Source organism: Acinetobacter sp. SFA (assembly GCF_001647535.1).
Classification (GTDB): domain Bacteria; phylum Pseudomonadota; class Gammaproteobacteria; order Pseudomonadales; family Moraxellaceae; genus Acinetobacter; species Acinetobacter pecorum.
The window spans coordinates 115344-173014 of sequence record NZ_LSZI01000021.1 but is presented as its reverse complement, the minus strand read 5'-3'; the positions used below and the strand labels follow the sequence as shown (position 1 = coordinate 173014).

The following is a 57671-nucleotide window of genomic DNA, read 5'->3' as shown; positions in this document are numbered from 1 at the left end:
TACGAAAGCTGGAGTATTCCTACTGCAGTCATGTCTGCGATTCCATTGGGTATTGGTGGTAATATCATTTTCAGTTATCTGGCGGGTTTCCCAAATGATATCTATTTCCAGATTGCATTGCTGACCACCATTGGCCTGTCCTGTAAAAATGCCATTCTGATTGTAGAATTTGCTTCGCTGGCACAGCAACAAGGCAAATCTGTAGTGGAAGCGGCTCTTGAAGGTGCATCTTTGCGTTTGCGTCCAATTCTGATGACGTCTTTGGCATTTGGCGCTGGGATTTTGCCTTTGGTCTTTGCTACTGGTGCTGGCGCGGTGAGCCGTCAGGAAATTGGGGTAAGTGTACTGGGCGGGGTGATTTTTGGAACTGTGCTGGTTCTAATTTTTATTCCCTTTATGTATGTTCTGATTCGTCGACTGATCATTAAAAAATCGCGTGCTTAATATACAGAAAAGATTGCAAAGCTAAAAAATCCCCGTATTGACGGGGATTTTTTATGGCCAATCATTTATCCGATGACTGGTTAATTTTGCAGCATGGTTTAAAAATTGCTATAGAAATCATCTATTGATAACAGAATGCATCGTGAGAATGCATCTGATGGGGATTTCTAGTTTATGTTGTCGCGCTTTTTTATTTATCGTCCCAAATTTGCAGCAGTTATTGCGATTTTCATGATGAGCCTGGGAATATTTGCCCTGCAAAAAATTCCCGTTGAACATATGCCGAATATGGATGCGCCAGCACTAGGAGTTTATGCAGGCTATCGTGGAGCATCGGCAGAAACTGTTGAGCAATCGGTTACCCAGATTCTGGAACAGGCAGTCAAAGGGATTGAAGGCCTGGAAACCTTTCATTCCAGCAGTTCGGTAGGACGTGCTCAACTTGATTTGCAATTTGAACAAGGGGTCGATCTGGATCAAGCCCAGTTACAGGTGCAAAACGCCGTCAATGGTGTACTGGGTCGCTTGCCGGAAGAAACCCAGCAAGGCGGGGTCAATGTCTATAAGTCAGGTTATGATCAGTTTGCGCTGTTAAGTTTATATGATGAAAGTGGTCAAAGTACCATAACCGAACTTTCAGATTATTTGATGGTGCATGTAGAACCTCGTCTGTCACGTATTGAGGGTATGGGGGAGATCGAGCTGTATGGTGCTGGCTATGCCATGCGGATCTGGCTCAATCCCCACAAGTTAAATCAATTCAACCTGATGCCCAGCGATATCCGTAATGCCATAGAAACCCAGAATGCACCATTGGCTTCAGGTGCGATAGGCGGTTTGCCAACCCTCGAGGGTCAATATCTCAATGCCAAGGTAAGTGGTGGTTCACGTTTAAGCAGTGTTCAGGAATTTGAAAAGATCATTGTGAAAACGACTGATTCCGGTTCATTGCTGTATTTAAAAGATGTTGCGCGAGTAGAACTTGGTGCAGAAAGTTATAACCACATTAACTATACCAATGGTCAGTTATCTTCAGCTTTATCCATTACTTTGGCCCCTCGTAGTAATGCCCTTGCTGTCTCGGAGCAGATTCAGGCGGTATTAAAAAATGCGCAAGCCAATTTGCCGCCACACTATCAGTTGCGTATGACCATGGACAAAACGCCATTTATTACCGGTTCCATTGAACAGGTGGCCAAAACACTGGTTGAAGCCATTTTTCTGGTGATTATCGTGATGTTTATTTTCCTGCAGAACTGGCGGGCCACCATTATTCCTGCTGTCACCATTCCGATTGTGGTTCTGGCCACATTTGCCGTGTTGTATGTTTTGGGGATGACCCTGAACAGCTTTACCTTATTCGCCCTGATTCTGGCGATTGGCCTATTGGTGGATGATGCCATTGTTGTAGTTGAAAATATTGAACGGCTGATGCATGAAGAAAATCTGGATGCCAAAGCTGCGGCCTTAAAGTCGATGCAGGAAATGAGCGGGGCACTGGTCGGCATTACATTGGTGTTGACTGCAGTATTCATTCCCATGGCATTCTTTGGCAGTATCACCGGCGTGATTTATCGGCAATTTTCCATCACTTTGGTGGTGGCCATGTTGCTGTCATTATTTGTTGCCTTGATTATTACCCCGACATTTGCAGCACAACTGCTTAAACGCAAAACTCATCAAGCACGCTGGGCGCGAAGTTTTAATCGTGGTATGGATCGGCTCAATGCAGGCTACCAGAAAGTGTCTGCAGGAAGCATGCGATTTAAATTCGGCATGTTGGCATTGTTCGGTATCTGTATCCTGGGGTTTGGATGGGTTTATAAAAATTTACCTGAAGGTTTAATACCTACTGAAGACATGGGCTTTGTGATGGGACAGATCGTAATGCCCGGTAATGTGCCACGCTCCGAGATTGAGAAAGTAGGACGTGAAGTGCAAGACTATTTAATGCAGCATGAATCGGAACGCATCAAGAGTATCGGCGTCTGGTATAGCGGAAATAACGTCGGTGTGGGGCCTTATCGTGGGCAGCTCTTTGTGGTATTGAAGGACTGGGCAGCACGTAAAAATCCCGAAGATTCGGTTTTTGCCATGGTAGATCGCGCCCAGAAACACTTTGCCAATCATGCCAATGCCCAGATTTTCTTTATGGCACCGTCCATGTCGAGTAATGGGCGAGTCGTAGATTTCTGGTTACAAGATTTGGATTATAAAGGGGCCGGGTTTTTACAGGAGGCATTTGGCCAGATTGAGTCACGCGCCCAAGGACAAGCATCCATTGAATTTTTACAGTTGGACCAGCCCAAAGAGAGTGCTGAGCTAAATATTCAACTCGATGTTGAGCGCGTATTGAAGCATGCTATTCCCCAGCAAAATGTCAACACTACCTTGGCTGCAGCGTGGGGTGGTACCTACATCAATGACTTTATTGATCGTGGGCAGATTAAGCGTGTCATTATGCAGGGTGAAGCTGAATACCGTTCCAAACCTGAAGACCTGGCCCATTGGCATGTCAGAAATAACCAAGGTGAAATGTTGTCTTTTAACCAGTTTAGCAGCCTTAACTGGCAGGGTGGTCCAAACAGTATTAACCGCTATATGGGCTATAATGCCGTTCCGGTCTATGCCGGCATTCCAAAAGACAAATTCTCCAGTCAGACCATGCAGGATGTTGAAACATTGGTCGATGAACAGGAAGGTGTGAACCTGGCCTGGAGCGGAGCCGCACTGGAAGAAAAGCGCAGCAGTGGTCAGGCCATTTTCCTTTACATTATTTCTATCGCATTTATTTTCCTGTGCTTAACGGCCTTATATGAAAGTTGGACAATTCCTGCGGCAGTCATCAGTGCCATTCCATTAGGGATAGGTGGCAGTATCTTATTTTGCTGGGCTTTTGGTTTCGCCAATGACATCTTTTTCCACATTGCTTTACTGACGACCATCGGCCTGTCCTGTAAAAATGCCATTTTGATTGTGGAGTTTGCCGCACAGGCAGAGCAGGCAGGCAAAACCACCTTAGCTGCAGCTTTGGAGGGCGCAAGTTTGCGCTTACGTCCTATTTTGATGACCTCTATAGCCTTTGCTGCCGGTGTACTTCCTCTAATTTTTGCGACAGGGGTGAGTGCGATTAGCCGTCAGGAAATTGGTGCCAGTGTTTTTGGAGGGGTTATCTTTGCGACCATTCTGGTACTGTTCTTTATTCCATTTATGTTTGTCTTGATTCGAACTCTGTTTCGTGTCAAAGCAACAAATAAAGTTATACAAATCAATCTAGAAAATCAGGAATACTCACTCTAGGGCGGGTAGCTTTCATACCTGCAACAAATAATGGTATGGGAATGCAGCATCAAGAAAAAATACAGCAGTTACATGAAACTCTGCTTACTGGGAACAATAATATTCACCAACTTCTACAGCAGTTAAACATTGCCGATCAGGCCAGAATTTTGTCGGAACTTGGACCTGCGGAACGCTATCTGCAATTTCAGCAGCTAGAGCGGCAGGCCGAGGTGCTGGAGTTCTTGCCACTGGCCATGCAAATCCAGTTGGCTTACCAGTTTCCTCCAGATCAGCTGGCCAGTCTGATGGATGCCATGCATTCAGATGATTTTATTGATTTATATAAGCAGATGCCTTATGAAATACAGCAGCAATTACTGGGCAAGCTGTCTACTCAGTCGCTGCAGGTGCTGCGAGAGCTGCATGCCTATCCGGAGGAAACGGCTGGTGCCTTAATGAGTTCGGACTTTATCACACTGGCGCCGGAACTTAATATGCATCAGGCGATCGAAGTACTGCGTGATATTGCCGGAAATCATGACACTTTATATCTGATCTATATTGTAGATGCGCAGCAGCATCTACTGGGTGTGATTTCCTTGCGGCAGATTATCCAGGCAGCGCCGGATGCCACGATTGCCGAAGTCATGACTACGGATGTGGTGTATGCCACAGTCGATGAAGACCAGGAACAGGTCGCCCGTACCTTGGCCTATTATGATTTTATTGCCTTACCGGTAGTCGATGCTGCACAGAAGCTGGTCGGCATTATTACCTATGATGATGCCATGGATATTGCGGAGGCTGAAAGTACTGAGGATATTTTGAAATCTGGTGCCGTCACACCTTTGAACGAACTCAGTCTGAAAACTGCACCGATCTTTAGCCTGTATCAGAAACGGGTATTCTGGCTGGTGATACTGGTTTTCGGGAGTCTATTGTCTGGAATTGGGATTGCGCATTTTGAAGAGATTATCGCCTCCCATATTGTGCTGGTATTTTTCCTGCCTCTACTGGTCGGCAGTGGCGGAAATGCAGGTTCCCAGTCCGCTACCTTGATGGTGCGCGCCCTAGCCACAGGCGATGTGCAGTTTAAGGACTGGTTTAGTCTGCTTGGACGTGAATCTCTGGTTGCCTTATGTCTGGGAGGCACCATGGCGATTGCCGTATCCATCTTGGGGTATATAAGAGGTGACTGGATGGTCGCTGTGGTGCTGGCCTTAAGTATGCTTGGTATTGTACTGATGGGCTGTCTGATCGGCATGAGCTTGCCATTTATACTCAATAAATTAAAGCTGGATCCGGCCAGTGCCTCAGCACCACTGGTTACTTCAATCTGTGATGCCACTGGTGTGATCATCTATTTATTTATTGCATCTAAATTACTATTTTAATCTACAACTGGATACACCTTAAATTAAAAAATACTTTATGCTCAATTACATTGGTTTCATTTCTGGAAAAATACATGCCTCATCCTCAACAAAAAACAAAACTAAGCCAGCAAGAAGTGATACGTCTGGAACGTGATCTGGCCAAGTTTGCCAATATGATGGATTCAGTGGTGCGTATTCCGTTTACCAAGCAAGGCGTGGGAGCAGATGCGGCTTTAAGTACGATCCCGGTTGCTGGAGATATTGCCGGTTTTGTGTTGACCTGTTATGCCATTCATAAGGCCAAACAGATCGGGGTGCCGAGCGCCAAACTCAATCCGGTCATGAAACTGGCAGTAATAGATGCAGTGGTTGGATTTATTCCTGTGGCTGGTACCGTCTTTGATATTTTTATCCGGCCGAGTCGCAAGGCGCTGGATGTCGTGCATCTGCATATACGTGAGGAATATCAGATTAGCAGCGACCGGCATGTGGTACATCCATTTCTGCATGAAAGTCTGGAACGTAAACAGCAGCAATCTGCTTTCTGGCGGAATCGTGTCGTGGCCTGGATCTGGATTCATATCCCGGATATTTTGGGCACCATATTCCTGATCCTGTTTGTTTTCGCGATCGGATGGGGCATTATGGCGCTGTATCAATGGATCAGCTGATTAAATTGAGCTAAAGAATACGCGAATGAATCCAATAAAAAAGCCTGCAATTACTGCAGGCTTTTTTGAATTAATATGGGTATTACTTGTGCATGTTTTAGATTAAGCACAATCAAGCTGTTGTAATGCAGCGACACGCTGTTCGATGCTTGGATGCGTCTGGAACAATGCAGCAAGGCTAAAACCTTCCTCTTTACCCGCAGAAATCGCAAATGCTTTCATTTCTTTCGGCATGGCATCTGGCATTTCAGATTCTGCCTGTAAGCGTAGTAATGCTGAAATCATGGCCTGTTTACCAGCCAGACGTGCACCTGCTTCATCGGCACGGTATTCACGGTGGCGCGAGAACCACATCACAATAGACGACGCAAGAATACCGAACACGATATCTAGCACAATAGTAATCACGAAATAGGCAATACCCGGAGCTTCACCATCTTCACGACCAAAGACATTGCGATCAATAAAATCACCTGCGACACGTGCGAAGAACATTACAAAGGCGTTCACCACACCCTGGATCAGGGCAAGAGTCACCATATCGCCATTGGCAACGTGACCGATTTCATGCGCCAATACAGCACGAAGTTCGTCTTTGTTCATACGCTCAAGCAAGCCGGTTGATACCGCAACTAGAGCATCGTTTTTATTCCAGCCAGTGGCAAAGGCATTGGACTGGTAAGAAGGGAAAATACCCACTTCCGGCATTTTAATGCCTGCACGCTGAGAAAGCTGTGCAACTTCATGGAGTAACCAGGCTTCAGCTTGGTTACGAGGAGCATTCGGGTCAATCAGTTCAGTACCCGTGGTTTTTTTCGCCATCCATTTAGACATGAACAGGGAAATGATTGAGCCGACCATACCGAACACAAAACAGATGACCAACAGGTTGCCTAGATTCAAGCCACCTGCGCCATGGTAACTACCGACACCGAAGAGTGACAAGATAATGCCAGCTACAACCAGTACCGCGAGGTTGGTTAGCAAGAACAAACCAATCCGCATCATTGAGAAATCCTCTTATTACAGAAAAATAATCTGATTATTAAATGTAAATCATTGAAATCAATATGAGGCGAAATTGAGAAGAATTCAAGGAAAAAATAGCATTTGGCTACAAAAAATACAGGGTATTTTTTGTTCGAATTAAAACATAGGTGTTTAAAAATAAAGCTGTTTAGAGATTATTCACTCAAATAGATCTTTGCTGATGCCGTTGCATTTGCAGTGGCATAAGAGCCTGCGGGTGCATCCGTGAAACTGCCATCGGCCTGTGCGATGATCTGACGCTGATACTTGGCAGCCTGAATATTGGAAGCGGTGGTGGAGCCCGTGGAGTAATTGTCGGAGCTGGCAATAATACGCCCCTGACTCGACGCAGGGCTAGGTGAAATACTATTGGTGCTCAGGCCTTCGGTATACAGATTCTGATAGCGACTGGTCACACGGCGCACATAGTCCTGGGTTTCACGAAAGGGCGGAATACCACCGTATTTGCTGACATTGCCTTCACCGGCATTATAACCAGCCAGTGCCAGACTGGTATTGCCATTAAAACGTTTCAATAACCAGGCCAGATATTTGGCGCCCGCCATAATATTCTGCTGGGGATCATAGGCATTGCTGACATTAAAACGACGGGCAGTGGCCGGCATGAGTTGCATCAAGCCCTGTGCACCGACTGGTGAACGCGCATGTACATTGAAACCAGATTCAGTATGCATCACGGCTTTAATCAAGCCTTCAGAAACGCCATAAGTTTGGGATGCCTGACGGATAATCGAGTCATAGGCATTTTTATTTCTACTATAGCTCGGCAACACGGAAGCTTCACTAGAGCCCCAGTTGCTATAACTGTGAATATTGCTGTCTGGATAATAAGTCTTCTTTTCTACCTGTAAGTGATTATAGCGACTTTTCTTGTTGGTCAATAAAGTACTGCCATTACTGTCACGTAACTGGTAAATCGTTTGACCGGCATAAACAAAATGACAACAACCTGCCAATAGCAAGCTGCTGATCCCATAACGCCCCAAAACATGTACATTTATTTTCATTGTTTATATTAAGTAAACACAATAGAGAAAAATTTAATCAAGAGTTTAACAAAAAATTACGGAATGAAAAGACTTGTGCGCTGCATTTATAAACGAGTTTGTAAATGCAAGTCATTTTTTACATTTTAGCAGTAGAAAAAAAAATATGATTTAATTTAAAACCTTAGGCTTGACAGGTTTAAGTTGTTGATTTTTATATATAATTAAATTGATCAAAAAATGATCAATTTAAAGAAAAGCCTTATCTTTTGAGCCGGACAAGTTGTCAAGCCTGTTTCAATCCACAAAGTTATCCACAGCTTTTGTGGACAACTGTGGAAAAGTCCAAAAGATAAGCATTTTGCCTAAAAAGTGAACGCAATCGTTCAATATATCAATCTAAATAAAACATGAAAATGAAATTAATAAGACATTTTCATGAAAATAAATTCTTTTGATGCGATACGGGGCCGAATCGGCTAAAATTGCGCGGTATTTTTATTTATGGGTTAATCTCGTCTATGTACTCGCCAGTTGAGTCCGAACAAGGATTTAATTTCAAACCTGAATTGCCAACAAGCTCAGCCTACTACCGTTTGTTGAAGAAGCTTCGCCGCCAGGTCGGACATGCCATTCGTGATTTCAAGATGATTGAAGAAGGCGATAAGGTCATGGTGTGTATTTCTGGTGGTAAAGACAGTTATACCCTGCTAGATATCCTGCTGCAGTTCAAGCGTATTGCACCGATCAACTTCGATGTGGTGGCCGTCAATCTGGACCAGAAACAGCCAGGTTTTCCGGAAGATGTATTGCCGCGTTATTTAGAAGAAAATAACATTCCGTATTACATTCTGGAAAAAGACACGTACAGCATCACCAAGAAGCTGACACCTGAAGGCAAAACCTATTGCGCCGTCTGTTCGCGTTTGCGTCGTGGTTCTTTATACGGTTTTGCACAAGAAATTGGTGCGACCAAAGTTGCTTTAGGCCATCATCGTGATGATATCTTGGCGACTTTTTTCCTGAACCTGTTCCATGGCGGCAGCTTGAAGGCGATGCCACCGAAACTGCTGTCTTCAGACAAAAAGAATATTCTGATTCGTCCACTGGCGTATGTGGAAGAAAAAGACATCATCAAATATGCAGAAATGCGCCAATTTCCAATTATTCCATGTAATTTATGTGGCTCTCAGGACAATCTGCAGCGCGCAATTATCAATGACATGTTACGTGATTGGGATAAAGCACATCCAAAACGTCTACATAGTATTTTTGGTGCCTTGCAAAATGTCTCGCCATCGCAGCTGGTCGATCGTGAATTATTTGATTTTGAAGTGCTGGACAGCCAGCGTGAATTCGACTTCAAAGGCAGTGATTCGACTGAAGAAGCCGTGGAAGGGGAGAATCGCCGGATCAATATGGTCAATCTGGGCTTTGCTGCAGAATAGTTTTAGAATTTGCAGACATTAGCCTGCGGGTTGATGTCTGTGCTGTAAATAGAAATAAAATAGAACTACAAAAATTGAACGGCGCGTACAAAATTCGTTAGCCTTTGCGCTAATGATCATGATATAACAAAGCACAAGCATAATAGCTTCAACATGATGTCGTCTGGATAGCCGACACAAATGAACAAATAATTTGAGGAAAGATCATGCCTGCTTTTTTAACTGATGATTGGTTTTCAACTGTAGAAACTCTAACTGCGCAAGCTGGCGATTTGAATCTGCCACCGGCTTTGGCGAACCTTGCGATTAATTTGGTTGTAGCGGACACTACAGGTAATACTGAACTCTCTTTAGATGGTGGGGCAATCAAAAAAGGTTTGTCTTCAAACGCCAAAACCACGTTGAATATGGATGGCGAAACCTTACGTAAAGTTTTCCTGGAATTTGACATGGCTGCTGCAATGCAGGCGTTCATGACTGGCAAAATCAAAGTACAGGGTGATATGTCACAATTGATGGCACTTCAAACTGCCAAGCCAAGTCAGGAACAGAAAGACCTGTTCAAGAAAGTGCTTGAAAATACTACGGCTTAATTCTTGCTGGGATTTGCTCGAATAAAGACGAAAAAAGCTTACCCTAAGGTAAGCTTTTTTTATGGCATTGTGATCAATGTGCAGGGTTAACCTAGATATTCACCAATTGCGGTGTGGTCTTGATATGTTCCAGATAAGCACGAATACGAGTTACATATTGTACTGCTTGACGGTAACGACCATTATTGGCTTTATTCTGATCCAGATAGGCATATAGGTTGACCCAGTTATCCGGGTTCTTGCCTTGTGACTGGATACGTTTTTGCAACTGATTCACTGCACCTGGGCCCATATTATAAGCTACTAGTGCAAACCAGTTCCGATCTGGAAATGGAATATGATCATAGCGACTAAGCATTTGATCATAATACTTGGCACCACCCTGAATACTTTGAGCCGGATCAGTACGGTTACTCACGCCCATGGCTTTGGCTGTACTGTTGGTCAGCATCATCAAGCCGCGAACACCTGTTGGAGAAACCGAATTTGGTTTCAGATAAGATTCCTGATAACCAATGGCGGCCAGTAAATGCCAATCCAGATCATATTGCTGTGCGGTCTGTTTAAAGCTAGCTTTATACATCGGCAGTCGGTTGCTCAAGTCACGTTGAATGGTTGTCCAGGATTCCTCTTTCACCACATTCTGATTATAAAATGAAGCAAGCTGCTTGATGGCACCGCTTTGTTTGCCTTTACAGATAAACGCACTGGCAGTCTGGCTTAAAGGATCGGTGGCAGATTTAAATACCAGATTTAAATTGGTATTCAGGCCATTATTTACCAGAATTGACTGATCTCCACACGTGGCTGAAAATGAGGTCAATTTCTTATTTTCAATTGCACTTAAATCGGTCGTGGTCATGGCCAGGTTGGCTTTGCCCTGCGCAACCCACTGTAGGGCGGTCTGATTGTCAGGAACAATCTTAAAATTGAGCTTTACATTCAGGCTGTTGGCATAGTTGCGAACCAGATCATAACCAAAGCCATGCAGATGTTGCCCATCCTGAAATACAGTAGTCGGATTCGCAATCGCAACTACGGTTAACTTATTGCTGTTTACCACATGATCAAACTGGAGTGTGGTCTTACTTGCATTGATACTGTGTAGTGGAATAAATGCAGTGCTCAGTACAAGTACTTTCAAAGGGAGAGAGGAAATTACAGATCTTAGGCAAAGCCTCGACCCAGTGGATGAACTACTGTGCATGTTGTCTCCGCTACAAAGTAATTTATGCCCTAAAAATCACAGCTAAAACAGCCAGAGATTTTAACAGTTTGATAAATTCAATAAGGGTTGGGCAGTCATGACGTCATTCAAAATGACAAGAGATTTAAAGATAATTATGTAGAAAAACTACATAGTTTAAAAAGTAAGCATTTCCGGAAATTGTTGGCATATTAATGATCTGAAAAACGATTGTCAAATTTTGTACACAAATTATTTTTAAAAATAATTTTAAATTATTGAAATATAATAGTAATATTTTTTGAAATTTGGCATTGTTTTAAAATGGTAAATAAAATAAGCTGTTTGTGAGTTAAAACAGTGAAAATATGATCAGCAAGATGTATGAAATCTAACTTAATTACTCGTGGCGGACACGATAAATTGGTGGCAGAACTTAAGAATCTCTGGCATGAAGAACGTCCGGAAATTACCAAAAAAGTGAATTGGGCAGCCAGTCTCGGTGACCGTTCTGAAAATGCGGATTACCAGTACAACAAGCAACTTTTACGCAAAATTGACCGCCGGGTTCGCTATTTGGGAAAACGTCTGGAAGAGCTGAGAATTGTCGATTTTTCTCCAGAGCAGGCAGGCAAGGTCTATTTTGGCGCCTGGGTGGGCATTGAAAATGAAGAAGGTGAACAAAAGACTTTGCGCATTGTAGGAGTAGATGAAATTTATGATCATCATCCGCAGCATATTTCGATTGATTCGCCGATGGCACGCGCCTTACTGGGCAAGCAGATTGATGATGAGGCCGAGGTGCTGACACCCTCTGGAAAGAAGCTCTGGTTCATTAATTCAATTCGCTATGAAAAGCCAGAAAATTCAGAAGATTAATTGAATTGATTTTATTTTGTGCAGTTGATTCGGTAAAAGCATAAAAATATTTGCCAAGCATGATTTTTGTTTATATTATGTCGGCCATGGAAGCGTGGCAGAGCGGTTTAATGCACCGGTCTTGAAAACCGACGAGGGTGTGAGTCCTCCGTGAGTTCGAATCTCACCGCTTCCGCCAAATTTGACTATCTAACACGAGTTAGCGCAATTTAAGTTATTGATTAAATTCGTTAATGTTGGAATTTAACTGTACGAAACACGTTGACACTCGGCGTAAATTGGCAGTTATGAAGTAGTAAAAAATGCAGCAAGCTAGTCTTACTGCATTTTTTTTGCCTGGTTATTATGGCAACGCGTAGTCTCAAAATTGACCGCTCTAGAAGTCCAAAAAGCAAAACCTGATCCAGGAAAAATAATAAAACTTTCAGATGGCGGAAATCTCTATTTTCGTGTTGATCCGAACAGGAGTCGGTATTGGATATTTAATTATAGCCGCCCATATACGGATAAGCGCAATGAAGTATCGCTTGGTACGTATCCTGAAGTTTCACTAGAAGATGCACGTAGACGACGTGATGTAAAGCCTCAATCAAGAAAGACATTAATCCTGACTCACAGCGCCTTCAATATAATTTCAGAAAAATTAAGAAGTTTCTTTTTCTATCAGCTCAAAGATCAGTTTAACTGCCACCGTCTCGGATTATCTTAAAATTAGAGTAATTTTTCTTCCAAAAAAGTCGTATATCCATGATGATCTTGAGTGTTTATATTGCAAGCCAAGACATAGTGGATATTGCTGAAGAGGGAAGTAAATGGAATTAAAGCAATTAAAATATTTTGTCTCAATTATTGAGTCAGGAAGTTTGGGGAAGGCTTCTCAAAAACTTGATGTTGGAACTTCTGCCCTCAGTCAGCAAATTGCTAAGCTCGAAGATGAATTATCGACACGCTTATTACAGCGAACTTCCACAGGGGTTACACCTACACCTTCAGGTTTGGCATTTTTTAAACAGGCCCAATTGGTGCTTCGACATGCCCAATATGCAGTTGAAGCAGCGCATTCATCACGTTTAACTGGTCATGTCAGCGTGGGTTTTTCACCGAGTATTGCTTCGGTTTTGGGTATACCGTTTATGCAATTGATGTCAGAGCGCTATCCCGATATTAAAATTCATCTGGTAGAAAGTCTGTCTGGAAATCTCACCAATTTGGTCAATTCAAGGCAGTTAGACATTGCCATTATTTTCACCCAAGATGTTGATGTTAATTGGGCGGTACAACCGCTATTAAAGGAACAAATGTTTCTGATGGCCAATCGTTCTTTACTCAAAAACTATGGTTATGAGCAATGCATTCATGAGGGAAAAATCGATTTAGATCGGGTGAATCAGTTACCTTTAGTGTTGCCAAGCCAAAGACATGGTTTACGGAAGTTTTTAGATCAAAAGGTGGAGTTATTAGATGTCGACTATGAAGTGGATGGCCTACATTTATTGATGAATTGTGTCAGCAATTTAAATATGGCGACCATTCAACCGGTCAGTGCGCACTTTGATTATTTGAAATCAGATATATGTTTACTCAAAGTCGTAGAACCAGAGCTCGATCGTATTAACTATTTAATTAGTCTCTCAGAAGAGGAGCTTTCTCCCGCAAGTCTTGCCACAAAAGTGGCCATTAAAAGCTGTGTTAAGAGCTTAATTCGCAAAGGACTTTGGTCAAGCGCAGAGTTATTAGACTTTTAGCGTATTTAGTATTATTAAAGACCTCTTTAAGATCCACTGCTTACGATGTCTTCGACATTCAGCTTAAATTGCTGGAAATTCGAAAGGGAAGACATCGAATGCATGATGTAATTGTGATTGGCGGTGGGAATGCCGCCTTATGTGCAGCCTTGACTGCAAGAGAGGCAGGTGCTTCAGTTTTAATTTTAGAAGCTGCTCCAAAAGAATGGCGTGGAGGAAATTCCCAGCACACACGTAATTTGCGTTGTATGCATGATGAGCCTCAAGATGTGCTGATTGATGCCTATCCAGAAGAAGAATACTGGCAGGATTTATTGAAAGTGACTGCTGGTAAAACGAATGAGCATTTAGCCCGTCTTGTGATTCGTTCAACGGCAACCTGCCGTGACTGGATGCGTAAACACGGCGTGAATTTCCAACCGCCGCTTTCTGGTGCCCTACATGTAGCTCGAACCAATGCATTCTTTATGGGTGGCGGTAAGGCGCTAGTCAATGCCTATTTCCGTAGCGCACAAAATTTAGGCGTAGATATTTTATATAACACCAAAATTGTCGATCTAGAGATCGAAAATAATGTCTTTAAAGCGGCTATTGCTGAAGATGGTAAACGCTTTGAAGGTGCTTCATGCGTGCTCGCTGCTGGTGGATTTGAGTCCAACCTGGAATGGCTACGTGAGGCCTGGGGTCAAAATGAAGATGGTGAATGGCCTGCGGATAATTTTATTATTCGAGGTACGCGTTTTAATCAAGGTAACTTACTCAAATTAATGATAGATCAAGGTGCCGATATTATTGGTGATCCTTCTCAATCCCACTGTGTCGCTGTTGATGCACGTGCACCGCTCTATGATGGCGGTATTTGTACCCGAATAGATTGTGTTTCCCTCGGAATTGTAGTCAATAAAAATGCGGTGCGTTTTTATGATGAAGGTGAAGATTTTTGGCCTAAACGTTATGCCATTTGGGGGCGTCTGGTCGCCAAGCAACCTGGACAAATTGCCTATTCTATTATTGATTCCAAATCTGTGGGGCGTTTCATGCCGCCCGTATTTGAAGGCACTATCGCGCATTCAATAAAACAATTGGCACAAAAATTAAATCTAGATGAACAACAGCTCATTCAAACCGTTGATAACTATAACAAGGCCTGTGTTAAGGGTGAGTTTAATCATACGGTGTTAGATGATTGTCATACTGAAAATTTAACTCCAGCCAAAACCCATTGGGCAGTTCCTCTGGATCAGCCACCATTTTATGCCTATGCCTTAAAGCCCGGCATTACCTTTACCTATCTCGGCTTAAAAGTTGAAGATGATGCCGCGGTGCGCTTCGATGGGAAAGCAAGTCCAAACTTATTTGTGGCAGGAGAAATGATGGCTGGTAATGTATTGGGTCAAGGGTATACCGCAGGTGTCGGGATGTCGATTGGAACCACATTTGGTCGTATTGCAGGGAAAAATGCTGCCAAAGCCGCACTTGCACAAGGAGAATGGGCGTGAACTCAGAACCGAAGAAATTTATTCCTGTGGTGCAATTAAGTGACAATGAAACAGAAGTAAAACGCGCCCTACAAATTTGTAATGCCTGCCGCTATTGCGAAACATTCTGTGCAGTTTTTCCAGCCATGACCAAGCGTCTCGAATTTACTCAGGCTGATATCCATTATATGGCGAACCTTTGCCATAACTGCGGTGCGTGTTTACATGCCTGCCAATATGCACCACCACATGAATTTGGGGTGAATATTCCTCAAGCCATGGCACAGGTGCGTTTAGAAACCTATCAAGAGTTCGCAGTCCCTGCGGCATTTGGCGCAATTTACAAAAAAACAGGCATTCCATTGGTCTCAGCAATGTCGGTACTGTTTTTCTTACTCATGCTCGCTGGTGTTTGGCTAAACGAAACAGATCTGTTTGGTCGTTACCAAGGTGATTTCTATGCCATTTTCCCGCACAACTTCTTGGCGGTTCTATTTGGCTTGGTATTTATGCTGGCATTTATTTTATTGGGTTTAGGAGTTGCGAAATTCTGGAAACAAACCTCTAAAATTATTCCAGAAGGTGTCGCACAGCCCGATATTTTACAAGCTTCCAAAAATGTGCTGACCTTAAAATATTTAGATGGCGGACATGGCAAAGGCTGTAATGAAGAAGATGACCGATATACCCAAATCCGTCGTGTCTTCCATCATTTCACCATGTATGGCTTTTTACTCTGTTTCGCCGCAACCAGCGTGGCAACCCTCTATCACTATTTCCTTGCTCTGGAAGCCCCCTATGCCTACACCAGCTTGCCGGTCATTTTAGGCACCTTAGGTGGTATTGGCTTAATCATTGGCCCGAGCGGATTGCTTTATCTGAATATTAAACGTCATCCATTACATGGTGATGTCAATCAGAAGCCAATGGATCGTGGATTTATCTTCTTACTCTTACTGATCAGTATCACCGGTCTATTGCTACTGGCATTCCGTGACACCGCTGCAATGGCGTTGCTGCTGATTATTCACCTTGCAACCGTAATGACATTCTTCTTGACGATTCCTTTTGGCAAGTTCGCCCATGGTTTCTACCGCAGTGCTGCGTTATTGAAGTTCGCTGTTGAAGAGCGCATTGCCAAGCATCGAGCAAAAGCAAAGTAAACACCCAAGCCAGCCGATGACCTCTCTGGTCTAGTTTGGCACCAGGTAAAAATGGACATACATCAACAAATAATTCAGCAATAAGGATAGTTTGCTATGAAAAAATTGAAATGGTTAGCATTGGCTTGTACAGGCGCTGTATTGGTCGGTTGTGGTACAGGAAATGCATCTAAAGATCCTAGTCAGCCAACACGCCCTGAATGTATCGCACCAGCTAAACCGGGTGGGGGATTTGACATGACCTGTAAGCTTATTCAGTCAGGTTTTAAACAGACTGAAACCCTAAAAGACCCGATGCGTGTGACTTATATGCCGGGCGGTGTCGGAGCAGTCGCATATAACAAGATTGTAAATAACGATCCGGCAAATAATAACGCGGTGATTGCATTCTCTACTGGTTCACTTTTGAACCTGGTACAAGGGAAATTCGGTAATTTTACTGAAAAAGACGTGAAATGGCTGTCTGGTGTGGCCGTAGATTATGGTCTGGTTTCTGTACATAAAGATTCACCATTAAAAACGCTGGACGACTTAATGAAAGCCCTGCAAAAAAATCCAAAAGCAATCAGCTTTGGGGGGGCAGGTAGTGTAGGCGGTCAGGACTGGATGCAAACTGCCATTCTGGCGAAGAAAGCTGGTGTGAATCCTGCTGATATGAGCTTTGTGGCACTTGAAGGTGGTGGTGAAGTCCTTACTTCGCTGCTGGGTCAACATATTAAGGTGGGTGTGGGGAATATCAGTGAAGTAGGCGCTCACCTCGAAGCAGGTAATATCCGAATTCTGGCTGTTTTCTCTGACAAACGTTTAGAGGGTAAATTCTCTCAGCTGCCAACTGCAAAAGAGCAGGGCTATGATCTGGAATGGCCTGTAATCCGTGGCTTCTATATGGGGCCAAAAGTCAGTGATGAAGCCTTCAACTGGTGGAAAAATGCTTTTGATCAAATGATGGCTAACCAGAAGTTCGATGCAGTACGTGAAAATCAGGATCTGCTTCCATTCGAGTTGACCGGTGAAGAACTGACTGCGTATGTCTATAAGCAGACTGCGGAAATGCGTCAGTTATCTGAAGAATATAAATTGTCAAAATAACAAAAGGACTGAGTTGAAAACCATTTTCAGCTCAGTTTTTGTTTTGAGGGTAGATGATGAAATCTGAACGTATTCTTACGGGCATCATTGCGGTCTGCGGATTATTTTTACTGATCTATGCTTGCAGTTTTGAGGCTCCAATTTCCTACGATCCAGTAGGACCCAAAGCCTTTCCAATTTTACTCATGGGCTTAATTACAGCAAGTGCAGTCTATCTGACCGTACGTCCAGCCATCATGTTTGAACCGGTTGAACTGGGATGGACCAAGCATTTGCTGGGCAAACTGGTGCTGTGTGTACTGGCCTTGACTGTGTATGCAGTTATTTTTGAAGGGTTCGGCTTTATCGTTGCGACCTTACTCATGACCATTGCAGTGGGCAAGCTTTTCAATGGCAAAACCATTCCAGTGGCGATCACAGGTCTGGTGCTCAGTACGTGTACCTACTACCTGTTTGACCGTGTACTAGATGTGCCGTTACCACTCGGATTCTTCGGTTAAGGATGACAACGATATGGATATATTAAATTTTTTAATGATGGGATTTGAAGTTGCCTTACAACCACAAAATCTTCTCATTGCTTTTATCGGTGCATTTATTGGTACGATTGTCGGTCTATTACCGGGTTTAGGACCAATTAATGGTGTAGCCATCCTGTTACCGTTTGCTTATGCACTCGGTTTACCTGTAGACAGTGCTTTAATTCTCTTGGCAGCAGTTTATTTAGGTTGTGAATATGGTGGTCGTATTTCTGCAATTCTACTCAACGTACCGGGTGATGCTGGCGCGATTATGACCACGCTGGATGGCTATCCGCTAGCACAGCAAGGTAAAGCAGGCATTGCACTATCGCTGTCATCAGTCAGTTCGTTTATCGGGAGTACGATTGCTTTTATTGGAATCGTATTGTTTGCACCGTTATTGGCAAAGTGGGCGATTGCTTTTGGACCAGCAGAATACTTTGCATTGATGGTATTTGCCATTGTCTGCTTAACCGGTCTGGTAAGTACGCAGCCCTTTAAAACCCTGATCATGGCGCTGATGGGCTTAGCGCTATCGACTGTTGGGATGGATGCCATTACCGGTGTATATCGCTTTACTTTTGATAGTGTTGGTCTGAGTGATGGTATTGCCTTTACTACGTTGGTGATCGGCTTATTTAGTGTGAGCGAAATTTTATTACTGCTAGAACGTACTACCATTGGCAAAGTTGTGCTGAAACAAGGTAAACGCTCATTATTTAACGTCAAAGAATTCTTGAGCGCATTGGCTACTATCATCCGTGGCTCTCTGATCGGATTCTTCTCTGGAATTTTACCGGGCGCAGGTGCAACTGTAGCAAGTGCGATGGCCTACACCACTGAACGTAAAATGGCACGTGACAACAGCCAGTTCGGTAAAGGGGATTTACGTGGTCTGGCAGCGCCAGAAAGTGCTAACAATGCAGCTGCATGTGGTTCATTTGTACCAATGCTGACTTTAGGTGTACCTGGTTCAGGAACAACTGCGGTCATGATGGGTGCGTTAATGATGTATAACATTACCCCTGGTCCACAATTATTTAGTGAACAGCCAACATTGGTGTGGGCACTGATCGCATCTCTAATGATCGGTAACATTATTCTGCTGGTCTTAAACCTTCCATTGGTTGGCTTCTTTGCCCGTATGTTAAGTGTGCCAAGCTACATTCTGATTCCGATTATTGCGACAGTGAGCTTCGTTGGTGTTTATGCCATTCACTCTAATATCTTCGACCTATTACTATGCATGGGCTTAGGTGTAGCGGGTTATGTATTAAGAAAATTTGATTTCCCGTTGGCACCGCTAATTCTTGGTTTTGTATTGGGTGAACTCATGGAATCGAATTTGCGCCGTGCATTGTCGATTTCTCAAGGTGAACTGAGCATTTTGTGGAGTAGTCCGATCAGTATTGGTCTATGGATTATGTCTGCATTATTACTCATCCTTCCAATTGTACGTAAGTACTTATTTATTAAAAAACAAAAATCAATCTAATCCAAACATGATGGTCAACTGCATGTTGACCATCAGTGGTGAAGAGCATGAAAAATATAATGTTAAATGCCAAAGGATTGGCAATAGCTTTTGTCGGTGCATGGCTTGCAGTCTGGATGAAACTCCCTTTGCCATGGCTACTCGGTCCCTTGCTTATCACTCTTCTGATCGGAAGTTTCGGCATTCCAAATCCGTGCCATCCACGTTGGCGTATGACCGGTCAAGTGATTATTGGCATGGTGCTAGGACTATATTTCACACCTGCATTGTTAAATGCCTTATCCATCTATGCGATGTTTATTGTATTTGGCATTCTTTGGTCACTGGTCCTGAGCTTGGCTTTGGCATCACTTCAATACAAAGTAAATCAATTAGATTGGGCCACTGCGTGGTTTGCATCCGCGATTGGCAGTGCCAGTGAAATGGTCAATATTGCTGAAAAACATCAGGCTCAAGTCGATAAAGTCGCAGCTTCACACAGTTTAAGAATTGTGATTTTGGTCGTGTTGGTGCCGATCTTTATGGGGCTTTACTTTGATGTGACATGGTCTGCGCCTGTACTGGCTGTAGCCACTACTTCAGTTTTTTCTACAGTTTTACTGTTTGCGCTCGCACTCGTGGTTGCAAAGCTATTTGATGCTTTAAATGTAGTGAATGCCTGGATTTTAGGCCCACTGTTTTTAGTGGGAATGCTGTCTTATTTTGAGCTCATCAATCAAAGTTTTCCCGCATGGTTTATTGCTTTTGGGCAATTGTGTATTGGCTGGTCTTTGGGCAGTAAATTTCCATTCAGCTTTATAAGAGATAATCAAAAATTTTTAGTTTTCACACTCATTTTTAATTTTATTGCACTTGCGCTGTCCATTTTACTGGTGCTTTCACTGATTCAGTTTGTTTCCGTGGATGAAAAAGTCTTGCTATTAGGACTGTCTCCAGGCGGGATCGCAGAAATGTCATTAATGGCCAAAGTTTTAGGTTTATCGGTTCCGATTATTGTGGCTTTTCAATTGTCACGTTTGATATTTGTCATTCTCACTACACGTTTTTTTTATCGCTTAAGTCAAAAAATGTTTTTTTAGATATTGCTTGGACTAAATTTGTGGAGCATGCATGAATAGCAGTGTTTATGAAAGAATGTCTTATGCAGACAGTCTGTATAGCATCAAAAAAGACGGATTATTCTTAAAATTCATTCAAAACCAGGACGACCTAATTTGTTTTGAAGCTGTCAAAAACAATCCCCGTGCATTGAAATATGCCCATTATAAAAATGAAGCGATGTGCTTACTTGCGGTTTCCAATTATGGTGACTTATTAAAATATGTTCATAAACGTACAGAGCAGATTTGCTTAGAAGCCTTAAAAAATGAAGGTTTAGCCATTCGATATATTGATGCGCCAACTTTAGAAATGTGTATGACAGCAGTGCAACAAAATGGCTTTGCCTTGAAGTATGTGCGTCAGCAAACTGAACAGCTGTGTAGGTTGGCGGTTAAAAATAACCCGTATGCAATCCGCTATGTTCACGACAAAACAGAAGAAATCTGTCTGATTGCGGTGAAAAGTGATGGCAAGACCTTGCAGTACATTCATCCTCAAACAGAAAGAATTTGTGAACAAGCGATAAAATCCAATGCTGAAGCGATACGCTACATTCATCAGACCAGTATCACCATGCTCAAATACGCCATTAAAAAGAGACCTTATGTTATTCAATATATTGGAGAAGAGCACGAAGATGTATGGAAATATGCGATTCGCCAAAATACGGCAGTGATTAAATTTTTAAAACATTCCAATGAACATCTTTTGGCTTATGCCATTCAACTGAATCCAACCTCAATAAAATATATTCAAGATCCATCGGAATATTTATGCAAACTTGCCATTTCACTGGACTATGAAGCCATTGCTGTATTGAAACAGCCCCAAGAAAGCTTATGTCTATTTGCCTTGTCTCAATCAAGACACGCGATTCATTTTATTAAAAAGAAATATCTAAACGAAAATATTAAAAATCAATTTGTCGGTATGTATGGAGGGGACATTTAAAAACTCAATTTTTATGCAATAGGGATATCAATTAAAAAGGACAGACATGAAAATTAAATATCTTGGTTTTATGATTTTATTCGCAAGTGGATATGCGACCGGCACACATGCTGAACCAGTAATTCAAGCAGAAATACAGCAGTTAAAATCAGAAGTAGCCGCGTTAAAAGCACTTTTAAAACAAACCGACACTGTGCAACCAGAAAGCAAAGTATATGGGGTTCAGCCATCAGCATTCTTTAAAAACGGGCAATTGACATCAGGGGCAAGCGTTAACTTATACGGTTTTATCCGTGCTGATATGGCCTATCAGTTTGAAGGTGCAAAGGGAATTTTTAATAGCCCGCATACGGTTGCCTTAGAAGGTTCAGCAGATAAAAAAGCAACTGAAGATCGACTTGATACCACTTTAACCACCACACGGATCGGCTTGGATTTTAGTACACCATTAGAAGTTGACACTTTAAAAGGGAAAATTGAAGTTGATTTTAGAGGTGGGAGCAATAAAGATACGGTTCGTCTCCGGCATGTGTATTTAAATTATGGTCGCTGGTTAATTGGCCAGACGACGTCAACTTTCTTATCCACTGAGACAGCACCAGAAATGCTGGACTTTAATACTGCCTTAGGAGGCGGGACTACCCGTAATCCAATGGTACGTTACTCGCAACCGATTAATGCAGCGACCATGTATTTCTTAAGTTTGGAAAAAGGCAATGACGAAAACCGTTTACCGTTATTGGCAACCAAGTTGAAATATGATTTACCAAATGACCAAGGGTATGTGACTGCGCGAGGCTTAATTCAAGAAGTGCGTCTACGTGATGTTGATAATAAAACAGAGTTGGGTTGGGGTGCCGCGGTGGGACTGCATTATAGATTTACCCCATCTTTATTATTAAATGCCAATTACTCTCATGTAGCAGGAGATAATAAAATATTGCTGGCAACTTCAGATAATCGACGTTATCTCCTGGAGGGGGGTGACATTAAACTAATTGATTATGATGCATTTCAAGTGGGTACAACTTACCATTTCAATGAAAAGCTGAGAAGTTCTTTCGGGTATGGTGCTTTAATCTATGATGAGAACAATGACACTGCTAATAAAAAGCTACAACAAGGCTGGATCAATCTCATGTACAAACCATATAGACCACTGACTTTGGGGATGGAATATGTCTATGGAGAGCGCAATACTGTTAATGATCAAGAAGGTCAAGATAACCGTCTAGAATTGATGGCGAAATATGATTTTTAGAATTTGCTATGCATTAAAAGTTAAGAAATTCAATATCAGTTGATAAAGCTAAATTATTCGATGAGTGTATTTGTAATCAATTACTTGGTTTCGGCTGATTTTTAGCTGAATAAACTGCTTTTTATAGAAGTTTCGCTAAATTTTATTGCCAAAAATCTGATTTATTTATATGATGACGGCCATGGAAGCGTGGCAGAGCGGTTTAATGCACCGGTCTTGAAAACCGACGAGGGTGTGAGTCCTCCGTGAGTTCGAATCTCACCGCTTCCGCCAGATTTTAAAACCCCAGTCGAAAGATTGGGGTTTTTCTTTTTAAGCTGCAAATACTGAATCTTAAATTCCTCGGTTCTGAAATCAAGCCACCAAATCTTGAAAAATGGACACATCAGCTAAATATAGAGTCAGAAGCATCAACGCGCTATCATACGCCCAAGCATCATATGGATCTCATTATGAAAATTGTCGCAGATGAAAATCTGGCATTTACCGATTACTTTTTTTCCGAGTTTGGTGATATTCAACATCGTGCAGGACGAACCTTAAGTGCTGATGATGTCAAAGATGCTGATAGCTTGCTGGTACGCTCAGTGACTCAGGTCAATGAAGCACTGCTAAAGAATAGTTCGATCAAATTTGTAGGAAGTGCCACCATCGGCACAGATCATTTGGATATTGCTGCATTAGAACAGCATGGGATTCAATGGAGTAATGCAGCCGGCTGTAATGCGCAAGCAGTGGCTGAATATGTGATTACCGCGTTATTGCATGTACGTCCTGAATTACTCGATGCCAATGCGAAGTTTACCCTGGGTATTGTCGGTTTGGGTAATGTTGGAACCCGACTGGCCTATATGGCGAAGCTCTTGGGCTGGCGCGTGATTGGCTATGATCCTTTGGTGCAAAGAGAGCAGGTTGATCAAGTTGAATTTCATGAATTATTGCAGCAGGCGGATGCAATTTCGATTCATGTCCCTTTAACCAAAACAGGCGCATATCCGACTTATCATTTATTCAATGCTGCTGCATTGGTACAAATGCAGCCTGACGCGGTCCTGATTAATTCAGCACGTGGGCCAGTCATTGAAGAAGCCGCACTGATCCAGGATATACAGGCGACACATCGAACCGTGATTTTGGATGTATTTGAACACGAACCGCTGATTTCAGCAGAACTGCTGGATCTGGTGACTTTGGTCACCCCGCATATTGCCGGCTATAGCCTGGAAGGCAAGGCACGTGGTACCCAGATGATCTACGAAGCTTTTTGTCAAACTTTTGGTTTTGCAGCCAATAAACAGTTTGAATCCCAGCTGCCTGTCTGTGAGCAGTTTTTTCAGGGGCAGGATTTAAAAATGGCTTTGCAACAGCATTTATCCCAAATTTATGACATTGCTCGTGATGATGCCAATCTACGTGCCTGTCTCAAAGAAGGTAAAGTCGATCAGCAGGCATTTGATCATTTACGTAAAACCTACCCACTACGTCGTGAGTGGGCAGCACACGGTGGGCCAAAGGCATGACGATGACGTATCAACTCACTTGTGACCTTCAAGCCATGCATGCGCGTGCGAATTTATATCGTCAAATCCGTCAGTTTTTTGCTGAGCGCGATGTCTTAGAGGTTGAAACACCGATTTTATCTCAAGCCGGTGTGACCGATGTACATTTGACCTCGATACAGGCCCAGCGCCATGTGCTGGGTAAAGCGCATACGCATTATTTGCAGACCTCACCTGAGTTTGCCATGAAGCGCTTATTGGCCAGTGGTTCTGGACCCATTTATCAAATCTGTAAAGTCTTCCGTGATGATGAGCATGGGCGTAAGCACAATAGCGAATTTACCATGCTGGAATGGTATCGCCCGGGGTTCAGTTTAAAAGATCTGATGTTTGAAGTATCTGATCTATTGAATGTGACCTTGAAAGCACGTTTTGGCGAAATCCGTCCGACCATTCTGAGTTATAAGCATGCATTTATGGATCGTCTGGATCTCAATCCGCTACAGGCAACTTTACCAGAACTGAAAGACTGCTGCCGCCGCGTCGGTCTCAATCTGGACCTGGGGAATGACCGTCTGGGCTATATCGACCTGTTATTTTCACATATGGTTGAACCGAGTCTGGGGTTTGATACCGCAGTATTCCTGACCGATTTCCCCCCTGAAATGGCTTCTTTGGCCAAAACCCGAATCGATGAAGATGGTGAACTGGTCGCCGCACGTTTTGAACTGTATATCGAAGGTTTAGAATTGGCTAATGCTTATGATGAGCTGATTGATGCTGACGTGTTACGTTCACGCTTTGAAGCAGATAATGCTGAACGAGCCAAGCTGGGCTTGCATGTCATGCCGATCGATAAATATCTATTGGCAGCTTTACCGAATATGCCAGAATGTTCAGGAATTGCCCTCGGAATTGACCGTTTGCTGATGATTGCAACCCATCGTATGAAACTGGAGCAAGTAATCAGCTTTCCAGCAGATATTTCCTGATGGTACTGATTCAATATTTCTTAATTTTTTTGTGATAAAGAGAAACTAAGCCATTAAAAAAGCACCCGAAGGTGCTTTTTTATTATTCAATCGCTACGGTTTGTTGCGCTTTGAGCTGACCAAGTGCCTGAATCCGTCGTTCAATCAGCATTTCGCCAATATCCGGACCCTGAATATCGGCAGGAAGGTCTTGTGCCTTGATGGCACGTACGGTCTGCATGGCATCAAGAATATACTGTGCTTGTGGATAAGCACGATCTTCCAGACCCAGGCGGCCACGTGAATCACATTCACAAGCCTGTACAAAAGCTTCAACACGTTCAGGACGACGTAATACATCCAGGCGTTGCAATAACCGCCATAAAGTCCCTGGTTTAAGATTGAAGGCCTGATGACATTTCAGATGTTCTTTGCACACCGCCAAAGCCAGTTGCTTGGTATAAGTCGGCACTTTTAAACGCTCACACAGTTCATTCACTGGTTTGATGCCACGTTCTTCATGCATGATATGTCGCGGTAATTCTTCAAGCGGCGTTAAAGCCTTGCCTAAATCATGCACTAAAACGGCAAAACGTACATCCAAGCTGTAGTTTTGACGGCAAGCCTGCTGCAAGGACATCATGGTATGAATGCCACAGTCAATTTCCGGATGATATTCAGGACGTTGCGGAATGCCATATAAGGCATCAATCTCAGGGAATAGCACCTTCAAAGCACCACATTGACGTAATACTTCAAAATACACATCAGCATGACGTTCCGATAATGCACGCGAAGTTTCTTTCCAGACACGTTCAGGTATGAGCGCATTTAATTCGCCAGATTCAGTCAAGCGCTGCATCAATGCCATGGTTTCATCGGCAATCACGAAACCTGCACTGGTATAGCGGGCAGCAAACCGGGCAATCCGCAGTACCCGTAATGGATCTTCAACAAAAGCGTTGGAAACATGGCGTAGAATCCGGTTTTCCAGATCTTGCTGACCACCATAAGGATCATAAATCTGACCAGATTCATCCATGGCCATGGCATTAATGGTGAGATCACGCCGGATCAGATCCTGCTCTAGCGTAACGCTAACATCGGTATGAAACTCAAAACCATGGTAACCATGCCCAGATTTACGTTCTGTACGCGCCAGTGCATATTCTTCTTTTGTTTGGGGATGTAAAAAAACAGGAAAGTCTTTGCCTACCGGCTGATAGCCTAGCTCAAGCATTTGTGCGGGAGTTGCACCCACGACGACATAATCTTTTTCGTGATAGGGGTGTCCGAGCAAATGATCTCGAACGGCGCCGCCTACTAAATAAACTTGCATGAAAAAACCTCTATTCTTAGAAGCATCATGCTACAGAATAGAGGTTTTCTCAAGTTAAGAAACGAGGCGAATGCGTCGTTATCTTGTCATTGGCTTAAAGTGCATCTTGTTCCGCTTGCTGGATTTCTGCCACAGTGAGCGCAGTCATATTGATCACACGGCGCGTAGTTGCAGTCGGTGTCAAGATGTGTACAGGTTTTGCCGCACCCAGAAGAATTGGACCAATGGTCACGTTGTTGCCTGACGTTGCTTTTAACAGGTTAAACGAGATATTGGCAGCATCCAGATTTGGCATGATCAGCAGGTTTGCAGAGCCCTTGAAACGTGAATTCGGGAATGCAAACTGACGAATGTTTTCATCCAGTGCTGCATCGCCATGCATTTCACCTTCAACTTCCAGCTCAGGCGCGATTTCAGACAGAATATCATACACTTTACGCATTTTTTGCGCGCTGGCATCATGCTGGTCTGAACCAAAGCTTGAATGAGAAAGCAGGGCAATACGTGGTGTCATACCAAAACGGCGCACTTCTTCAGCCGCCAGAATGGTCATTTCAGCCAGCTGTTCAGCCGTAGGATTGGTGTTGACATAGGTATCGGCGATGAACAGGTTGCGGTCTTCAAGCATCAAGGCATTCAAGGTAAAGAAAGTGTTATGACCATCTTTCTTGCCAATGATGTTGCTGACGAAGTCCAGATGAATATCGTAGCTTGAATAAGTACCACACAGCATACCGTCTGCCATGCCATGTTTTACCAACATCGCAGCGATCAGGGTAGAGCGGCGACGTGCTTCACGCTGTGCATATTCAGGCGTTACACCCTTGCGCTGCATGATATTGTAGTAATCATCCGCGAACATTTCATAGTTCGGGTTCTTTTCCTGATCAATGATAGTGATATTTACACCGTCTTCAAGGCGTAAACCCAGTTTCTTGATATTGGCTTCGATGACTGCCGGACGGCCTACCAGAATCGGTTTTGCCAGACCTTCATCCACAGCAATTTGTGCAGCACGTAATACACGCAGGTCTTCACCTTCAGCATAGGCAATGCGTTTAGGATCAGATTTCGCCTGTTCAAAGATCGGTTTCATGACGAATGCCGAGTTGTAGACAAACTCAGACAAACGTTGACGATACGCCGAGAAATCCTGAATTGGACGAGTTGCCACGCCAGAATCCATTGCAGCTTGTGCCACAGCAGGTGCGATCTCCAGAATCAGACGTTGATCCAGTGGACCAGGAATCAGGTATTCGCGGCCAAATGAAGCTGATTTTTCACCATAGGTTGCCGCATCGGCTTCAATATGCGCCATACGTGCAATTGCATGGACACAGGCAATTTTCATGTCTTCATTAATAGTGGTTGCACCCACATCCAGCGCACCACGGAAGATATACGGGAAGCACAGCGCGTTATTCACCTGGTTCGGATAGTCAGAACGGCCAGTCGCCATGATGACATCATCACGAACTTCATGTGCATGTTCAGGCAGGATTTCTGGATCCGGGTTCGCCAATGCAAAGATGATCGGATCTTTTGCCATGACCTTGACCATTTCTTTGGTCAGAATACCGGCAGCAGAAAGACCGAGGAACATGTCTGCGCCTGCAATCACGTCACCTAGCTGAGTAGCTTCAATGTCTTGCACATAAGCTTTCTTGGATTCATCCAGACCTTCACGATGCGTAGTCAGCAGACCGCGTGAATCGGCAACAATGATGTTCTCTTTTTTAGCACCCAGGGCGCAAAGCAGATTTAAGCAAGACAGTGCGGCAGCGCCCGCGCCTGAAGCCACAATCTTGATCTCTTCAATTTTTTTGCCATTAATTTCCAGGGCGTTAAGTAAAGCAGAACCGACAATGATCGAAGTGCCGTGCTGGTCATCATGGAATACTGGAATATTCATGCGTTCACGCAGTTTCTGCTCAATATAGAAACACTCTGGCGCCTTGATATCTTCTAGGTTAATCCCGCCAAAAGTCGGTTCTAATGCCGCGACAATATCTACAATTTTGTCTGGATCATTTTCAGCAATTTCAATATCGAATACATCCACACCAGCAAATTTTTTGAATAATACGCCTTTACCTTCCATCACCGGTTTAGAAGCCAAAGGACCAATATTACCCAAGCCCAGCACAGCCGTACCATTGGTTACTACAGCAACCAGGTTACCCCGTGCTGTATACAATGCAGCAGTTGAAGGGTCGCGTTCAATCTCAAGGCAAGGTGCAGCTACGCCAGGCGAGTAAGCAAGGGCCAAGTCACGTTGGTTGACCAATTGTTTGCTTGGTGTAACGCTGATTTTCCCCGGGGTAGGAAATTCGTGATAGTAAAGGGCCTGTTGCTTTAAAGATTGTTCGTCCATCAGTCTCTCGATCGTTGTAAAGATTACCCAGTCAGTGGGCAAAGAATTTATTTATGTTCCTGAATATACCATTTGTTAACCAGTTCGGACAGACAAAGACGGCCGTTTTTCCAACAAACTTATTGTGGTCAAATATAGACTTAGACTTGATATGTATAAGATTGATCTCTCTTGTCTCGCACTAAATAAGCGGTTGCTTCTCGTTCAGGTAGGGCTTTGGAAAATAAGAAGCCTTGGGCTATATCACAGTCTAAATCCCGTAAATATTCTAATTGTTCTTCAGTCTCGATCCCTTCTGCAACCACAGTCATGCCCATGGCTTTACCCATGGCCACCATAGCACTGACAATTGCTTCATGTTTGTTTTTTCCAATCTTAGAAACAAAACTGCGATCAATTTTTAAGGTATCAATTGGAAAATCAGCAAGATAGGAAAGGGATGAATAGCCTGTGCCAAAATCATCCAGCGCAATATGAATATGTCGCTGTTTGATCTCGTTCAGCAGGTTTTTGACTGCTTCTGAATTTTCAATTAACGAAGATTCCGTAATTTCCAGTTCGAGACTGTTGCCTGAAATCTGGTGGTCTGCAATGGCCTGATCCAGATCATCGAGCAGCTGACCGCGACGCAACTGCTGCGCCACGACATTGACTGATACACAAATATGATTAAAGCCCAGATCATTCCATTGGCGAATCTGTTTAGCAGTCTGCTGAATGACCAGACGGCCAATATCTGAAATCAGGCTGGTTTGTTCGGCTAAAGGAATAAACAGATCGGGTGCAATAGTCCCTTTTTCTGGATGGGCCCAGCGAATCAGCGCTTCAAAGCCATAAATGCTGTGATCACTGAAATTGATTTTTGGTTGATAATAGACAATCAGTTCATTATTCTGGATCGCTTTACGTAGATCCCGTTCCAGGAAGATTCCATTTCTCTGCAAGGCATCATTTTCACTTGAATAAAAATGAATGGTATTGCCGCCTAGATTCTTGGCTTCTTTTAATGCCTGTTCAGCACAGTTATTTAAATAATCCAGCTGGCGGCCATGATCTGGATAAAATGCCACGCCCATAGACAGGGTGATTACATGATCCTGACCGTAAATATTAAACGCTTGGCTAAATGCTTGAGCAATACGTTCACAGTGGTGCTGAACTGAAGGGCGAATATGTGAAATTTCATAGAGAATGGCAAAATCATCACCATTCAGATGGGCAACAAACAATGCTTCTGCATTGCTCAAGCGCAGGCGCTGTGCCACCTGGCGTAAAAGTTCATCACCGCCATTATTGGACAGGTATTCATTCAATGGCCGGAAACGGTCGATATTAAGTCGGATCACAGCCATCTGCTTAAGAGAGTCTTTTTGTGAAACCAGATATTGGTGCAGCTGATAGTTATAATAGAAACGGTTGGGCAAATCGGTCAGGGTATCGTAATTTTCCAGATAGGACAGGCGCTGTTCCTGTAATTTGCGTTCAGTCAGATCCGATACGATACCAATATAATGGGTAATTCGGCCTTCATCATCGGTAACGGCATTGATGTGCAGCCATAAGGTTGACTCCTTGCCAGACAGAAATTTTGCGTTGACCTCTCCATCATAAGAGCCAATTTTCTGGATCTGCTTGACGATGCTGGCCTGAAAAGCGCGTTGCTGGGATTTATTTTTCGCTACAATATCAAATAGGGATTTACCAATAATCTGATGCCGCTCAAAACCGCTCAGGTATTCGTAGTGAGGATTCACATCGATATAATCTAAATCAGGATTCAAAATGAAAATCCCTTCTGCGGCCTGTTCCAGTACACTGGCTACCAGCTTTAAACGCTCTTGAGACAGCCGTTCCTGTTGAATATCACGACGGATACCAACCATTCTTAAGGGCTTATTATTGTTAGGGTCGCGGCTGATTACCCGACCAATGTCATGTACCCAGCTCCAGCCACCTTCACTGAGCCTGATCCGATAGGTAGCATCGTAGCGTTCAGTCTGACCGCGTAGGTGCTGTTTCATATTGCGTTTAAAATGGTCCAGGTCGTCCGGGTGGATCAGATGCTGTAATTGCAGATGATGATCTTTGGAATCACGCAGAATCTTTTCATCTTTATGATTGGTGAGGGTGATGTTGCGTGCTTGAATATTCCAGTCCCAAGGGCGGATACCGGCAATTTTATGTGCCAGTTCCAGATCTTGCTGCTTATTCTTCAGATCCTGATTGATCTGCTCGATATCATAGGTACGTTCCCGTACTTTCTGTTCCAGTAACTGGTTGCTGAGCTGTAATTGAAGTTCAATATCTTTAGATTTATTAACTTCAGTTTTGAGTTGCTGACAAAGTTCATCTGTCCAATGAATCTGCTGTTCTGCATTTTTCACCAGAATATCATTTTCTACATACAGACGTGAGGTACGGCTATGAATACGGTAACTGCTTGTTGCACATAGCAAAATCACAATCATGATAAAATTTAAAGCCAGTGCAAAGAAAGGATTGGAATCACCTATCGGATAAATTTGCGACAGTAAAAAAGGCAGTAAAGACGGTAGAAATGCCAGACAGAAATAACTGAGTTTTTGGGTCAGATAGGTTAAACCAAAAGCTTGGCTCACAATGAGCAACAAGGCGGACAAGGTCAGTGCTTCAATATCGTTAAAGGCTGGGTTGGCTTGAGGCAAATAATAGTAAATGGTAAAAATACCTGCCGCGATACTGATCCCCACGGCCAGACTTTGAAACTGTAACCAGCGATGCGCATTCTTCTGGTTATAGTGCTCAGGTTTAAAGTATAGCGTACTCGCCAGCCAGCACATGCTGACAAGGAGCTCTGTCAGAATAAACCAGATATTAAAATAGGTATTAGAAGGTCTGTATTGAATGTGATAAATACAAAAAATATAAAGACAAATCACCATTATGCTGAGCAAAAAATAGCGACTATGACGCAGCGTGTTCGCAATCTGAGCATCATGTAGGTGCTTCTGAATATAATCGTCTGGATTATCAACCATGTGAGTCAATGCCTGTATTCATCCTATACGGTTTTCGTCCTTGTGCATTGTTATTATAAAAACCCCCAGGAAATGTGTGAAAATCAATTAATAAGTAGTTGTTATTCTTTAGTCGAGATTAGTTGTCTTAAAAATAAAAATCAACAAAATTAAAGACAAAATTTTACCTACCCGATGAACTAAAGTACATAATTTAAAATAGACAGGGCTACAACAGGTGCAGTTTCAGTACGCAGTACACGCTCGCCTATACACCAGTTACGAAAACCTTTGTGGTTGGCGGCATTAATTTCCGCTTCACTCAGACCTCCTTCGGGACCAATCAATAAGGCAAGATCCAGGGTCGCCTCTGCCAGTACATCTGTTTCATCTTTATTAGGTGCTAAAACCAGTTTGGTGTCTGGCAATTCATTTTCCAGCCATCTTTCAAGGGAAATGGGTGCTAAAATCTTGGGTACAATATTTAGACCACACTGTTCACAAGCGGCAATAGCAACACCTTGCCAATGTTCCAGTTTTTTCTGGTCGCGATCATACTTTAAACGCATTTCGCAACGTTCCGAGGTCAACAGCTGAATCTCAGATACGCCCAGTTCGACAGCTTTCTGAATTGCATAATCCATACGGTCGCCTTTGCTCATGACCTGACCGAGCAAAGCCTGAAACTTGGGTGTGCGATTAGCGGGATTGAATGCATTGACCGAGACCGTAGCTGATTTTTTAGCAACTTCAGTAAGGGTCACGTCATATTCGCCACCCTGCCCATTAAACAATGTTGCAGTTTCGCCCACTTGAGCACGTAATACCTTCACCCAATGATGAAAAACGGTTTCTGTTAACTCGACCGCAGTATCAACATTTAAGTCTGCTTCAATAAAAAAACGTGGCATGGGGTGATTACTCTCAGGTAGAACAAAACAGGACTGCATTGCTGTTTTCCCTCTTTGAATTTCTTCCAGAGAAAGAAAGAGTGGGGAAGCTCAATGCAGCCTAGAAACTTATGCGAGACCTAAGTCTTTCACAAGCTTGCGTGTAGGATCAGTAGTATTCATGGTGTAAAAGTGCAGGCTTGGCGCCCCACCTGCAAGCAGGCGCTCACAGAATTTCACCACAACTTCGTGGCCAAAGGCTTTAATACTGGCCGTGTCATCACCATAGGTAGCCAGTTGTTTGCGAATCCAGCGTGGAATTTCAGCACCAGTACCATCAGCAAAACGAATCAGATTACTGGCATTGGTAATTGGCATGATGCCAGGGGCAACCGGAATATCGATTCCTGCTTTCTGAATACGATCTACAAAATAGAAATAAGCATCTGGATTGAAGAAGAACTGGGTTAATGCCGCATTGGCGCCCGCATTGACTTTATCAACAAAGTGCTGAATGTCTTTGTCAAAGCTTTCAGCCTGTGGATGCATTTCCGGATAAGCTGCCACTTCAATCTTGAAATGATCACCTGAATGTTCACGAATAAAGCGGACCAGATCCTGTGCATAAGGTAATTCACCCAAACCGACCTGACCAGAAGGTAAGTCACCACGCAGGGCAACAATACGGTCAATACCTTGAGATTTGTACAGGTCTAGAAGTTCTGCAATACGTGCCTTATCATCGCCAATACAAGACAGGTGAGGGGCAACAGGTGCGCCTTTTCCATTAAAGTCATTGATGGTAGACAGGGTACGTTCACGGGTCGAACCGCCAGCACCATAGGTCACAGAAAAGAATTCTGGATTTAAGAGTTGTAATTCTTGATGTACAAGCTTGAGTTTTTCCGCGCCTACATCAGTTTTGGTTGGGAAGAATTCAAATGAAATTGGAATCTGTTTAGACATGTTCAAATCCTTTTTATAAATACTTTTTATTCACCCTCTCCCTGACCTCTCTTGCGCTTCACTTTAAAGGAGTCCTTAAAGTTTACTCAAGAGAGGAGCATTCATTACTGAATGGCGCAGGGTTTGACTCATTTTTTACATACTAAGCATGAAACTTGGAATGCAAATAGCTTGAGAGATTCACCCTCTCCCTATGGGAGAGGGATGGGGTGAGGGTTGATTAATATTTATAAGCATCCGACTTGAATGGGCCTTCAACTTGAACGCCCAAGTAATCCGCTTGTTCTTGAGTCAATTGAGTCAAGACACCACCGAAACCAGCAACCATCGCAGCAGCCACTTCTTCATCGAGTTTCTTAGGTAGCAGTTCAACACGAATTTGTGCAGCTTTTTCAGATTCTGGAAGATCAGCAAATTTCTCAGCGAATAAATGCATTTGACCCAATACCTGGTTGGCAAATGAACCATCCATAATACGTGATGGGTGACCAGTCGCATTACCAAGGTTCACCAAACGGCCTTCAGAAAGCAGGATCAGGTAATCATTTTCATTTTCTGAACGATACACTTGGTGTACTTGAGGTTTAACTTCAACCCACTTATAGCCACGTAGGTAAGCTGTATCAATTTCAGTATCGAAGTGACCGATATTACATACAACAGCACCCGATTTTAATGAATCAAGCATTGCGGAATCACAAACGTGGTAGTTACCCGTAGTCGTTACGATCAGGTCAGTGTTTTGAAGAAGGTCAACATTGATGTCTTCTTTCTTGCCAGTTTGCACGCCATTTTTGTATGGAGATACAACTTCATAACCGTCCATACATGCTTGCATTGCACAGATTGGGTCAACTTCAGTTACGCGTACAATCATGCCTTCTTGACGAAGGGATTGAGCAGAACCTTTACCTACGTCACCGTAACCGATTACCAGCGCACGACGGCCAGATAAAAGCATATCTGTACCACGTTTGATTGCATCATTTAGTGAATGGCGGCAACCGTATTTGTTGTCGTTTTTAGACTTGGTTACTGAATCGTTTACGTTGATTGCAGGAACTTTTAAAGTACCGTCACGAAGCATTTCGTACAGACGTTGAACACCTGTCGTTGTTTCTTCAGTTACACCGTGAATTTTTGCAATCACTTCTGGGTATTTTTCGTGAACAAGTAGCGTTAAGTCACCGCCATCGTCAAGAATCATGTTGGCATCCCAAGGCGTGCCATTTACATTGATTTGTTGTTCAAGACACCACATGTATTCTTCTTCAGTTTCGCCTTTCCAAGCAAACACAGGAATGCCCGCAGCAGCGATAGCAGCAGCAGCATGGTCTTGAGTAGAGAAGATGTTACATGAAGTCCAACGAACTTCAGCACCCAATTCAACCAGTGTTTCAATTAAAACAGCTGTTTGAATGGTCATATGGATACAGCCGAGAATTTTCGCGCCTGCAAGTGGTTTTGCTGCCGAGTAGCGTTTACGCAGACCCATGAGGGCTGGCATTTCAGCTTCAGCAAGTTTAATTTCTTTACGGCCGTAATCAGCAAGTGAAATATCAGCAACTTTGTAATCTGTAAATGAAGCAGTAACCGCGTTCATCAGGATCTCCTAGGAAAAAATAGATTGGATCGTTCTGTTCGCGGATGCCGTTGTTGATCAGAATGAATGTCTGACCGATGGTCGAGCCTAGCGATTTTACATTTAGTGCCTGTAAAACGTCGCAGCATCCCTCGACTAGCGCCGTATTGTACTTGGAATCTAAACATGAGCCAAGTTGAAAAAGATAATATTATTTATTTTCTGTATTTTGAGCTTTTAATTGATCAAAAGCCTATCAATATAAATACGGTAAATTGAATGTTTTCTTTTAAGAGTCTTTTGAGCATTGTGCATCCCATAGAGGGTGAGTATGAGCGTTAAGTAAAAAGCCCATCATTTGACGGGCTTTTTATTTTATTTAGCTTCTTGCTCAGCAGCATCCGCTTTTTGGGTCCAGAGCTCAGCTAGATCTTCATCGCCATCTACACCTAAACCATTGGCATAAATAAAAGCAAGATCGCGCATGGCCTGAACTTCACCCCATTCAGCAGCCTGTTTGACTAAAGAAATTGATTTCTCTACATCTTTTTCAATCACATCACCGCGACGGTAAAAACCGGCCAGCTCTAAAGTCGCAGCAGGGTGCTTCTCGATATTGGCCTTGCTTAACCAGTAATAGGCTAACTCAAAGTGAGCTTTGGATTCTTCCGGATCTTCTTCTGCTAATTCTTTGGCATAAACGGTATAACCTTCACCTAACCAGTACATTGCATCCACCAGCCCACCGTTGGCAGCTTTCAATGCCCATTCTTCAGCAAGAATGATGTCATCATCATGCTCGCTTTGCATATACAGTTCAGCCAGTTCAAATTGTGCTTTAGCATTGCCTGATAAAGCAAGATTAGTCAGGGCAGCAGAGGGAGAAACACGCTGGGTCATATCAACATCTCAAAAATATTGTGCGTAGACTAAAAGGTTTAAAGCAAAAAAGCCAATCCGAAGGTCAGCTTTTTAAAGAGATTGGTCAATCAAATGATTAGATCAAGCAAAGAATTCCTGAGATCGAGGCGATGAATACACACAACATTACGATCACTTTAATTTTACTTGCCAGATAACTCAGGCTTAAGCCGACCACCAGTGCTGCAAAAGTCAGACTACCCAACCAGTAACTGATCATATTGCTGACAGCTCCTGTCAACAGACACAGAGTCAGGGCAATTATGAGCAGTACCCAACCGAAAATAGTCGCAAGTTGTGTTTTTGCAGGGTCAAGTTCTGTGTCAAAAATCTGTTTTTGATGCTTGGACATTGACATTGCAAGCGCAAAGAAACCCAGTGAAGTTAAAGCCCAAATCAGGAAGAAGAACATCATAACTGATTCTCCTTGAGAGCAACCTTGGCTTTTTTAGGCGACAAACCTTTATGGTTTTTCACTTTTTTAAATGAAAACCAGAACAGGATCGCAAGCACCCACATCGCCAGATCAAAAGAAGCAATGACCCATTGACCATGCAAGATGCTATTCCAGATCGCCTGACCGCCGGTCAAGAAGTTCACGATTGGGAGCAAGGTAAATGCAGCAGTGGCGAGCAGTAATAGTTCCAGCCAGGCCTGACGATGACTGCGAATCATGGCATACAGTAACGTCAGCAACCAGACAATAAAGAAGCTACGAATTTCCCAGTTCAGACGCACCTCCATGTCTGCCGGAATAAAACGGTTGGCATAGAAATAGGCAGCACAGGCAATAGGTAAACCAATAATGGCAGCGATATTGGTGACTTCCACAAGACGATATCCAAACGATTTATAGCCTTGTTTCTGTTGCTGCGGTGCACGTTTAACACACCATAGAATCAAGCCGGTCGCAATCATCAAGGTGCCGACCACACCTGACATGAACAATAACCAGCGTAAAGCCAGATCCACGCCACGTGCTTCATGCAATGTGGTGAATACATTATAAATACCATTTGCGACTGAAGGTATTTTCAGGGTGGTTTGATCCGGCTCTAAATCACCTGTTACGCCATTAAAAGCCAGACTTGGATAAACATTGCGATAAGCTACGCTGACTCCGTTTAAGGCACGAAGCTCAATTTCAGCTTTTACGGTATTCGGCTGGATAATGGTTATCGTGCCAACCGAGTTATTTTTCCATTCTTTTTCGGCTGTTGCCAAGATCGGAGCCAGATCGGTTAATGGTGCAGGAGATGCAACTTGCATTTCATCACGAGAGCGGCGACTTTCACCACGTGCAGACATTTCACCGCGCTCGCCACGATTTTCTCTCTCAGCTTGCGGTCGACGTTCTTTACTTTCACTACGGCCATCACGGGATTCAGCTTGAATACTGGTGTTCTGAATCAAACTTTTACGTTGATCCTGAAGGAAAGCACCTCGATTTTCATAAATCTGGTTTATGCCCCAAGGCATCAGGGTAAAGAGTAATAGTAATAAGCCACTGAAGGTAATCATGATATGAAAGGGCAGGGCAAATACCGCAGTAGCATTATGTGCATCCAACCAGGAACGCTGACCTTTGCCGGGACGGAAAGTAAAAAAATCCTTGAAAATTTTCTTATGGGTAATGACACCGCTGATGATTGCCACCAGCATGAGCAGGGTTGCAATACCGACAATCCAGCGCGCCCAGATTCTTGGCAAACCATACAATTCAAAGTGGAAACGGTATAAGAATGAACCGCCGCGTGTTTCACGCGCTTGCAAAACTTCGCCCGTGGCGCTGTCAATTGTCACACGGGTACCACCACGACGGGCACGCGGATCTTCACCGGTACTACGAATAGTCAGGGTGGTGGTATTTTGGCGTGTGGTAGGAAGCTGAATCGCCCAGCTGCCGGCATCCGGATGGTGCTGTTGCAGATAAGCCAGTGCCACACGGGTTTGTTCGATTTGAGTCTTTGGTGGAACTGACTGATGAAATTCCGATTTCATCCAGACGGTAATTTCGTTCTGGAAAAAACTCAAGGTTCCCGTTAAAAATATCGCATATAAAAGCCAGCCTAAAATCAGACTGGCCCAGGTATGCAACCTTGCCATCGATTGGCGCGGACCTTCGGGTTTTGCATCTATTCTCATTTTAATTTCCTAAAAGCTTATAGGCGATATAGAGCAAAACACCGGGAATCGCGATCCCGAGCGTAGCTTTGAGCGTTTTATTCACCATAAATACCCAGATAAATGCAGCAGTATTCAAGCTAAAGCCACTCAGGGTCGCGGACATGGCAGCACTGCTTCCACTGTCGATAAAAAGCTGGGCAATCACGATCGTTGCCAGTGTAGCCAGTAGATAACCGCCCACACCCGCCAGAATAAAGCGATATAAAATCATCCCACGGTAAGCCAGCATATTGGCTTTGACTTTATTTTTGCTTGAGGGATTTGGTGCAGTAACTGTTCCAGTCGCTATGGTTTGCATATTCGGACTATTCATCATCGGAAATTCTATTTACAAATTTATGAAGTAATTAGTGAGAATGATAACAATTATTATTTATATTTAAAATAAGAAATATAAAGCTATTTAAGTGAAAAATATAAAGAACTATTGATAAGTCTAAAAAAAGGGGGGGAGGGGGAGCGTGGATTAAAATATATAGAATTTAAAAATAAAAACAGCGGCTTGAAAGCCGCTGTTTAAAAACAATCTATTACGAATTAGTCTTGCTGAATACCTGCAACCACCCAGTCCTGATTTGAAGCTGCTGGTTTGGTGAAATGCCAGATTTCTGCGAACGGTTGCGGCAAGCTGTTTAAGTCTTCGCTTACCGTACCGGTAAAGCGTACGCTGACAATATACTGGCCATTGTCAGTCGATGAGTCGACAACCATCGCATTCAGATTTAAAAACTCGGCAACATCCTGATCCTGATTGCTCATGATGTCGTTATACATTGACTGATAAAGATCAGGAGTCAGATAACGCTGAATTTCAGAAATGTTGCTTGCTGTATTCATGGACTGAATATGGTTAAAACGCTGACGCGCTACACGCAAGAATGCAGCAGGTTCAGTACCATCCGGTAACTGGCTGCCACTTTGGGTATAAGCTGCACCAAAAGGCGCATTATTTACCGGAGCGGAACCAAGCGGAGCATTATTGCTTGACGTTTGACCACCCACGTTCTGGCCAAAAATATTGGTACTGTCACCACCGCGAGGTGCAGTCGGTGCCTGACCAAAAGGTGCTGTATTACCAGCACCGCTATTTGGTGCAAAAGGGTTAGAAGCTACTTTTTTTTTTGCGCTCATTTTACGGAAAATGAAGAAGGCAACAGCAGCAGCAAGAAGGATCCAGATCCAGCCCGGAATACCACCTTTTTCCTCTTCTGCTTGAGCAGCCTGAGCTTCAGATGCTGCTACACTTTGATCATCCGCCAAGGCATTGGCAGCAACTGCACCAATCGCAGCACCGGCTACACCCGCGGCCACCATACCGCCGACACCCGGACCAGATTTTTGCTGGGTTGCAGCACCGGCAACTGGCGCTTGTTGAGCAGGCGCAGTTTGACGAGGTTGTTGATAAGATTGAGTAGGTTGTGCAGAACGTTGCATGCCGTGACTTTTACCGCCACCGGCACGTTTTGCTTCAGCTGCAAAAGGCGCAACCAATAAAACTGCTGTCAAGAGACCTGTGATCAAACCGCGCTGTCGAACTTCCATTCATTTTTCCTATGAGAATAAAACCTGTTTGTACAGTCTATTTATATAGGCTTTGTGTGGAATTTCAATCAAAAATCTGTATTTTTTTGCTCTTTGTACCAAATAGGCCAGTTTACAGTTAGTTGAGTTCATCACTCAGCGCCATCGCCTCGCTTAAGGCTTCATGTAAACGCGCAACTGCAATAATTTGCACGCCTTCAATGGGTTTTTGCGGTGCATTGCCGCGAGGGACAATAATATATTTAAACCCATGTTTAATCGCTTCTTTTAGGCGTTCCTGGCCGTTCGGCACAGGACGAATCTCTCCAGACAGGCCGACTTCACCAAAAACCGCCAGCTGTTGCGGTAAGGCTTTGCCACGAATGCTGGAGGCGCAGGCGAGAAGTACCGCCAGATCCGAACCGGTTTCGGTGATTTTCAACCCACCGACGATATTGACATAAACATCCTGGCCGGAGGTTTGCACACCACCATGCCGATGCATGACTGCAAGGAGCATATTCAAGCGATTCTGATCCAGGCCAAGCGCTACACGTCGTGGTTGGCCATGTGCATCATCGACTAGGGCCTGAACTTCAACCAGGAGCGGGCGCGTACCTTCCCGGCTGATCATTACAATTGAGCCGGGAATCGCTTCATCATAACGGCTTAAAAAGATGGCTGAAGGATTGGAAACTTCGCGTAGACCTTTGTCGGTCATGCCGAACACACCGAGTTCATTAACCGCACCAAAACGGTTTTTGACCGCTCGGATCATCCTGTAACGTGAATCCGACTGGCCTTCAAAATACAGTACACAGTCGACCATATGTTCCAGTACACGTGGGCCGGCCAGTGCGCCTTCTTTGGTTACATGACCGACCAGAAACAAAGACGTGCCACTGTTTTTGGCAAAACGGGTCAATAGGGCCGCTGATTCACGAATCTGTGAGACACCACCCGGTGCAGATTGCAGGGTTTCGGTATACAAGGTTTGGATCGAGTCCAGGATTGCCACCGCAGGACGTTGCTGGGCCAGCACTTCACAAATACGTTCGACGCAGGTTTCTGCCATGACTTTGAGCTGGTCGGTCGGCAGATCCAGACGCTGGGCACGTAAAGCCACCTGAGACAAGGATTCCTCACCTGTCACATACAGGGCCGGATTTTTGGCAGATGCCATGTGCGTGGCTGTTTGTAGCAAGATGGTAGATTTACCAATCCCGGGATCACCGCCGATCAGGACCACCGAACCGGTCACCAGTCCGCCACCCAAGACCCGGTCAAATTCGCTGATACCCGTCGGAAGACGGGTTTCATGAGAGACTGAGACCTGATTTAAGGTAGTAATGCTAGACGCCTGGCCGGCGTATCCACCACCAATTTTTGGCTGGGCGCGATGCGTCACTGCCGGTGCAATGGTCACCTCAACCAGGCTGTTCCATTCCCCGCATTCAGAACACTGCCCCGACCATTTGGGATGATCGGCACCACATTGTTCACAACGATACACACTTTTTGCTTTAGCCATATTTGAAGATGAAGCGATTGAAATTGAGTGACAGCATAGCGGTGAATGCTATCGAAAACCAAGCCTTTCACCTGAAAAATCATGGTTTTTACGACAAGGTTTGTCGCTTTTATTTATGCTGATTTGAATACTGTGCGGTAACGCCGTCTATAATGCCCGTCTTGTTATGCTGGAATGGAACAGATCTTGTCACAATTGCTGAAACATATTGATGCGATCGCACGTGAAAAAAACCGTGATGTGTTATTTGTGCATTTTGATCATTATATACATCCAGATCGGAACGCAGACTCGGTTCGCCAAATGTTGATCGGCTGGCTAGAGCAACAGGGGATTGCCTATATGCCGTGTTTAGGTCTGGATCAAACCGTCCATAGTGAAATCTACCTGGGTGGGCTTTATCTGGATGTACCTTTTGATCTGCATCATAAAACCTATCAAAAACTGCGTGGATATCTGGAAGATGAACAGGGCAATATGAAAATTGAAGGCATTCAGTTCTTTGTTTTATCTTTAGGACTGGCACTGGAGCTTGAATCTGAGCGGGACAAGCTCGCCTGTAGTGGTTTACGTTGCTAAAATTTCATAATGAAAAATGGGAAAACTGAAGTATAAAAAAGCCACGATTTACGTGGCTTTTTTATATGTGAATTGAGTATTTACACAACTTATCTATTAATACAGCTCACCAGATTTACGTTTTGCAATGAAGTCTTTCGATTCTTTGACAATGACACCAGACAGTAATAATAATGCGATTAAGTTCGGCACCGCCATGAGGCCATTAAAGGTATCGGCGAATAGCCAGACCAGATCCAGGGTTGCAATGCAGCCGATAAACACTGAGGCAATATAAATAATGCGATAGGGCAAAACGAATTTTTCGCCAAGTAAATAGCTGGTACATTTTTCGCCATAGTAGCTCCAGCCCAAAATGGTGGAATAAGCGAAGAAAATGATCCCGAAAGTAACCACCCAACCACCAATACCGGGTAGCAGCTTGTCGAATACACCGATGGTCAATACGGCACCGGTTTGGCCTCCGAATGAATTGCCTGCCATGATATAGCCCATGACCAGAACAATACCAGTGATTGAACAGACAATAATAGTGTCAATAAACGTACCGGTCATAGACACTAGACCTTGACGGGCCGGATGATCAGTTTTTGCTGCTGCGGCCGCAATTGGCGCAGAACCCATACCCGCTTCGTTGGAGAATACGCCACGTGCTACACCATAACGAATCGCCGCACCAATTGCACCGCCCACTGCTGCTTCTCCAGTAAAGGCATAGGTGAAGATGATTTTAAGCGCAGGAACGACCAGTTCGAGATTATTAAAAATGATAATTAATCCCCCTGCCACATAGCCTATAGCCATAATAGGAACAATCAGTGACGCTGCTCTGGAAATTGATTTAATCCCGCCCAAAATCACCAGTGCCGAAAAGGCAGTAATAATAATACCCGTCATCCAGGTTTCGATCCCCAGGCTATTTTGAACCGCCAGCGCCACGGTATTCGACTGTACCGAACTGCCAATACCAAAAGAGGCGATTGCCCCGAAAAAAGCAAAAATCAGCGCCAGCCATTTCCATTTCAGTCCGCGTTCGATGTAGTACATCGGGCCACCGGACATTTCACCTTTCTCATTTTTAATTCGGTATTTGACTGCCAGAACACCTTCACCGTATTTGGTTGCCATACCAAAGAGGGCAGTCATCCACATCCAGAACACAGCCCCTGGACCACCAAGAACACAGGCAGTGGCCACGCCGGCAATATTACCGGTACCAATCGTGGCAGAAAGTGCGGTCATGAGTGAAGCAAATTGGGAAATATCACCTGCGTGGTCTGGGTGCTTGCCAAAGACCTGTTTAAAAGCCAGTGGCAACATGCGGAACTGCCAGAACAATAAACGGAAGGTGAGGAATACCCCGGTACCGACAATCAGTACCAACATATAAGGGCCCCAGACCCAGCCGCTTAAAGTTTCCATTAAACTTTGTAAATTTTGCATAAAATTCTTCTTATGGATCCATGTTTGCGTCGTTCGAGATATTGATTAAAAAGCAATTGCTATGCCAGATGCCTTCATCCTGAGTGCATAAAATGGCTGAATAGTGTTCCATTTTTTACATAATTTTAGGGGTTTGACAAGAAATTACTGAAATCTTGCAGGTCAAAAATAAGGCAGAAATGTGTTTGGAGAGCGATATAAGAAAAATAAATTAACTTCTTCAATTAATCAGGAAATACAAATGATGTGATTTTTATTTTTGTATTCAGCATTTTTTACGTTAATTTGTCGCAAGTAAAATTCGAAGTTGTAATTAATAATGTCAGAAAACTATAACAATTCGTCGGCGGAGCACGATGAATTAAAGCGGAGTCTATCCAACCGGCACCTACAGCTAATTGCCATTGGGGGTGCCATCGGAACCGGCCTGTTTATGGGATCGGGTAAAACCATCAGTCTCGCAGGACCTTCGATTCTGGTGATCTATATGATCATCGGTTTTATGGTCTTTCTGGTGATGCGTGCACTGGGCGAACTGTTACTTTCCAACTTGCAATATAAATCATTTATTGATTTTGCCACGGATCTGATTGGGCCTTGGGCCGGATACTTTGTTGGCTGGACCTACTGGCTGTGCTGGATCACCATCGGGATCGCAGATCTGTCCGCCATCATTTACTATCTGCAATTCTTCAATAATGGCTTGCCCTTTAGTCCTGAAGAGGGGGTAATGATCAGTATTGCCTCGATTGTGTTTATCATAGGCTTGAATCTGGTTACGGTAAAACTGTTTGGTGAAATGGAATTCTGGTTTGCCCTGGTCAAGATTATTGCCATTGTGGTGCTGATTGCCGTCGGCCTCTGGATGATCTTTACAGGATTCACTTCTGATGCTGGAACGGTCGCTTCATTTAGTCATATCTGGGATCATGGCGGGATATTCCCTACAGGTGCCATGGGCTTCCTTGCCGGTTTCCAGATTGCCATCTTTGCCTTTGTCGGGGTGGAGCTGGTGGGGACTACTGCGGCTGAAACCAAAGATCCAGAAAAGAACCTGCCAAAAGCGGTGAATTCTATTCCGATCCGTATCATTATTTTCTATGTTTTGGCATTGCTGATTGTGATGTCAGTGACACCCTGGAACCAGATTGACCCGAATGTTTCGCCCTTTGTAAACCTGTTCAGTCAGGCTGGCATTGCAGCGGCTGCGATTATCATGAATCTGGTGGTGTTGTCCTCGGTAATGTCATCAATGAACAGTGGCGTATTCTCGACCAGTCGTATGCTGTTTGGCCTGTCACGTGAAAAGCAGGCACCGGTGGCTTTTGGTCGCCTGAACCGTCGTGCGGTCCCTGCCAACGCCCTGTATTTCTCAGCGGTATGTTTGTTGCTGGGAGCAGCACTGCAGTATTTTGTTCCAAATACTGTCCGGGCATTTACCTTGGCCACGACTTTGTCCACGATTCTGTTTATCTGTGTCTGGATCATTATTATCTGGAGCTATATCGTGTATTACAAAACACGTCCGGAACTGCATGCCAAATCAACCTTTAAGTTGCCGGGCGGTCTGGTGACATGCTGGATGGTAATTATCTTCTTTCTCAGCATGATTGTGGTCTTGGCGCTGGAAGAAGATACCCGCCAGGCCCTAATGGTCAGCCCGATCTGGTTTATTTTGCTAGTCATTGGCTATTTTGGCTTCTATAAACAGAAACATAAATAAACCTTATCAATAAAAACGTCAGCGATCTGCTGGCGTTTTTTTTTGTCTAAAGATACTCTCTAGCGTTTAACGCTTGGGTCATGCCGAATGATCGCGTTATACTTCATCGAAACTATTACATTAGGTGGTCAGATGCGCCAAGTCATTTGCTACATCAGTATCTTAGCGACAGGTCTCGTTCTTGCAGGTTGTGGACAGTCAGGTGCTTTGCACTTGCCAAATGATCCGAATTACGACAAGCGGGCCAAGTATCTGTTATACAAAAATACTGAAAATGAGTCCAAAGCGTCCGATGAAGAACGCGAGATACCCATGCCACAACAGTTTGCTGCGCCTGCCGATTCAGACGTTAAAACCACACCATAACGCTTTCACAGAAAGGATACCTTCATGAGTTTCACCCGCATTAATGGGGTATTGCACGCTGAGCAATGTTCATTACAACAGCTCGCGGAGCAATTTGGCACACCACTCTACGTTTATTCCAAAGCCACTCTGGAAAAACATTTTTTAGATATGGACCGTGCTTTTAACTTTATCGATCATCAAATCTGTTTTGCGGTAAAGTCCAACTCTAATCTTGCGGTATTGAATGTATTGGCAAAGCAAGGTGCAGGTTTTGATATTGTGACCGGTGGTGAATTGGCCCGTGTGCTAAAAGCCGGTGGTGATGCATCGAAAATTGTATTCTCCGGTTTGGGTAAAACTGAAGCAGATATCAAAAAAGCTTTGGAAGTCGGGATTGCGTGTTTCAACGTGGAATCCTATGCCGAGCTGGATCGTATTCAAAAGGTGGCGGCTGAATTGAATGTCAAAGCACCGATTTCATTGCGCGTGAATCCGGATGTGGATGCCAAAACCCATCCTTATATTTCAACCGGCTTAAAAGAAAATAAATTCGGTATTCCATCGGATAGCGTGTTTGAAACCTATCAATATGCGGCGTCATTGCCAAATCTGGATGTGGTCGGAATTGACTGCCATATCGGTTCACAGCTGACCGAAACCCAGCCATTTGTGGATGCACTGGAGCGGGTGATTGTCATGATTGAGCAGTTAAAAGAGCTGGGCATCCATCTTAAACACATTGATATCGGTGGCGGTCTGGGCGTGACGTATAAAGATGAGACCCCGCCGTCGGTTGAAGAATATGCCAACGCACTGCGTCCAGCTTTAGAAAAACTGGGCTTGAAGGTGTATATGGAGCCGGGACGCAGTATTTCTGCCAATGCGGGGGTGCTACTGACCAAAGTGGATCTGCTGAAGCCAACCAGTCACCGCAACTTCGCGATTATTGATGCAGCGATGAATGACCTGATTCGTCCAGCTTTGTATGAAGCATGGATGGACATTCAACCTGTTAGGCCGCGTACTGATGTCGAAAGCAAAGAATGGGATGTCGTGGGTGCCATCTGTGAAACTGGTGATTTCCTGGGTAAAGAGCGCAAGCTTGCGATCAAGGAAAATGATGTGCTGGCAGTGCTTGGTGCGGGTGCATACGGCTTTGTCATGAGTTCAAACTATAACAGCCGTGGCCGTGCTGCTGAGGTGATGGTCGACGCCGATCAGGCGCATCTGATTCGTGAACGTGAAACGATTGAATCCCTCTGGGAACGTGAGCGTTTATTGCCTTAAGGAGTAAATCAGGATGTTATTAGAATTTACCAAGATGCATGGCTTGGGCAATGACTTTATGGTAGTGGACCTGATCAGCCAGCGTGCTTATCTGGATACCCTGACGATTCAACGCCTGGCCAACCGTCACTTTGGGGTTGGTTTTGATCAGTTATTGATCGTTGAGCCGCCTGATATTCCGAGTGCAGACTTTAAATACCGGATTTTTAATGCTGATGGTTCGGAAGTGGAACAATGTGGCAACGGTGTGCGCTGTTTTGCCAAGTTTGTGCATGATCGGCAGTTGACCGCCAAAACCAAAATCAAGGTACAAACCAAGTCAGGTATTGTAGTACCAGAATTGGGCGCGAATGGCTGGGTGCGTGTGAATATGGGCTATCCAAAATTCCTGCCTCAGGAAATTCCATTTGTGGCTGATGCGCCGGAGAGCCTGTATGACATCGATCTTGCTGGCGGTGAAAAGCTGACGATTGATGTGGTGAATATGGGCAATCCACATGCGGTAACGATTGTACCGGATGTGATTGCTGCCGATGTCGCACGTATTGGTCCGCAGGTCGAGTCGCATGCACGTTTCCCTGCACGGGTCAATGCGGGCTTTATGCAAATTATTGATGATAAACATGCGCGTTTACGTGTGTTTGAGCGTGGTGTAGGCGAGACCTTGGCCTGTGGTACAGGTGCCTGTGCAGCCGCAGTGTCTGGTATGCGCCGTGGTCTGCTGTCGAGCAAAGTCGAAATCGAACTTGCAGGTGGAAAGTTGCAGATTGAGTGGAAAGAAGGTGATGTGGTGTGGATGACCGGTCCAACGGCTACCGTGTATGAAGGTCGTCTGGATTTACGTTACTTCCAGAGCTAGATTTCGTGCCGCTTGAGAAAAAGCACTGTCTGATCGATGGTGCTTTTTTTTATGCTAGGATGGGAAAAACTGTAGAATTTGAATGAGATGAATAAGCTTGTTTTCCTGCCGGGTGCTTCAGGAAGCCAGCACTTTTGGCAGCCATTAAGAGCAGCATTAACCGAATATACAGATCAGCAAGTCATTGCCTATCCAGGCTTTGATGGTGTAGCACCAAATTTAGCTATTCAAAACCTGCATGATCTGCAAGAATTCGTGAAAAAGCAAATTGAAGATGATTCCATTCTAATTGCCCAGTCTATGGGCGGGGTCTTGGCCATTGGGTTGGCACTTAAGCATCCACAGAAAGTCAAAGGGTTGGTATTGTTGGCGACATCTGGTGGTCTGAATTTAAAAACATTTCATTGTGCAGACTGGCGAACAGATTATCGTGAACTGTTTAAAACAGCGCCGGACTGGTTTGAAGAAGACCAAACTGAATTTAGCCGCCTTCAGCTCGCAAGTCTGGACGTTCCGATCTTGCTGATCTGGGGCGATCATGATCCTTTAAGCACTGTTCAGCTTGGACAATACTTGGCAGGAATTTTTAAAAATGCAAAATTGCATATTATTAAAGGTGGAGATCATTTCTTTGCCAGCACTCATGCAAATCAGGTTGCAATGCTGATTCAAGATTATCTGGAGCAACTCTAAATGGAGCAAGCAGTGATTGTCCCACCTCAACTCTTGCTTAACATGTGGCTGAAAGAACGTGAAATTCAAAACCAGTCCAAACATACCTTGCAAGCTTATGAGCGTGATGTCTCGGATTTTTTAGAGTTTTGCCAGCGTGAACAGCTCAATTTAAACGATGTGGAAGCCACCGATTTACGCCAGTTTCTGGCTGAGAAAGTCGAACAGCATCAACTGAGTCCCAGCAGCATGCAACGTATGCTTTCAGCCATTCGCCAGTTTATGAAATGGGCCGAGCAGGCTCAGCATATGGCTTTTAATCCTGCGGATGATTTTCAGTTAAAACGTCAATCGCGCCCTTTGCCGGGCATGGTGGATATTGAAACCGTTAACCAGATTATTGATCAGCCTGCGCCTGACAATGAAATACAGCAGCAAATGTGGCTCCGGGACAAAGCGATGTTAGAGTTGCTTTATTCCAGTGGGCTGCGTCTGGCAGAACTGCAAAGCCTGAGAATTAAAGATATTGATTTCAACCGGCAATTATTACGTATTACTGGTAAAGGCAATAAAACCCGGATTGTGCCTTTTGGCTCCAAGGCCAAAGACAGCGTGATGGCCTGGTTGCAAGTCTATCCCTTATGGAATGGTGATTTTGTGCCCGAGGCGAATGTATTTATTACCCAGAAAGGCAATCCGCTTGGTGCAAGACAGATTGAAAACCGGGTTAAATTTCAGGCGCAGCGTGCAGGCGTCAATGTAGATTTACATCCGCATTTGTTAAGACATTGTTTTGCGAGTCACATGTTATCCAATAGCCGGGACTTACGCGCCGTGCAGGAAATGCTGGGACACAGTAATTTAACCACTACGCAAATTTATACCCATGTCGATTTTGATCATCTGGCTCAAATTTATGATCAGGCTCATCCGCGTGCGCAACATAAAGAAGATTGATCATATGCCAGGTTTTAAGGAATAGAGATCATAAAAAATGTATTTTTGGCATAAAACTTTCATATATAAACCTTAAAATGGAATTCAACTGAACATTGGCGTTGGGATTGGCATTTCACTATTGTCTTATTCGTTAAATGCGCCATTTCAGGTATAACAATAAATACTATTTAATATTTAAAATGAAATATTACTGAGCAGAGTCTCAGTATTTGACCGATGGGAGGCAATATGGACACACTGGTAATTGCGGACATAGAACAAAAATATGCACAGTTAAGTGAGGCTCAAAAAGAAATGTTTGCCGGTTATGGTTTGCGGCAAATCAAGCATTTTGTGGACATTAGCTTACCCAATCTTGAAGCGACTTTGCCTGAAGGTGCCATTATTCAAGGCATTAATGCCGATGGTAAAGTTCAGGCATTTAACGCGAGCACCGGACAATACTATTTATGGATTTCTGACCTGCAATGGCAATTGTCGAATCGTGCGACACAGGCAGTCGACTTAAAAGAAGATGCAGTTGCGATTTGGCAAATTTTTGAGTTGGCAAACTATGAACTGGTGGATTTAAGCCATGTACATCGTGATTTTTTGGCACAAGAAACTCATTAAATGTTCCTACAGCTACCATAATATAAAAAATTAAGACTCGGGCTGTATTCTGGTTTTGCTCAAGAGGAGAGGGTTGTCTTTAAGCATATCAGCACAGGCAACCTCACTTTTATCTTTTAATAAAACTTGCAGCTTAGTTAATTTCAATCCAGCTTCGGATTGAAGATACTGTTCAGAATTAAAATTAAACCTATGCCAGCGTCGCTACTTGTAATTAATTCTTTTATAAATCTTCTAAAGGCAGCTGGAAACTCTGTTTGATAATCTGGCTGGGTAAATCCGTTTTGACACTGGTAATGCCATTTTTTTTGGTCAGATGAGTCGACTGAAATTTCCGGTAACTTTCCAGATCAGGCACCACGACTTTCAGCATCGCATCACTTTCCCCCAGAATAATGTAGCACTCCATCACCTGCGGCAGTTCTTTCATTGCTTCAATAAAGGTGTCGATGGTTTCGGCATCCTGACCGACCAGCCAGATGCGCGAAAATAGGATCAACTGAAACCCAATTTTTTGTTGATCAACGATAGTAGTGTAATTCTGAATGACACCTGCATCTTCCAGTAATTTTACCCGGCGCAAACAGGATGATGGTGAAAGTCCGATTTCCCGTGCCAGATCATTATTCTGAATACGGCCGTTGGCTTGTAAGTAACGAATGATATTTTTATCAATCCGATCAAGTTTTACCCGCACAGACTTTGTGGATATTTTCATAAATTAGAATAATATTCGAAAAATAAAACTTATTATAGAATAAAAAGAAAGCCAATTTTATAAAAAATCACAGATACTTATTGCATTTTCTGGAGTTTGAAAGGAAAAGGAAATGTCTGTATTTGCACTTTTTGCACTGACCGTGCTTCCCCTGATTTTTACGCCTGGACCCGATATGTTGTTTATCCTGTCTCAAGTGATGGGTAAAGATGCAAAAGCAGGCATGATGGCAACCGTAGGAGTGTGTTGCGGTTATCTGGTACATTCGATCCTGGTAGCGCTAGGTATTGCAGCCATCATTGTTTCTTTTCCGGTACTGTTTGAAACCATTCGCTGGCTCGGGATCGCGTATCTGTTGTATCTGGCTTTTGGTTTGCTCAAATCGGTATTCAGTAAAAATGCGCTGAATATTGAGAAAAAAACTTCGCCCAATCCGATTCAAAAAGGATTTTTTACTGCCCTGTTAAATCCAAAAGGTATGCTGATCTATTTTGCAATTTTACCGCAGTTTATTGATAAATCAGCCAATACAGTGAGCCAGGGTTTGATTCTTTCTTTTATTTTTATCAGTCTTATTTTTGTGGTGTATTGTGGCTTAAGTATTCTATTCAGCAAAATCAGCCAGAAAACTCAAATAGATGAACGTAAACAAAAATGGGTGGATGGAACTTCGGGTGGTTTACTGGCACTTGCCGCAAGCTGGCTCATCATCAATTAATCGGATCCCGAAAAAGTATACTGTTCGCAGTATGCTTTTTTATGATTGAGAAAATTTGAAAAGAAGTAATTACTTTGTCAGAGTCGGATGAATGTACTGGTTTATTATTTATTCAATTTGTCTATATATTGAGTTTAATTCGCTCTCAATATGATTTCTGTCTAAAATGACAAAAGCTGACATATCTATATTTCGTCTATTTTGCTTCAAGCGGCTTTAAATCAATTTAAATTTAAAGTCATCAATCAAAACTTCTGATGTGATTAATCAGATAAAAAAATAATATAAATCAATGGTTAAAATTTAAGTAAATATTGATAAATTTCATTGTAATAAAACGATAACAATTAATTGTGAACGCATCGTTCAGGGAAAATTACGCATTTTTACAGCTCTTTGTTGAATTGTGACTTGACCGAAATGCCGTACACATTGCAAGATAGGGCACCTAAAAAAATTTAAGTGAAGAGTTACACTAACTTTTCTCAACATTTACATTTGCTAAAACAGCCGAGGATTACATGAAGGCTCTTGTTGCTGTAAAACGTGTGGTTGATGCCAACGTTAAAGTTCGTGTTAAACCGGACAACAGTGGTGTTGACTTAACTAACGTTAAAATGTCAATTAATCCATTCTGTGAAATCGCAGTGGAAGAAGCGGTTCGTTTAAAAGAAAAAGGAACTGTTTCAGAAATCATTGTTGTTTCTATTGGTCCTAAAGAAGCCCAAGAACAAATCCGTTCTGCAATGGCGCTTGGTGCTGACCGCGGTATTCTGGTTGAAGCTGATGACAGCCAACTAGGTGCGCTGGAAGTCGCTAAAATTCTGAAAGGTGTTGTTGATGCTGAACAACCACAATTGATCCTTCTAGGCAAGCAAGCGATTGATGACGACTCTAATCAGGTTGGTCAGATGCTAGGTGCTTTATTGGGTGCAGGTCAGGGTACATTCGCTTCTGAAGTGAAAGTAGACGGCGATAAAGTACAAGTAACACGTGAAATTGACGGTGGTTTACAAACTGTTGAACTGACACTTCCTGCAATCATTACCACTGACTTGCGTTTGAACGAGCCACGTTATGCGGCACTTCCAAACATCATGAAAGCGCGTAAAAAACCGCTTGATACCAAGTCACCTGCAGATTTCGGTGTAACCACTACAACTAAACTGAAAACAGTAAAAGTTGAATCTCCTGCAGAGCGTAAAGCTGGCGTACAAGTGAAGTCTGTAGACGAACTTGTAGAAAAATTGAAAAACGAAGCGAAAGTGATCTAATACAGAAGGATAAAAATCATGAGTATTTTAGTTATCGCTGAGCACGACAACAAAGCATTAAACGCTGCTACTTTAAACGTTGTTGCTGCGGCGCAAAAAATCGGTGGTGATATCACTGTATTGGTGGCTGGTTCTGGCGCTCAGGCAGTTGCTGACCAGGCGGCTAAAGTTGCAGGCGTAAGCAAAGTATTGCTTGCTGATGATGCGGCTTACGCAAACCAGTTAGCGGAAAACGTAGCAAAACTGATTGCAGAATTGGGCAAAGATTATAGCCATATCCTTGCTGCTTCTACCACGACTGGTAAAAACATTTTGCCGCGTGCTGCTGCGCTTCTTGATGTAAGCATGATTACTGACATCATTGCGGTAGATGGTCCTAAGACTTTTAAACGCCCAATCTATGCCGGTAATGCGATTGCGACTGTAGAATCAGGCGAAAACATCGTATTGGCGACTGTTCGTGGTACGGCATTTGATGCTGTAGCTGCTGAAGGTGGTTCTGCTGCGGTTGAAGCTATTGCTTCTACTGGTGATGCCGGTATTTCTAAGTTTATTAACGAAGAAATCGTAAAATCTGAACGTCCTGAACTGACAGCTGCACGTATTGTCGTTTCTGGTGGTCGTGGTGTAGGTTCTGGCGAAAACTATCACAAAATCCTTGATCCGCTAGCTGACAAGCTTGGTGCTGCTCAAGGCGCGTCACGTGCTGCAGTAGATGCCGGCTTCGTACCAAACGATATGCAAGTGGGTCAAACTGGTAAAATCGTTGCACCTGACCTGTACATCGCTGTAGGTATTTCTGGTGCGATTCAGCATTTGGCTGGTATGAAAGAGTCTAAAGTGATCGTTGCAATCAACAAAGATGAAGAAGCGCCAATTAATGCAGTTGCTGACTACTGGTTAGTAGGTGACTTGAATGCTGTTATTCCTGAATTGGTTTCTAAAATCTAATTCCTGAATCAGGTTCGAAAAACGCCTCTTGGTCTGAGTATCAAGAGGCGTTTTTTATTGTCTATCTTTTCTAAAATATTATTTATGTTGATGGATATATGAGATAAATTAAAATAATAAAAACTTTAAATAAGAAAATAAATGTCAGCCTTACAGCAACCTGAAAAAAATATGATTTTTAATGATCCTTTATTTCAGCATATTTTTACTCTGATTATTGGTTTGATTATCTTTCTCCTAAGTGTGGGGGGCTTGGTCTATTGCATCCAGTCGAGTCTATCTTTGGGTGTAGTCGCTGTTTTTTTAATATGTGGCTGTTTTGCTTATGTCGGGATGCTATTTATGTTGGCAGCATTCGCTGATACTGAAATACTCAATCGAAGGACAGGTTGGCTATTTGAGGGACCTTCAGCTGATCCCATTGGGCTGGTGATGTATATCTTATTTCATAATTACTGTTGGATTAGTCATTGGCGTCATTGCGTTGATTTTAACGTTTATGATTAGATTGGTGATGCCGTTTCAAAAGTATTAAAGCAGCTAGGGTTAAAAATTTATCTATGAAAACCTGGGTTTTTTAAGGTTCACACAGAATACAAGAGGTGGATGCGCCTTAGGGGCTGATTCATCAACAAAGATAAGGAAGCATCCATTCACTGAGTCACTGGTTGAGTTATTAAATAAGTATTCTTAATACTACTCATAGAAAACAATAAAAACAGTTTTTTGACTGGAGAATACTCGGCAGTCGAAACTAGTGTATGTCATTTGGATGAAAAGTGATAAAATCCCGGTTTGATTTTTCTCCTGTTTCTCATCATGTCCTTTTCTAAAACCGCACATATCTTGTTCATTAGTTTCCTGCTGATCGCGCTTTATCTGGGGATCTGTATTCATACTGCCCTGAATGCACCGATTCCGGTGACCCAGTATTTGTTTAGTGAATCAGGTGCTTTTGAAGTCATGAGCCCATGGCTTTGGTACTTGCTGGCAGTGCTATGTTTGCTGAATGCTGAAATCAAGCCTGATACCCGGGTGTTTGCAGCTTTAGCGGCAGTATTGCTGGGGTTGCGGGAAATGGATTTTCACAAGCGCCTGTTCGACATCAGCTTCATCAAAACGAATTTCTATCGCAGTGCTGAAATTCCGCTCATGGATAAGCTGCTTGGATTTATTTTGTTGCTCGGAATTATTTTTGTCTTTCTGGTGCTGGCGAAAAAACTGGTGCAAACCGTACGAAGTATGAAAGATTCCTTAAATATTGCACATTTTTTTATCTTTCTTACCATTGTCTGTGGCGGATTGAGCAAGGTGCTGGATCGTACGACCTCAACCCTGAAAGAAGAGTTTGGAATCGAGTTGCTAAAACATAGTCAAGTCATGATTATGACGATCGAGGAAGGGGTGGAGATGTTGTTGCCAATTCTATTGATTGTTGCAGTTTTAAGCTACCGTAGAGTATTGAATCAGCCTCACTAAAAAACATATAAAAAAACGCTAAAGATACGCTAGTAAATTGGCGTATCTTTTTTTGTATTATTCTATTTTTGCACAATTTAAAGATTAAAAAGAAGCAGATCGGACTGACTGATTTTTGCTTTTTAAATAATAAGAAAATGATCACTAAAATGAAGATAATTAACAAGGTTAAGCCGAATATTTCGACACAAAAATACAAGTGTGTATGCTATAATTTAGGGCTGTATTTTAGTTTTTAACTCAGTCGTTTGAGTTAATGATTTTGCTAGTTTTACGACATATAAATACAAGCCAAAATTGGCTTGTAGAATAAGGAGTATGCATGAGCGTATCGGAAATTAGACCGATTGCCATTGAGGATGAACTTAAAAGCTCATATCTCGATTATGCGATGAGCGTGATTGTGTCACGTGCATTGCCCGATGTACGAGATGGTTTGAAACCTGTTCATCGTCGTGTGCTTTTCGCAATGCACGAATTAGGCAATGACTATAACAAAGCTTATAAAAAGTCTGCACGTGTAGTCGGTGACGTCATCGGTAAATATCACCCGCATGGTGACTCTGCCGTATATGAAACCATTGTACGAATGGCGCAAGATTTCAGCTTGCGTTACCAGTTGGTAGATGGCCAAGGTAACTTTGGCTCAGTCGATGGCGACAGCGCAGCAGCGATGCGTTATACCGAAGTGCGTATGCGTAAACTGACCCACGAACTGTTAGCGGATCTTGAAAAAGATACCGTAGAGTGGGAAGACAACTACGATGGCTCTGAGCGTATTCCTCAGGTCATGCCAACCCGTGTCCCGAACTTGTTGATTAACGGTGTGACCGGTATTGCAGTCGGTATGGCGACCAATATGGCGCCGCATAACATGACTGAAGTGGTGAATGCATGTCTGGCCTATGCCAATGATCCCCAGATCAGTATTGAAGGGTTGATGGAACATATTTCTGGTCCGGATTTCCCGACAGGCGGCATCATTTACGGTAAATCAGGTATCGTCGATGCATACCGTACCGGTAAGGGCCGTTTGCATATCCGTGGGAAGTACCATTTCGAAGAAGACCCGAAGAATGGCCGCACCACGATTGTCTTCACTGAAATTCCGTATCAGGTCAATAAAGCAAAAACCATTGAGCGTATTGCTGAACTGGTCAAAGAGAAAAAGCTCGAAGGCATTTCAGAGCTTCGTGACGAGTCTGACAAAGACGGTATGCGTATCGCGATTGACCTGAAGCGCGGTGAAAACGCCGAAGTGATCGTGAACAACCTGTTCCAGAACACGCAACTTGAAAACTCTTTCAGCATCAACATGGTCTGTCTGGACAATGGCCAGCCGAAGCTGATGAACCTGAAAGACATCATTGCGGCATTTATCCGTCACCGTCAGGAAGTGGTCACCCGTCGTACCATGTACGAATTACGCAAAGCGCGTGAACGTGGTCATATCTTGGAAGGTTTGACAGTTGCACTTGCCAATATCGATCAGATTATTGAAACCATCAAAACATCTGCAAACCCGGCTGAGGCGCGTGAGCGTTTACAAGCGGGCGAGTGGGCAGCAGGTGGTGTAGCAGCTTTACTTGAAAAAGCCGGTGCTGTTTCTGTACGTCCTGACGAAATTGAAGGCGAAGATCCTAGCCGTCCATTCGGTATTGATGGCGATGTATATCGCTTATCGCCGACGCAAGTTAACGCGATTATGGAACTGCGTCTACATCGCTTGACTGGCCTTGAGCAAGATAAACTTCAAGCTGAATATTCTGAAATTCTTGCGCAGATTGCTGAATACACGGCTATCTTGAATGACTTCAACTTATTGATGAACGTGATTCGTGAAGAGCTGGCCTTGATTCTGCAGCAGTATGGCGATGCTCGTAAAACGTCAATTGTCGAGTCACGTATCGATTTCTCTCGTGAAGATCTGATTCCTGAAGAGCAAATGGTGCTGACGGTTTCAAAAACAGGTTATGCAAAAACTCAACCATTGTCTGACTACGCTGCACAGCGTCGTGGTGGCCGTGGCAAGTCTGCAACCAGCATGAAAGAAGATGATTACATCCAGCATATGGTGGTCACTTCGAACCATGCAACCGTGCTTTGCTTCACCAATGTTGGTAAAGTTTATCGCCTGAAAGTCTACGAAGTGCCACAAGCTTCACGTGGTGCCAAAGGTCGCCCAATGGTGAACTTGTTGCCACTAGACGAAAACGAAACGATTACAGCCATCTTGCCTGTGATTGATGCACCGAAGAAATTTAAAGAACGTCTGGCTGACTTCAAGGCATTTGTAAAAGCAAATGCAGCACAATTGCAAAGTAATGAAGTGATCAACAGTCATTTTGCTGCGCTTGAAGCTGCATTGGCTGAATCTGAAGATGGTGCAGATGATATTTCTGATGCACTTCGTGCGCAGCTGAAAGAGTTAGGACAAGCACTTTCAACAACTGAGCTTGATGATGACATCATCAATGAGTTTGTACAGCAGGTGGAAGCTGTACGTAAGAACTTCTATGTGTTTATGGCAACCGAATACGGTACGATTAAAC

50 protein-coding genes and 2 tRNA genes (2 of these 52 cut by a window edge) are annotated in these 57671 nt (G+C 43.6%); 35 read left to right on the top strand and 17 right to left on the bottom strand.

From position 1 onward, the window contains the following. The 4 genes from AY607_RS13880 to AY607_RS13865 all read left to right on the top strand — a co-directional run. On the top strand, positions 1–444 hold the final stretch of the coding sequence (locus tag AY607_RS13880; RefSeq protein WP_064102851.1) for a multidrug efflux RND transporter permease subunit. The gene continues 2652 nt to the left of window position 1, outside the view; only the last 444 of its 3096 coding nucleotides appear in the window; the start codon falls outside the window, past its left edge; it ends in the stop codon at positions 442–444. A gap of 174 nt (positions 445–618) precedes the next feature. Next, positions 619–3744: an efflux RND transporter permease subunit gene (locus AY607_RS13875; RefSeq protein WP_064096316.1), complete on the top strand. Its 3126-nt coding sequence runs from the start codon at positions 619–621 to the stop codon at positions 3742–3744. 41 nt (positions 3745–3785) lie between these two features. Further along, positions 3786–5120, top strand: coding sequence for a magnesium transporter (gene mgtE, locus AY607_RS13870; protein ID WP_064096315.1), 1335 nt, complete (start codon positions 3786–3788; stop codon positions 5118–5120). A 74-nt stretch (positions 5121–5194) separates the two neighbouring features. Beyond that, positions 5195–5773, top strand: coding sequence for a DUF4112 domain-containing protein (locus AY607_RS13865; RefSeq protein WP_064102850.1), 579 nt, complete (start codon positions 5195–5197; stop codon positions 5771–5773). 102 nt (positions 5774–5875) lie between these two features. Here AY607_RS13865 and htpX read toward each other — a convergent pair whose 3' ends face one another. Both htpX and AY607_RS13855 read right to left on the bottom strand, forming a co-directional pair. After that, positions 5876–6781: a protease HtpX gene (gene htpX / locus AY607_RS13860; RefSeq protein ID WP_064096313.1), complete on the bottom strand. Its 906-nt coding sequence runs from the start codon at positions 6779–6781 to the stop codon at positions 5876–5878. A gap of 176 nt (positions 6782–6957) precedes the next feature. Beyond that, on the bottom strand, positions 6958–7830 hold the full coding sequence (locus AY607_RS13855; RefSeq protein WP_064102849.1) for a lytic transglycosylase domain-containing protein: 873 nt from the start codon (positions 7828–7830) through the stop codon (positions 6958–6960). 500 nt (positions 7831–8330) lie between these two features. On the opposite strand from AY607_RS13855, the gene ttcA reads away from it, so the two are divergent. After that, positions 8331–9257: a tRNA 2-thiocytidine(32) synthetase TtcA gene (gene ttcA / locus AY607_RS13850; protein ID WP_064096311.1), complete on the top strand. Its 927-nt coding sequence runs from the start codon at positions 8331–8333 to the stop codon at positions 9255–9257. 206 nt (positions 9258–9463) lie between these two features. After that, the gene (locus AY607_RS13845) at positions 9464–9850 is read left to right on the top strand and encodes an SCP2 sterol-binding domain-containing protein (RefSeq protein WP_004280536.1); all 387 of its coding nucleotides are present in this window, start codon (positions 9464–9466) and stop codon (positions 9848–9850) included. A 91-nt stretch (positions 9851–9941) separates the two neighbouring features. On the opposite strand, the gene AY607_RS13840 is transcribed toward AY607_RS13845, so the two are convergent. Further along, positions 9942–11057 (bottom strand): transglycosylase SLT domain-containing protein, encoded by a 1116-nt coding sequence (locus AY607_RS13840; RefSeq protein WP_064096310.1) that lies wholly within the window; start codon positions 11055–11057, stop codon positions 9942–9944. Between the two features lie 363 nt (positions 11058–11420). Between AY607_RS13840 and greB the strand changes: the two genes are divergently transcribed. The 15 genes from greB to epmA all read left to right on the top strand — a co-directional run bounded on the left by greB (position 11421) and on the right by epmA (position 25210). Continuing rightward, positions 11421–11915, top strand: a complete 495-nt coding sequence (greB, locus tag AY607_RS13835) for a transcription elongation factor GreB (RefSeq protein WP_064096309.1) — start codon at positions 11421–11423, stop codon at positions 11913–11915. 88 nt (positions 11916–12003) lie between these two features. Next, positions 12004–12093 (top strand) — tRNA-Ser (locus tag AY607_RS13830). Between the two features lie 189 nt (positions 12094–12282). After that, positions 12283–12624: an Arm DNA-binding domain-containing protein gene (locus AY607_RS14900; protein ID WP_171255314.1), complete on the top strand. Its 342-nt coding sequence runs from the start codon at positions 12283–12285 to the stop codon at positions 12622–12624. Between the two features lie 103 nt (positions 12625–12727). Further along, positions 12728–13660 carry a LysR family transcriptional regulator gene (locus AY607_RS13825; RefSeq protein ID WP_064102848.1) on the top strand — a complete coding sequence of 311 codons (933 nt, stop codon included), beginning with the start codon at positions 12728–12730 and terminating at the stop codon, positions 13658–13660. A 98-nt stretch (positions 13661–13758) separates the two neighbouring features. Beyond that, entirely contained in the window at positions 13759–15159 is a 1401-nt protein-coding gene (gene tcuA / locus AY607_RS13820) for an FAD-dependent tricarballylate dehydrogenase TcuA (RefSeq protein ID WP_064102847.1), read from the top strand. Continuing rightward, positions 15156–16301: a tricarballylate utilization 4Fe-4S protein TcuB gene (tcuB, locus tag AY607_RS13815; protein WP_064102866.1), complete on the top strand. Its 1146-nt coding sequence runs from the start codon at positions 15156–15158 to the stop codon at positions 16299–16301. The genes tcuA and tcuB overlap by 4 nt, the downstream gene beginning before the upstream one ends. A 96-nt stretch (positions 16302–16397) precedes the next feature. Further along, entirely contained in the window at positions 16398–17390 is a 993-nt protein-coding gene (locus AY607_RS13810) for a Bug family tripartite tricarboxylate transporter substrate binding protein (protein ID WP_064102846.1), read from the top strand. A gap of 53 nt (positions 17391–17443) precedes the next feature. Continuing rightward, entirely contained in the window at positions 17444–17890 is a 447-nt protein-coding gene (locus AY607_RS13805; RefSeq protein ID WP_155757029.1) for a tripartite tricarboxylate transporter TctB family protein, read from the top strand. A 13-nt stretch (positions 17891–17903) separates the two neighbouring features. Beyond that, the gene (locus AY607_RS13800) at positions 17904–19406 is read left to right on the top strand and encodes a tripartite tricarboxylate transporter permease (protein ID WP_064102845.1); all 1503 of its coding nucleotides are present in this window, start codon (positions 17904–17906) and stop codon (positions 19404–19406) included. 47 nt (positions 19407–19453) lie between these two features. Further along, the gene (locus AY607_RS13795; RefSeq protein WP_064102844.1) at positions 19454–20485 is read left to right on the top strand and encodes an AbrB family transcriptional regulator; all 1032 of its coding nucleotides are present in this window, start codon (positions 19454–19456) and stop codon (positions 20483–20485) included. A gap of 31 nt (positions 20486–20516) precedes the next feature. Beyond that, positions 20517–21458 carry a DUF4116 domain-containing protein gene (locus AY607_RS13790; protein WP_064102843.1) on the top strand — a complete coding sequence of 314 codons (942 nt, stop codon included), beginning with the start codon at positions 20517–20519 and terminating at the stop codon, positions 21456–21458. 46 nt (positions 21459–21504) lie between these two features. After that, positions 21505–22719: a DcaP family trimeric outer membrane transporter gene (locus tag AY607_RS13785; protein ID WP_064102842.1), complete on the top strand. Its 1215-nt coding sequence runs from the start codon at positions 21505–21507 to the stop codon at positions 22717–22719. Positions 22720–22902: 183 nt separating this feature from the next. Further along, positions 22903–22992 (top strand) — tRNA-Ser (locus tag AY607_RS13780). 179 nt (positions 22993–23171) lie between these two features. After that, positions 23172–24239, top strand: coding sequence for a 4-phosphoerythronate dehydrogenase (locus AY607_RS13775; protein WP_064102841.1), 1068 nt, complete (start codon positions 23172–23174; stop codon positions 24237–24239). Continuing rightward, entirely contained in the window at positions 24236–25210 is a 975-nt protein-coding gene (gene epmA, locus AY607_RS13770; RefSeq protein ID WP_064102840.1) for an EF-P lysine aminoacylase EpmA, read from the top strand. Before AY607_RS13775 ends, epmA begins: the two co-directional genes overlap by 4 nt. Positions 25211–25292: 82 nt before the next feature. Here epmA and AY607_RS13765 read toward each other — a convergent pair whose 3' ends face one another. The 12 genes from AY607_RS13765 to radA form a co-directional block, all read right to left on the bottom strand. After that, positions 25293–26528, bottom strand: a complete 1236-nt coding sequence (locus AY607_RS13765) for a multifunctional CCA addition/repair protein (protein WP_064102839.1) — start codon at positions 26526–26528, stop codon at positions 25293–25295. Positions 26529–26622: 94 nt separating this feature from the next. After that, positions 26623–28902, bottom strand: a complete 2280-nt coding sequence (locus tag AY607_RS13760) for an NADP-dependent malic enzyme (RefSeq protein WP_064096305.1) — start codon at positions 28900–28902, stop codon at positions 26623–26625. Between the two features lie 140 nt (positions 28903–29042). Beyond that, a complete protein-coding gene (locus AY607_RS13755; protein ID WP_064102838.1) occupies positions 29043–31919 on the bottom strand; it encodes an EAL domain-containing protein in 2877 nt (958 codons plus the stop codon). Positions 31920–32098: 179 nt separating this feature from the next. Then, positions 32099–32809, bottom strand: coding sequence for a 16S rRNA (uracil(1498)-N(3))-methyltransferase (locus AY607_RS13750; RefSeq protein WP_064102837.1), 711 nt, complete (start codon positions 32807–32809; stop codon positions 32099–32101). Positions 32810–32917: 108 nt separating this feature from the next. After that, a complete protein-coding gene (gene metF / locus AY607_RS13745) occupies positions 32918–33754 on the bottom strand; it encodes a methylenetetrahydrofolate reductase [NAD(P)H] (protein WP_064102836.1) in 837 nt (278 codons plus the stop codon). A gap of 220 nt (positions 33755–33974) precedes the next feature. Next, positions 33975–35357, bottom strand: a complete 1383-nt coding sequence (gene ahcY, locus AY607_RS13740) for an adenosylhomocysteinase (RefSeq protein WP_064102835.1) — start codon at positions 35355–35357, stop codon at positions 33975–33977. A gap of 354 nt (positions 35358–35711) precedes the next feature. Beyond that, positions 35712–36236, bottom strand: coding sequence for a tetratricopeptide repeat protein (locus AY607_RS13735; protein ID WP_064102834.1), 525 nt, complete (start codon positions 36234–36236; stop codon positions 35712–35714). 97 nt (positions 36237–36333) lie between these two features. Beyond that, a complete protein-coding gene (locus AY607_RS13730) occupies positions 36334–36672 on the bottom strand; it encodes a DUF3325 domain-containing protein (protein ID WP_064102833.1) in 339 nt (112 codons plus the stop codon). Then, positions 36669–38402 carry a PepSY-associated TM helix domain-containing protein gene (locus AY607_RS13725; RefSeq protein WP_064102832.1) on the bottom strand — a complete coding sequence of 578 codons (1734 nt, stop codon included), beginning with the start codon at positions 38400–38402 and terminating at the stop codon, positions 36669–36671. The genes AY607_RS13730 and AY607_RS13725 overlap by 4 nt, the downstream gene beginning before the upstream one ends. A gap of 1 nt (position 38403) precedes the next feature. Further along, a complete protein-coding gene (locus AY607_RS13720) occupies positions 38404–38760 on the bottom strand; it encodes a hypothetical protein (protein ID WP_064096297.1) in 357 nt (118 codons plus the stop codon). 221 nt (positions 38761–38981) lie between these two features. Continuing rightward, on the bottom strand, positions 38982–39986 hold the full coding sequence (locus tag AY607_RS13715) for a Tim44 domain-containing protein (RefSeq protein ID WP_064096296.1): 1005 nt from the start codon (positions 39984–39986) through the stop codon (positions 38982–38984). A 118-nt stretch (positions 39987–40104) separates the two neighbouring features. Continuing rightward, complete coding sequence (gene radA / locus AY607_RS13710) at positions 40105–41496, bottom strand: DNA repair protein RadA (protein ID WP_004645722.1); 1392 nt, start codon at positions 41494–41496, stop codon at positions 40105–40107. A gap of 174 nt (positions 41497–41670) precedes the next feature. On the opposite strand from radA, the gene AY607_RS13705 reads away from it, so the two are divergent. After that, positions 41671–42075, top strand: coding sequence for a hypothetical protein (locus AY607_RS13705; RefSeq protein WP_064102831.1), 405 nt, complete (start codon positions 41671–41673; stop codon positions 42073–42075). A gap of 96 nt (positions 42076–42171) precedes the next feature. Here AY607_RS13705 and AY607_RS13700 read toward each other — a convergent pair whose 3' ends face one another. Continuing rightward, positions 42172–43518 (bottom strand): alanine/glycine:cation symporter family protein, encoded by a 1347-nt coding sequence (locus tag AY607_RS13700; protein ID WP_064102830.1) that lies wholly within the window; start codon positions 43516–43518, stop codon positions 42172–42174. Positions 43519–43837: 319 nt separating this feature from the next. Between AY607_RS13700 and AY607_RS13695 the strand changes: the two genes are divergently transcribed. The 7 genes from AY607_RS13695 to AY607_RS13665 all read left to right on the top strand — a co-directional run bounded on the left by AY607_RS13695 (position 43838) and on the right by AY607_RS13665 (position 49979). Further along, positions 43838–45241: an amino acid permease gene (locus AY607_RS13695; RefSeq protein WP_064102829.1), complete on the top strand. Its 1404-nt coding sequence runs from the start codon at positions 43838–43840 to the stop codon at positions 45239–45241. Positions 45242–45373: 132 nt separating this feature from the next. Continuing rightward, positions 45374–45607 carry an LPS translocon maturation chaperone LptM gene (gene lptM, locus AY607_RS13690; RefSeq protein WP_064096473.1) on the top strand — a complete coding sequence of 78 codons (234 nt, stop codon included), beginning with the start codon at positions 45374–45376 and terminating at the stop codon, positions 45605–45607. Between the two features lie 24 nt (positions 45608–45631). After that, positions 45632–46876 (top strand): diaminopimelate decarboxylase, encoded by a 1245-nt coding sequence (lysA, locus tag AY607_RS13685; RefSeq protein ID WP_064102828.1) that lies wholly within the window; start codon positions 45632–45634, stop codon positions 46874–46876. Between the two features lie 13 nt (positions 46877–46889). Next, positions 46890–47735, top strand: coding sequence for a diaminopimelate epimerase (gene dapF, locus AY607_RS13680; RefSeq protein WP_064102827.1), 846 nt, complete (start codon positions 46890–46892; stop codon positions 47733–47735). 87 nt (positions 47736–47822) lie between these two features. Then, a complete protein-coding gene (locus tag AY607_RS13675; protein WP_064102826.1) occupies positions 47823–48428 on the top strand; it encodes an alpha/beta fold hydrolase in 606 nt (201 codons plus the stop codon). Continuing rightward, the gene (gene xerA / locus AY607_RS13670; protein ID WP_064102825.1) at positions 48429–49364 is read left to right on the top strand and encodes a site-specific tyrosine recombinase/integron integrase; all 936 of its coding nucleotides are present in this window, start codon (positions 48429–48431) and stop codon (positions 49362–49364) included. 231 nt (positions 49365–49595) lie between these two features. Continuing rightward, on the top strand, positions 49596–49979 hold the full coding sequence (locus AY607_RS13665; RefSeq protein WP_064096288.1) for a hypothetical protein: 384 nt from the start codon (positions 49596–49598) through the stop codon (positions 49977–49979). A 223-nt stretch (positions 49980–50202) separates the two neighbouring features. Here the strand turns inward: AY607_RS13665 and AY607_RS13660 are convergent, their stop codons facing one another. Further along, positions 50203–50697, bottom strand: coding sequence for an Lrp/AsnC family transcriptional regulator (locus tag AY607_RS13660; protein ID WP_064096287.1), 495 nt, complete (start codon positions 50695–50697; stop codon positions 50203–50205). Positions 50698–50809: 112 nt separating this feature from the next. On the opposite strand from AY607_RS13660, the gene AY607_RS13655 reads away from it, so the two are divergent. The 6 genes from AY607_RS13655 to gyrA all read left to right on the top strand — a co-directional run. After that, positions 50810–51415 (top strand): LysE family translocator, encoded by a 606-nt coding sequence (locus tag AY607_RS13655; protein ID WP_064096286.1) that lies wholly within the window; start codon positions 50810–50812, stop codon positions 51413–51415. 521 nt (positions 51416–51936) lie between these two features. After that, positions 51937–52689, top strand: a complete 753-nt coding sequence (locus AY607_RS13650) for an electron transfer flavoprotein subunit beta/FixA family protein (protein ID WP_064096285.1) — start codon at positions 51937–51939, stop codon at positions 52687–52689. Positions 52690–52707: 18 nt separating this feature from the next. Next, the gene (locus tag AY607_RS13645; RefSeq protein ID WP_064096284.1) at positions 52708–53640 is read left to right on the top strand and encodes an FAD-binding protein; all 933 of its coding nucleotides are present in this window, start codon (positions 52708–52710) and stop codon (positions 53638–53640) included. A gap of 141 nt (positions 53641–53781) precedes the next feature. After that, positions 53782–54147, top strand: a complete 366-nt coding sequence (locus tag AY607_RS13640; protein ID WP_064102824.1) for a hypothetical protein — start codon at positions 53782–53784, stop codon at positions 54145–54147. Positions 54148–54459: 312 nt separating this feature from the next. Next, the gene (locus AY607_RS13635; protein ID WP_064102823.1) at positions 54460–55119 is read left to right on the top strand and encodes a hypothetical protein; all 660 of its coding nucleotides are present in this window, start codon (positions 54460–54462) and stop codon (positions 55117–55119) included. A 322-nt stretch (positions 55120–55441) separates the two neighbouring features. Continuing rightward, a protein-coding gene (gene gyrA / locus AY607_RS13630; protein WP_064102822.1) for a DNA gyrase subunit A crosses the window boundary here: on the top strand, positions 55442–57671 show its 5' portion. 752 nt of this gene lie beyond the right edge of the window; the window shows 2230 of its 2982 coding nt (coding positions 1–2230); the start codon lies at positions 55442–55444; its stop codon lies off the right edge, out of view.

Bases quoted from the DNA above. Each gene is read 5' to 3' on its own strand.
- AY607_RS13785 (WP_064102842.1), top strand. From the start codon at position 21,505: ATGAAAATTAAATATCTTGGTTTTATGATTTTATTCGCAAGTGGATAT.
- AY607_RS13825 (WP_064102848.1), top strand. From the start codon at position 12,728: ATGGAATTAAAGCAATTAAAATATTTTGTCTCAATTATTGAGTCAGGA.
- greB (WP_064096309.1), top strand. From the start codon at position 11,421: ATGAAATCTAACTTAATTACTCGTGGCGGACACGATAAATTGGTGGCA.
- ttcA (WP_064096311.1), top strand. From the start codon at position 8,331: ATGTACTCGCCAGTTGAGTCCGAACAAGGATTTAATTTCAAACCTGAA.
- AY607_RS13730 (WP_064102833.1), bottom strand. From the start codon at position 36,672: ATGATGTTCTTCTTCCTGATTTGGGCTTTAACTTCACTGGGTTTCTTT.
- AY607_RS13705 (WP_064102831.1), top strand. From the start codon at position 41,671: ATGGAACAGATCTTGTCACAATTGCTGAAACATATTGATGCGATCGCA.
- AY607_RS13750 (WP_064102837.1), bottom strand. From the start codon at position 32,809: ATGCCACGTTTTTTTATTGAAGCAGACTTAAATGTTGATACTGCGGTC.
- AY607_RS13845 (WP_004280536.1), top strand. From the start codon at position 9,464: ATGCCTGCTTTTTTAACTGATGATTGGTTTTCAACTGTAGAAACTCTA.
- AY607_RS13855 (WP_064102849.1), bottom strand. From the start codon at position 7,830: ATGAAAATAAATGTACATGTTTTGGGGCGTTATGGGATCAGCAGCTTG.
- xerA (WP_064102825.1), top strand. From the start codon at position 48,429: ATGGAGCAAGCAGTGATTGTCCCACCTCAACTCTTGCTTAACATGTGG.
- AY607_RS13700 (WP_064102830.1), bottom strand. From the start codon at position 43,518: ATGCAAAATTTACAAAGTTTAATGGAAACTTTAAGCGGCTGGGTCTGG.
- AY607_RS13665 (WP_064096288.1), top strand. From the start codon at position 49,596: ATGGACACACTGGTAATTGCGGACATAGAACAAAAATATGCACAGTTA.
- AY607_RS13635 (WP_064102823.1), top strand. From the start codon at position 54,460: ATGTCCTTTTCTAAAACCGCACATATCTTGTTCATTAGTTTCCTGCTG.
- AY607_RS13660 (WP_064096287.1), bottom strand. From the start codon at position 50,697: ATGAAAATATCCACAAAGTCTGTGCGGGTAAAACTTGATCGGATTGAT.
- AY607_RS13760 (WP_064096305.1), bottom strand. From the start codon at position 28,902: ATGGACGAACAATCTTTAAAGCAACAGGCCCTTTACTATCACGAATTT.
- ahcY (WP_064102835.1), bottom strand. From the start codon at position 35,357: ATGAACGCGGTTACTGCTTCATTTACAGATTACAAAGTTGCTGATATT.
- AY607_RS13755 (WP_064102838.1), bottom strand. From the start codon at position 31,919: ATGGTTGATAATCCAGACGATTATATTCAGAAGCACCTACATGATGCT.
- AY607_RS13795 (WP_064102844.1), top strand. From the start codon at position 19,454: ATGAAAAATATAATGTTAAATGCCAAAGGATTGGCAATAGCTTTTGTC.
- AY607_RS13645 (WP_064096284.1), top strand. From the start codon at position 52,708: ATGAGTATTTTAGTTATCGCTGAGCACGACAACAAAGCATTAAACGCT.
- AY607_RS13875 (WP_064096316.1), top strand. From the start codon at position 619: ATGTTGTCGCGCTTTTTTATTTATCGTCCCAAATTTGCAGCAGTTATT.
- AY607_RS13775 (WP_064102841.1), top strand. From the start codon at position 23,172: ATGAAAATTGTCGCAGATGAAAATCTGGCATTTACCGATTACTTTTTT.
- AY607_RS13715 (WP_064096296.1), bottom strand. From the start codon at position 39,986: ATGGAAGTTCGACAGCGCGGTTTGATCACAGGTCTCTTGACAGCAGTT.
- AY607_RS13840 (WP_064096310.1), bottom strand. From the start codon at position 11,057: ATGCACAGTAGTTCATCCACTGGGTCGAGGCTTTGCCTAAGATCTGTA.
- radA (WP_004645722.1), bottom strand. From the start codon at position 41,496: ATGGCTAAAGCAAAAAGTGTGTATCGTTGTGAACAATGTGGTGCCGAT.
- mgtE (WP_064096315.1), top strand. From the start codon at position 3,786: ATGCAGCATCAAGAAAAAATACAGCAGTTACATGAAACTCTGCTTACT.
- metF (WP_064102836.1), bottom strand. From the start codon at position 33,754: ATGTCTAAACAGATTCCAATTTCATTTGAATTCTTCCCAACCAAAACT.
- tcuA (WP_064102847.1), top strand. From the start codon at position 13,759: ATGCATGATGTAATTGTGATTGGCGGTGGGAATGCCGCCTTATGTGCA.
- AY607_RS13865 (WP_064102850.1), top strand. From the start codon at position 5,195: ATGCCTCATCCTCAACAAAAAACAAAACTAAGCCAGCAAGAAGTGATA.
- AY607_RS13790 (WP_064102843.1), top strand. From the start codon at position 20,517: ATGAATAGCAGTGTTTATGAAAGAATGTCTTATGCAGACAGTCTGTAT.
- AY607_RS13640 (WP_064102824.1), top strand. From the start codon at position 53,782: ATGTCAGCCTTACAGCAACCTGAAAAAAATATGATTTTTAATGATCCT.
- AY607_RS13765 (WP_064102839.1), bottom strand. From the start codon at position 26,528: ATGCAAGTTTATTTAGTAGGCGGCGCCGTTCGAGATCATTTGCTCGGA.
- AY607_RS13810 (WP_064102846.1), top strand. From the start codon at position 16,398: ATGAAAAAATTGAAATGGTTAGCATTGGCTTGTACAGGCGCTGTATTG.
- lptM (WP_064096473.1), top strand. From the start codon at position 45,374: ATGCGCCAAGTCATTTGCTACATCAGTATCTTAGCGACAGGTCTCGTT.
- htpX (WP_064096313.1), bottom strand. From the start codon at position 6,781: ATGATGCGGATTGGTTTGTTCTTGCTAACCAACCTCGCGGTACTGGTT.
- AY607_RS13725 (WP_064102832.1), bottom strand. From the start codon at position 38,402: ATGAGAATAGATGCAAAACCCGAAGGTCCGCGCCAATCGATGGCAAGG.
- AY607_RS13650 (WP_064096285.1), top strand. From the start codon at position 51,937: ATGAAGGCTCTTGTTGCTGTAAAACGTGTGGTTGATGCCAACGTTAAA.
- AY607_RS13695 (WP_064102829.1), top strand. From the start codon at position 43,838: ATGTCAGAAAACTATAACAATTCGTCGGCGGAGCACGATGAATTAAAG.
- AY607_RS13800 (WP_064102845.1), top strand. From the start codon at position 17,904: ATGGATATATTAAATTTTTTAATGATGGGATTTGAAGTTGCCTTACAA.
- AY607_RS13720 (WP_064096297.1), bottom strand. From the start codon at position 38,760: ATGATGAATAGTCCGAATATGCAAACCATAGCGACTGGAACAGTTACT.
- dapF (WP_064102827.1), top strand. From the start codon at position 46,890: ATGTTATTAGAATTTACCAAGATGCATGGCTTGGGCAATGACTTTATG.
- AY607_RS13805 (WP_155757029.1), top strand. From the start codon at position 17,444: ATGATGAAATCTGAACGTATTCTTACGGGCATCATTGCGGTCTGCGGA.
- AY607_RS13655 (WP_064096286.1), top strand. From the start codon at position 50,810: ATGTCTGTATTTGCACTTTTTGCACTGACCGTGCTTCCCCTGATTTTT.
- AY607_RS13735 (WP_064102834.1), bottom strand. From the start codon at position 36,236: ATGACCCAGCGTGTTTCTCCCTCTGCTGCCCTGACTAATCTTGCTTTA.
- AY607_RS13675 (WP_064102826.1), top strand. From the start codon at position 47,823: ATGAATAAGCTTGTTTTCCTGCCGGGTGCTTCAGGAAGCCAGCACTTT.
- epmA (WP_064102840.1), top strand. From the start codon at position 24,236: ATGACGATGACGTATCAACTCACTTGTGACCTTCAAGCCATGCATGCG.
- lysA (WP_064102828.1), top strand. From the start codon at position 45,632: ATGAGTTTCACCCGCATTAATGGGGTATTGCACGCTGAGCAATGTTCA.